The organism is Massilia sp. IC2-278 (assembly GCF_020708045.1).
Taxonomy (GTDB): domain Bacteria; phylum Pseudomonadota; class Gammaproteobacteria; order Burkholderiales; family Burkholderiaceae_D; genus Telluria.
This window is the reverse complement of the sequence record NZ_JAJFES010000003.1, coordinates 57,672-114,280: the sequence shown is the minus strand read 5'-3', so window position 1 is coordinate 114,280 and position 56,609 is coordinate 57,672. Positions and strand designations below refer to the sequence as shown.

General features: G+C 66.6%; 54 protein-coding genes and 1 tRNA gene (2 of these 55 cut by a window edge). 42 read left to right on the top strand and 13 right to left on the bottom strand.

Going from position 1 to position 56,609, the window contains the following annotated elements:
- The 4 genes in view from recC to LK540_RS08225 are tightly spaced (at most 16 nt apart) and all read left to right on the top strand, a layout consistent with a single transcriptional unit that may run on beyond the window.
- Positions 1–3,129 carry the 3' portion of an exodeoxyribonuclease V subunit gamma gene (recC, locus tag LK540_RS08240; protein WP_229436692.1) on the top strand. It extends 273 nt beyond the left edge of the window, so 3,129 of the gene's 3,402 nt are visible here — the last part of the coding sequence; its start codon lies off the left edge, out of view; its stop codon occupies positions 3,127–3,129.
- Positions 3,126–6,788: an exodeoxyribonuclease V subunit beta gene (gene recB / locus LK540_RS08235; RefSeq protein WP_229436691.1), complete on the top strand. Its 3,663-nt coding sequence runs from the start codon at positions 3,126–3,128 to the stop codon at positions 6,786–6,788. Before recC ends, recB begins: the two co-directional genes overlap by 4 nt.
- A complete protein-coding gene (recD, locus tag LK540_RS08230) occupies positions 6,785–8,728 on the top strand; it encodes an exodeoxyribonuclease V subunit alpha (RefSeq protein WP_229436690.1) in 1,944 nt (647 codons plus the stop codon). Before recB ends, recD begins: the two co-directional genes overlap by 4 nt.
- A gap of 16 nt (positions 8,729–8,744) precedes the next feature.
- Positions 8,745–9,539, top strand: coding sequence for a DUF4184 family protein (locus tag LK540_RS08225; RefSeq protein ID WP_229436688.1), 795 nt, complete (start codon positions 8,745–8,747; stop codon positions 9,537–9,539).
- Positions 9,540–9,632: 93 nt separating this feature from the next.
- Here the strand turns inward: LK540_RS08225 and LK540_RS08220 are convergent, their stop codons facing one another.
- From LK540_RS08220 to LK540_RS08200, 5 genes are all read right to left on the bottom strand, one after another.
- Entirely contained in the window at positions 9,633–10,241 is a 609-nt protein-coding gene (locus LK540_RS08220) for a PH domain-containing protein (RefSeq protein ID WP_229436686.1), read from the bottom strand.
- 42 nt (positions 10,242–10,283) lie between these two features.
- Entirely contained in the window at positions 10,284–11,423 is a 1,140-nt protein-coding gene (locus tag LK540_RS08215) for a hypothetical protein (protein WP_229436684.1), read from the bottom strand.
- A gap of 57 nt (positions 11,424–11,480) precedes the next feature.
- Positions 11,481–11,555 (bottom strand) — tRNA-Arg (locus tag LK540_RS08210).
- 9 nt (positions 11,556–11,564) lie between these two features.
- Positions 11,565–13,802 (bottom strand): VIT and VWA domain-containing protein, encoded by a 2,238-nt coding sequence (locus tag LK540_RS08205; RefSeq protein ID WP_229436683.1) that lies wholly within the window; start codon positions 13,800–13,802, stop codon positions 11,565–11,567.
- A complete protein-coding gene (locus LK540_RS08200; protein WP_229436681.1) occupies positions 13,799–14,227 on the bottom strand; it encodes a MerR family transcriptional regulator in 429 nt (142 codons plus the stop codon). The genes LK540_RS08205 and LK540_RS08200 overlap by 4 nt, the downstream gene beginning before the upstream one ends.
- Positions 14,228–14,447: 220 nt before the next feature.
- On the opposite strand from LK540_RS08200, the gene LK540_RS08195 reads away from it, so the two are divergent.
- The 4 genes from LK540_RS08195 to LK540_RS08180 all read left to right on the top strand — a co-directional run bounded on the left by LK540_RS08195 (position 14,448) and on the right by LK540_RS08180 (position 19,618).
- Positions 14,448–17,300 carry a pitrilysin family protein gene (locus tag LK540_RS08195; RefSeq protein WP_229436680.1) on the top strand — a complete coding sequence of 951 codons (2,853 nt, stop codon included), beginning with the start codon at positions 14,448–14,450 and terminating at the stop codon, positions 17,298–17,300.
- Positions 17,301–17,397: 97 nt separating this feature from the next.
- Positions 17,398–17,829: a hypothetical protein gene (locus LK540_RS08190; RefSeq protein WP_229436679.1), complete on the top strand. Its 432-nt coding sequence runs from the start codon at positions 17,398–17,400 to the stop codon at positions 17,827–17,829.
- Between the two features lie 53 nt (positions 17,830–17,882).
- Positions 17,883–18,359, top strand: a complete 477-nt coding sequence (locus LK540_RS08185) for a hypothetical protein (protein WP_229436678.1) — start codon at positions 17,883–17,885, stop codon at positions 18,357–18,359.
- A 5-nt stretch (positions 18,360–18,364) separates the two neighbouring features.
- Complete coding sequence (locus LK540_RS08180) at positions 18,365–19,618, top strand: MFS transporter (RefSeq protein ID WP_229436677.1); 1,254 nt, start codon at positions 18,365–18,367, stop codon at positions 19,616–19,618.
- Between the two features lie 93 nt (positions 19,619–19,711).
- Here LK540_RS08180 and LK540_RS08175 read toward each other — a convergent pair whose 3' ends face one another.
- Together LK540_RS08175 and LK540_RS08170 are read right to left on the bottom strand one after the other, a co-directional pair.
- Complete coding sequence (locus LK540_RS08175; RefSeq protein ID WP_229436676.1) at positions 19,712–20,683, bottom strand: serine hydrolase; 972 nt, start codon at positions 20,681–20,683, stop codon at positions 19,712–19,714.
- Between the two features lie 221 nt (positions 20,684–20,904).
- A complete protein-coding gene (locus LK540_RS08170; RefSeq protein ID WP_307729163.1) occupies positions 20,905–21,936 on the bottom strand; it encodes a sulfate ABC transporter substrate-binding protein in 1,032 nt (343 codons plus the stop codon).
- Positions 21,937–22,180: 244 nt separating this feature from the next.
- Between LK540_RS08170 and LK540_RS08165 the strand changes: the two genes are divergently transcribed.
- The 5 genes from LK540_RS08165 (at position 22,181) to LK540_RS08145 (ending at position 24,782) form a co-directional block, all read left to right on the top strand.
- On the top strand, positions 22,181–22,705 hold the full coding sequence (locus LK540_RS08165; RefSeq protein ID WP_229436675.1) for a GNAT family N-acetyltransferase: 525 nt from the start codon (positions 22,181–22,183) through the stop codon (positions 22,703–22,705).
- A 104-nt stretch (positions 22,706–22,809) separates the two neighbouring features.
- Positions 22,810–23,418: a DUF882 domain-containing protein gene (locus LK540_RS08160; protein WP_229436674.1), complete on the top strand. Its 609-nt coding sequence runs from the start codon at positions 22,810–22,812 to the stop codon at positions 23,416–23,418.
- 111 nt (positions 23,419–23,529) lie between these two features.
- Positions 23,530–23,820, top strand: a complete 291-nt coding sequence (locus LK540_RS08155; RefSeq protein ID WP_229436673.1) for a DUF378 domain-containing protein — start codon at positions 23,530–23,532, stop codon at positions 23,818–23,820.
- Positions 23,820–24,299 carry a metallophosphoesterase family protein gene (locus LK540_RS08150; RefSeq protein WP_229436672.1) on the top strand — a complete coding sequence of 160 codons (480 nt, stop codon included), beginning with the start codon at positions 23,820–23,822 and terminating at the stop codon, positions 24,297–24,299. Before LK540_RS08155 ends, LK540_RS08150 begins: the two co-directional genes overlap by 1 nt.
- 66 nt (positions 24,300–24,365) lie before the next feature.
- Complete coding sequence (locus LK540_RS08145; protein ID WP_229436671.1) at positions 24,366–24,782, top strand: hypothetical protein; 417 nt, start codon at positions 24,366–24,368, stop codon at positions 24,780–24,782.
- 68 nt (positions 24,783–24,850) lie between these two features.
- Here the strand turns inward: LK540_RS08145 and LK540_RS08140 are convergent, their stop codons facing one another.
- Positions 24,851–26,053 carry a porin gene (locus LK540_RS08140; RefSeq protein WP_229436670.1) on the bottom strand — a complete coding sequence of 401 codons (1,203 nt, stop codon included), beginning with the start codon at positions 26,051–26,053 and terminating at the stop codon, positions 24,851–24,853.
- A gap of 374 nt (positions 26,054–26,427) precedes the next feature.
- Positions 26,428–28,104, bottom strand: a complete 1,677-nt coding sequence (locus tag LK540_RS08135) for an electron transfer flavoprotein-ubiquinone oxidoreductase (protein ID WP_229436669.1) — start codon at positions 28,102–28,104, stop codon at positions 26,428–26,430.
- A gap of 189 nt (positions 28,105–28,293) precedes the next feature.
- Between LK540_RS08135 and LK540_RS08130 the strand changes: the two genes are divergently transcribed.
- The 23 genes from LK540_RS08130 to LK540_RS08020 all read left to right on the top strand — a co-directional run bounded on the left by LK540_RS08130 (position 28,294) and on the right by LK540_RS08020 (position 48,112).
- Positions 28,294–29,070: an SDR family oxidoreductase gene (locus tag LK540_RS08130; protein WP_229436668.1), complete on the top strand. Its 777-nt coding sequence runs from the start codon at positions 28,294–28,296 to the stop codon at positions 29,068–29,070.
- A gap of 53 nt (positions 29,071–29,123) precedes the next feature.
- Entirely contained in the window at positions 29,124–29,543 is a 420-nt protein-coding gene (locus LK540_RS08125; RefSeq protein WP_229436667.1) for a thioesterase family protein, read from the top strand.
- A 603-nt stretch (positions 29,544–30,146) separates the two neighbouring features.
- Complete coding sequence (locus LK540_RS08120; protein ID WP_229436666.1) at positions 30,147–30,878, top strand: beta-ketoacyl synthase chain length factor; 732 nt, start codon at positions 30,147–30,149, stop codon at positions 30,876–30,878.
- A complete protein-coding gene (locus LK540_RS08115; protein ID WP_229436665.1) occupies positions 30,871–31,644 on the top strand; it encodes a 1-acyl-sn-glycerol-3-phosphate acyltransferase in 774 nt (257 codons plus the stop codon). The genes LK540_RS08120 and LK540_RS08115 overlap by 8 nt, the downstream gene beginning before the upstream one ends.
- Complete coding sequence (locus tag LK540_RS08110; RefSeq protein ID WP_229436664.1) at positions 31,637–31,891, top strand: phosphopantetheine-binding protein; 255 nt, start codon at positions 31,637–31,639, stop codon at positions 31,889–31,891. Before LK540_RS08115 ends, LK540_RS08110 begins: the two co-directional genes overlap by 8 nt.
- A gap of 9 nt (positions 31,892–31,900) precedes the next feature.
- The gene (locus LK540_RS08105) at positions 31,901–32,203 is read left to right on the top strand and encodes an acyl carrier protein (protein ID WP_229436663.1); all 303 of its coding nucleotides are present in this window, start codon (positions 31,901–31,903) and stop codon (positions 32,201–32,203) included.
- A gap of 2 nt (positions 32,204–32,205) precedes the next feature.
- Positions 32,206–32,751 (top strand): hypothetical protein, encoded by a 546-nt coding sequence (locus LK540_RS08100; RefSeq protein ID WP_229436662.1) that lies wholly within the window; start codon positions 32,206–32,208, stop codon positions 32,749–32,751.
- Positions 32,744–34,462, top strand: a complete 1,719-nt coding sequence (locus LK540_RS08095; RefSeq protein WP_229436661.1) for an acyl-CoA synthetase family protein — start codon at positions 32,744–32,746, stop codon at positions 34,460–34,462. The genes LK540_RS08100 and LK540_RS08095 overlap by 8 nt, the downstream gene beginning before the upstream one ends.
- A 6-nt stretch (positions 34,463–34,468) precedes the next feature.
- Positions 34,469–35,545: a class I SAM-dependent methyltransferase gene (locus LK540_RS08090; protein ID WP_229436660.1), complete on the top strand. Its 1,077-nt coding sequence runs from the start codon at positions 34,469–34,471 to the stop codon at positions 35,543–35,545.
- Positions 35,538–36,284 (top strand): glycosyltransferase family 2 protein, encoded by a 747-nt coding sequence (locus tag LK540_RS08085; RefSeq protein WP_229437126.1) that lies wholly within the window; start codon positions 35,538–35,540, stop codon positions 36,282–36,284. Before LK540_RS08090 ends, LK540_RS08085 begins: the two co-directional genes overlap by 8 nt.
- Entirely contained in the window at positions 36,275–37,210 is a 936-nt protein-coding gene (locus LK540_RS08080; protein WP_229436659.1) for an acyltransferase, read from the top strand. Before LK540_RS08085 ends, LK540_RS08080 begins: the two co-directional genes overlap by 10 nt.
- A complete protein-coding gene (hutH, locus tag LK540_RS08075; protein WP_229436658.1) occupies positions 37,197–38,768 on the top strand; it encodes a histidine ammonia-lyase in 1,572 nt (523 codons plus the stop codon). Before LK540_RS08080 ends, hutH begins: the two co-directional genes overlap by 14 nt.
- Positions 38,761–39,195 (top strand): thioesterase family protein, encoded by a 435-nt coding sequence (locus LK540_RS08070; RefSeq protein WP_229436657.1) that lies wholly within the window; start codon positions 38,761–38,763, stop codon positions 39,193–39,195. Before hutH ends, LK540_RS08070 begins: the two co-directional genes overlap by 8 nt.
- Complete coding sequence (locus tag LK540_RS08065; RefSeq protein WP_229436656.1) at positions 39,192–39,794, top strand: outer membrane lipoprotein carrier protein LolA; 603 nt, start codon at positions 39,192–39,194, stop codon at positions 39,792–39,794. The genes LK540_RS08070 and LK540_RS08065 overlap by 4 nt, the downstream gene beginning before the upstream one ends.
- Positions 39,795–39,796: 2 nt before the next feature.
- Positions 39,797–42,181, top strand: coding sequence for an MMPL family transporter (locus tag LK540_RS08060; protein WP_229436655.1), 2,385 nt, complete (start codon positions 39,797–39,799; stop codon positions 42,179–42,181).
- The gene (locus tag LK540_RS08055; RefSeq protein ID WP_229436654.1) at positions 42,159–42,710 is read left to right on the top strand and encodes a DUF3261 domain-containing protein; all 552 of its coding nucleotides are present in this window, start codon (positions 42,159–42,161) and stop codon (positions 42,708–42,710) included. Before LK540_RS08060 ends, LK540_RS08055 begins: the two co-directional genes overlap by 23 nt.
- Entirely contained in the window at positions 42,707–43,900 is a 1,194-nt protein-coding gene (locus LK540_RS08050; protein WP_374041339.1) for a beta-ketoacyl-ACP synthase, read from the top strand. Before LK540_RS08055 ends, LK540_RS08050 begins: the two co-directional genes overlap by 4 nt.
- Positions 43,897–44,355, top strand: coding sequence for a 3-hydroxylacyl-ACP dehydratase (locus LK540_RS08045; RefSeq protein WP_229436653.1), 459 nt, complete (start codon positions 43,897–43,899; stop codon positions 44,353–44,355). The genes LK540_RS08050 and LK540_RS08045 overlap by 4 nt, the downstream gene beginning before the upstream one ends.
- Positions 44,352–45,086 (top strand): 3-oxoacyl-ACP reductase FabG, encoded by a 735-nt coding sequence (fabG, locus tag LK540_RS08040; protein ID WP_229436652.1) that lies wholly within the window; start codon positions 44,352–44,354, stop codon positions 45,084–45,086. Before LK540_RS08045 ends, fabG begins: the two co-directional genes overlap by 4 nt.
- Positions 45,083–46,321: a beta-ketoacyl-ACP synthase gene (locus LK540_RS08035; protein WP_229436651.1), complete on the top strand. Its 1,239-nt coding sequence runs from the start codon at positions 45,083–45,085 to the stop codon at positions 46,319–46,321. The genes fabG and LK540_RS08035 overlap by 4 nt, the downstream gene beginning before the upstream one ends.
- A gap of 12 nt (positions 46,322–46,333) precedes the next feature.
- Complete coding sequence (locus LK540_RS08030) at positions 46,334–46,915, top strand: hypothetical protein (protein ID WP_229436650.1); 582 nt, start codon at positions 46,334–46,336, stop codon at positions 46,913–46,915.
- Positions 46,916–47,023: 108 nt separating this feature from the next.
- On the top strand, positions 47,024–47,464 hold the full coding sequence (locus tag LK540_RS08025; RefSeq protein ID WP_229436649.1) for a YbjQ family protein: 441 nt from the start codon (positions 47,024–47,026) through the stop codon (positions 47,462–47,464).
- A gap of 15 nt (positions 47,465–47,479) precedes the next feature.
- Entirely contained in the window at positions 47,480–48,112 is a 633-nt protein-coding gene (locus LK540_RS08020; RefSeq protein WP_229436648.1) for a 4'-phosphopantetheinyl transferase superfamily protein, read from the top strand.
- A 57-nt stretch (positions 48,113–48,169) separates the two neighbouring features.
- On the opposite strand, the gene LK540_RS08015 is transcribed toward LK540_RS08020, so the two are convergent.
- Complete coding sequence (locus LK540_RS08015; protein WP_229436647.1) at positions 48,170–48,730, bottom strand: LuxR C-terminal-related transcriptional regulator; 561 nt, start codon at positions 48,728–48,730, stop codon at positions 48,170–48,172.
- Between the two features lie 157 nt (positions 48,731–48,887).
- Between LK540_RS08015 and LK540_RS08010 the strand changes: the two genes are divergently transcribed.
- Positions 48,888–49,586, top strand: coding sequence for a CoA transferase subunit A (locus LK540_RS08010; RefSeq protein ID WP_229436646.1), 699 nt, complete (start codon positions 48,888–48,890; stop codon positions 49,584–49,586).
- Between the two features lie 21 nt (positions 49,587–49,607).
- On the top strand, positions 49,608–50,258 hold the full coding sequence (locus LK540_RS08005) for a 3-oxoacid CoA-transferase subunit B (RefSeq protein WP_229436645.1): 651 nt from the start codon (positions 49,608–49,610) through the stop codon (positions 50,256–50,258).
- 360 nt (positions 50,259–50,618) lie between these two features.
- On the opposite strand, the gene LK540_RS08000 is transcribed toward LK540_RS08005, so the two are convergent.
- Together LK540_RS08000 and LK540_RS07995 are read right to left on the bottom strand one after the other, a co-directional pair.
- On the bottom strand, positions 50,619–51,881 hold the full coding sequence (locus LK540_RS08000; RefSeq protein WP_229436644.1) for a M56 family metallopeptidase: 1,263 nt from the start codon (positions 51,879–51,881) through the stop codon (positions 50,619–50,621).
- Positions 51,878–52,261: a BlaI/MecI/CopY family transcriptional regulator gene (locus LK540_RS07995; protein WP_229436643.1), complete on the bottom strand. Its 384-nt coding sequence runs from the start codon at positions 52,259–52,261 to the stop codon at positions 51,878–51,880. The genes LK540_RS08000 and LK540_RS07995 overlap by 4 nt, the downstream gene beginning before the upstream one ends.
- Before the next feature lie 143 nt (positions 52,262–52,404).
- Between LK540_RS07995 and LK540_RS07990 the strand changes: the two genes are divergently transcribed.
- Positions 52,405–53,124, top strand: coding sequence for an SIMPL domain-containing protein (locus LK540_RS07990; RefSeq protein WP_229436642.1), 720 nt, complete (start codon positions 52,405–52,407; stop codon positions 53,122–53,124).
- 3 nt (positions 53,125–53,127) lie between these two features.
- Here LK540_RS07990 and LK540_RS07985 read toward each other — a convergent pair whose 3' ends face one another.
- Positions 53,128–54,447, bottom strand: a complete 1,320-nt coding sequence (locus LK540_RS07985) for an amidohydrolase (RefSeq protein WP_374041347.1) — start codon at positions 54,445–54,447, stop codon at positions 53,128–53,130.
- Between the two features lie 186 nt (positions 54,448–54,633).
- Between LK540_RS07985 and paoA the strand changes: the two genes are divergently transcribed.
- The 3 genes in view from paoA to paoC are tightly spaced (at most 2 nt apart) and all read left to right on the top strand, a layout consistent with a single transcriptional unit that may run on beyond the window.
- Entirely contained in the window at positions 54,634–55,314 is a 681-nt protein-coding gene (gene paoA / locus LK540_RS07980; protein ID WP_229436641.1) for an aldehyde dehydrogenase iron-sulfur subunit PaoA, read from the top strand.
- Positions 55,311–56,264: a xanthine dehydrogenase family protein subunit M gene (locus LK540_RS07975; RefSeq protein ID WP_229436640.1), complete on the top strand. Its 954-nt coding sequence runs from the start codon at positions 55,311–55,313 to the stop codon at positions 56,262–56,264. Before paoA ends, LK540_RS07975 begins: the two co-directional genes overlap by 4 nt.
- 2 nt (positions 56,265–56,266) lie before the next feature.
- Positions 56,267–56,609, top strand: partial view of an aldehyde oxidoreductase molybdenum-binding subunit PaoC gene (gene paoC / locus LK540_RS07970; protein ID WP_229436639.1) — the start only. Its footprint extends 1,859 nt past the window's final position; 343 of the gene's 2,202 nt are visible here — the first part of the coding sequence; the start codon lies at positions 56,267–56,269; the stop codon falls past the right edge of the window.

The window sequence follows — 56,609 nt, the reverse complement described above, 5'->3', positions numbered from 1 at the left end:
TCGCCGTTCGACAAGGACCCGCTCACCTGGCGCCTGATGCGCCTCTTGCCGACGCTGCTGAAGGAACCCGTGTTTGCGCCGCTGACCCACTTCCTGGGCGACGGCTGCCCCGAGCGGCGCCTGCAGCTGGCCGAGCGCCTGGCCGATTTGTACGACCAGTACCAGGTGTACCGCGCCGACTGGCTGACGGACTGGGAGATCGGCCGCGACCAGTTGCGCCGCGCCGGCGGCGAGCCGGTGCCGCTGGCCGCGGACCAGTGCTGGCAGGCGCGCCTGTGGCGCGCGGTGCACGAGAGCGTGCCGGCCATGCAGCGCGGCACCGGGCGCGCCGCCATCCACGAAGTCTTCGTCTCGGCGATCCTCTCGGGCGACCAGCCGAAACACCGCCTGCCGCGCCGCGTGGTGCTGTTCGGGATGTCGGCCCTGCCGTACCAGACGCTGCAGGCGATCGCCACGCTCTCGCGCCACACCCAGGTGCTGCTGGCGGTGCCGAATCCCTGCCAGTTCTACTGGGGCGACATCATCGAGGGGCGCGAGCTGCTGAAGGCGGCCCATAAACGCCATCCGGAACGCGGCGGCATCGACCTGGCCGCGCTGCCGATCGAAGAACTGCACACGCACAGCCACCCGCTGCTGGCGAGCTGGGGCCGGCAGGGGCGCGACTTCGTGCGCATGCTCGACGAATTCGACAACGAGGAAGGGCGCCCCGAAACCGCCGGCATGACCAAGCTGCGCATCGACCTCTTCTCCGACGGCCAGGGCGAGACCCTGCTGCAGCAGGTGCAGGCCGCCGTGCGCGACCTGCTGCCGCTGTCCGAGCACCCGCAGATGCCGCCCGAGCCCGAGGACCGCTCGATCGAGTTCCACGTCACCCACAGCACCCAGCGCGAAGTCGAGGTGCTGCACGACCAGCTGCTGGCGATGTTCGCGCGGGATGGCACGCTGCGCCCGCGCGACGTGGTGGTGATGGTGCCCGACATCGACACCTTCTCGCCGGCGATCCACGCCGTGTTCGACCAGCACCGCAGGAACGACCCGCGCTACATTCCGTTCGAGATCGGCGACACGCGCGACCGCAGCGTCAACCCGCTGCTCGTTGCACTGGAATGGCTGCTGCGCCTGCCGCAGCAGCGCTGCCGCCAGAGCGAGGTGCGCGACCTGCTCGACGTGCCAGCCGTGGCCACCCGCTTCGGCCTGCATGAAGACGATTTGCCCACGCTCGGCCACTGGATCGAAGGCGCCGGCGTGCGCTGGGGCCTGGACGGCGAACACCGCGCGGGCCTGGGCCTGGGCGCGGCCGGCGAACAGAATGCCTGGATCTTCGGCGTGCGGCGCATGCTGCTCGGTTACGCCAGCGGTGCCGGTGCGCGCTATGGCGACATCGAGCCCTATGCCGAAGTCGGCGGCCTGGACGCCGCCCTGGCCGGTTCGCTGGCCCAGCTTGTGGAAAGCCTGCTGGACTGGCGCGCGCGCCTGGCGCAGCCGCGCACCCCTACGGAGTGGGGCGCGGAGGCGCGCGAGCTGCTGTCCACCTTCTTCGACGGCCGCGAGGAAGGCGACCGCCTGACCCTGTCGCAATTGAACGAGGGCCTGCAATGCTGGCTCGAAATGGCGGAGGCGGGCGGCTTCGACGAGCCGGTGCCGCTGGCCGTGCTGCGCGAAGCCTGGCTCAGCCAGATCGACCAGCCGACCCTGAACCACCAGTTCGTCTCGGGCGGCGTGACCTTCTGCACCCTGATGCCGATGCGCGCCGTGCCTTTCCGCGTGGTGTGTTTGCTGGGCCTGAACGACGGCGACTTCCCGCGCCGCGCGCCGCAGGCCGACTTCGATTTGCTGGCGCTGCCCGGCATGCACCGCCCCGGCGACCGCTCGCGCCGCGACGACGACCGCTACCTGATGCTCGAAGCCCTGCTGGCCGCACGCGACAAGCTGTACATCAGCTGGGTCGGCCGCAACGTGCGCGACAACAGCGAACAGCCGCCGTCGGTGCTGGTGTCGCAGCTGCGCGATTACCTGAAGCTCGGCTGGCACCTGGACCTGCACGACATCACGGTGGAGCACGCGCTGCAGCCGTTCAGCCGCCGCTATTTCGAGGAAGGCGGCCTGCTGACCTATGCGCGCGAATGGCGCGCGGCGCACGGCGCGCAAGAGGGCGGCGAGGCCGGCGATTTGCCGCCCTACGAACTCGATTCCGAGTTCCGCCTGAAGCTGTCGGACCTGGCCAGCTTCCTGAAGCAGCCGGCGCGCTACTTCTTCCGGCGCCGCCTGGGCGTGATGTTCGGCGAGGCCGAGGTGATCGGCGAGGACGAGGAACCATTCGCCCTCGACGCCCTCGAACGCTACTTCCTGGAAGACAGCCTGCTCGACGACGCCGGCAAGCCCGAGGAGCTCGATGAAGTGCGCACCACGCTGGACGCGCGCGCCGAACGCCTGGCGCGCGAAGGCGTGCTGCCGATTGGTCTCCTGGGCCGCCAGTGGCAGGAGCAATTAGTCGAAGGCCTGGTGCCGGTACGAAGCGCCTGGCTGCGCCTCGGCGCACGCTTCCCGCAGGCGGCGCCGAAGCTGGCGGTGAGCCTGGAGCTTGGCGGCCTGCTGCTCGATGACTGGATCGACCGCCTGCGCAGCAATGGCGAGCAGACCGCCTGGCTGATGCAGATTTCCTCGAAGGTGCTCGACAAGACCGGCAAGCCGCGCGGCGACAAGCTGATCGTGCCCTGGCTGCGCCAGCTGGCCGCCGGCGCGGCCGCTGCGGCAGATTCCACGCCCATCACCGGCTACCTGGTGGCGCGCGACGCGGTGATCACGATGGCGCCGATCGACAGCGCCGCCGCCCGTGACGAGCTGGCGAACCTGGCGCGCCTGTGGCGCCGCAACCTGGACGCGCCGCTGCCGCTGGCGTGCAAGACCGCGCTGGCGTCCGTGCAGGACGGCGACGCGCGCGCCGTGTACGAAGGCGGCTTCGAGGTCTCGGGCGAGGTGGCCGACCCGTGTCTCGCGCGCCTCTGGCCCGATTTCGCTTACCTGACGGCGGGCGGCAACTGGCCTGCATTGGCGGATGAATTGTATGGCGGACTGGCGCGCTGGCTGGAGGGCGTGAAGATCACCAAGTTGGATGGAGAAGAAGCATGAGCCAGCTGCTCGACCCCCTGGCATTTCCGCTGCACGGCTCGCGCCTGATCGAGGCCAGTGCCGGCACCGGTAAAACGTGGACCATCGCCGCGCTCTACCTGCGCCTGGTGCTGGGCCATGGCGGCGACGCGGCTTTTGTTCGCCCGCTGCTGCCCTCGGACATCCTGGTGATGACATTCACCCGCGCCGCCACGCGCGAACTGTCGAACCGGGTGCGCGAGCGCCTGGTGCAGGCAGCGGCTTACTTCCGCGGTGAGCTCGAGCACGACGATCCGGCGCGCAAGGACCCTTATTTGCGGGATTTGGCTGCGAGCTTCGCCGACGACAGCGAACGCGTCGTCGCCGCCCATCGCCTGGTGCTGGCCGCCGAAACCATGGACGAAGCGGCGATCTTCACCATCGACGCCTGGTGCCAGCGCATGCTGCGCGAGCACGCGTTCGACAGCGGCAGCCTGTTCGACGAAGAGCTGGTGAGCGACGAGCGCGCCCTGTTCGAGGACGCCGCCCACGATTACTGGCGCCAGCACGTCTACCCTTTGAACAGCCACGCGCTGGCCGCGGTGATCGATACCTGGCGCGACGTCGAGGCATTGAAGGGCGCGGTACGCGACCTGGTGGGACGTACGGCGGTGCTGGGTGCGCCTGATCCGGAACCGCTGGCCGCCCTGGTGGCGCGCGTGCAGCGCAGCCAGCAGGCGGAACTCGCCCGCCTGAAAAAAGGCTGGACCGAGCGCGCCGACGAGATGGAACGCTGGATCGCCGGCCAGCGCGACCTGAATCCCAAATGCTTCAACGGCAACAAGATGCGCGCCGATTCGCTGGTCAAGTGGTTCGACGCCTTGCGCGCCTGGGCCGCCGACCCGGCCATGCTGGCACCCGACGCCGACAAGTTCAGCGAGACCGCCTGGAAGCGCCTCACGCCGCACGGCATCGAGGACGCCTTCAGCAAGGGCTTCAGCGCCGAGGTCCCGGGCTGCTTCGACGGCACCGAAGCGCTGCGCGCGGCACTCGATGCGATCGACCCGCTGGCCCACGCGCTGCTGCGCCACGCCGCCGGCCACATCGCCGCGCGCATGGCCGAATTGAAGCAGCGCACGCGCCAGTTCGGCTTCGCCGACATGCTGGTGCGCCTGAAGGATGCGCTGGAAGGCGCGAACGGCGAGGCCCTGCGCCGCCGCATCGTCACCCAGTACCCGGTGGCGCTGATCGACGAATTCCAGGACACCTCGCCCGACCAGTACCGCATCTTCGACCTGCTGTACCGGGTGGCCGCGAACGACCCGGAGCAGGGCCTGTTCCTGATCGGCGACCCCAAGCAGTCGATCTACGGCTTCCGCGGCGCCGACATCCACAGCTATTTGTCGGCGCGCCGCGCCACCGCGGGCCGGCACTACCAGCTCGGCACCAACTACCGTTCCACCGAAGCCCTGGTGCAGGCGGTGAACCGCATGTTCGACTACGCCGAGCGCGACATGTCGCATCCGGGCCATGCCACCGGCGCCTTCCGCTTCCGCAAGGGCGAGGAAAATCCGCTGCCGTTCGAGCCGGTCGATGCGGCCGGCGGCAAGGCGCAGCTGGTCGGCGTCGACGGACCCTACCAGGCGCTGACCATGAGCGCCACCGCGCGCGAAGACATGAAGGCGGACGAGTACCGCGCATTCTTCGCCCACCACTGCGCCGAGCACATCGTCAAGCTGCTGAACGACGAAGCGGTCGGCTTCGATGACGGCGAAGAATTCAAACGCCTGCTGCCGGCCGATATCGCCATCCTGGTGCGCGACCGGCGCGAAGCCGCGGCCATCCGCCAGGCCCTGATGCGGCGCCGCGTGGCCAGCGTCTACCTGTCCGACAAGGACTCGGTGGTGGAAAGCGAAGAAGCGCAGGACGTACTGCGCTGGCTGCACGCGGTGGCCAATCCGCTCGACGGCGCCCTGGCGCGCGCCGCGCTGGCCACGCGCACGGCCGGGCTGCCGCTGGCCGAACTGGCGCTGCTCTCCAGCGACGAAACGGCGTGGGAAACCCGCGTCGAGCAGCTGAAGAATCTGCACAACTGCTGGCAGCGCCAGGGCGTGCTGGCCATGCTGCGCCGCTTCATCCACGAACTCGGCCTGCCGGCGCGCCTGCTGCGCGAACCCGGCGGCGAACGGCGCCTGACCAACCTGCTGCACCTGGCCGAGCTGCTGCAGGAAGCGTCAAGCCAGCTCGATGGCGAGCAGGCCCTGATCCGCTGGTTCGCCGAACAGGTGGAAGGCCTGGGCGAGGGCGGCGACGAGCGCGTGCTGCGCCTGGAAAGCGACGCCGAGCTGGTGAAGGTGATCACGGTGCACAAGTCGAAGGGCCTGGAGTACCCGCTGGTGTACCTGCCGTTCGCCGTCACCGCGCGCAAGACCGAGCGCCGCAACCGCACCTTCTTCGACTATGTGGACGAGGAGGGCGGGCGCAAGATCGACCTGGCCCTGTCGGATGCGGCGCTGGAAGCGGTGGACCGCGCGCGCCTGGAAGAAGACCTGCGCCTGCTGTACGTGGCGCTGACCCGTGCGCGCCACTTCCTGTGGCTCGGCGTGGCGGCGGTTGCCGCCGGCAGGAAGGGCGAGAACCGCCTGCACGAGTCGGCGCTCGGCTACCTGCTCAGCGGCGGCAACGCGGTCGCGGTGCCGCACCTGGCCGAGCACCTGGAACGCCTGCGCGGCGAATGCAGCGGCATCGAACTGCATACCCTGGAAGACGACCTGGATGGCTGCACCATGCTGGAGCGCGTGGAAACGCGCGCGCCGCTGGTCGAGCCGGCGCCGTTCGACGCCCATTTCGAGCGCAATTGGGCGGTCGGTTCCTTCACCTCGATCACGCGCCACACCACGGCGCCGCCGCAGCGCGCCGCCGAGGAAACGCTGCTCGAAGAGGAAGAAGTGGCGGTCGCCGCCCCGCGTGGCGAAGACGCTCCCTGGCACCGCTTCCCGCGCGGCTCGGTGCCGGGCAACTTCCTGCACGAGCAGCTGGAATGGATGGCCCAGGAAGGCTTCGCCGTCGACGACCCGGGCTTCGAGTCGCGCCTGGTCCAGCGCATCCAGCGCGCCGGTTGGGGCAACCGCCTCGACGACGCCCTGGCGTGGCTGCGCATGATCGCCACCACGCGCCTGCCGCCGTTCGGCGCCAGCCTGTTCGAGATCGAGGCGCCGCTGCCGGAGATGGAGTTCTGGTTCCCGAGCGAGGAGCTGGCCATCGGCGAACTCGATCGCCTGTGCCGGCGCCGCCTGCTTGGCAACGTCGCGCGCCCGACCCTGCCCGAGCGCGCCCTGCACGGCATGCTGAAAGGCTTTGCCGACCTGGTGTTCGAGCACGAGGGCCGCTACTGGGTGCTCGACTACAAGTCGAACGCGCTTGGCACCAGCGACGCCGCCTACACCAAACGCGCGATGGAAGAGGGCATGGCCGGCCACCGCTACGACATCCAGGGTGCGATCTACATGCTGGCCCTGCACCGTTTGCTGAAAAGCCGCCTCGGCGACAACTACGACCCGGCCGAACAACTGGGCGGCGCCGTGTTCCTGTTCCTGCGCGGGATCGCCAACACCGCGACCCACGGCTGCTATGTGCTGGAGCCGGACCCCGTCCTGCTCGACGGCCTCGACCGCCTGCTTGCGAATGGAAGTTTCGAATGACAGAAGAAGAAAAAATCGGCGCCCTGTGGCTGGAAGTGGCGCGCCTGACCGAGGCCGGCGAACTGCGCCGCCTGTCGGGCGCCTTTGCGCGCTTTGTTGCCTCGCTGGGGTGCGCATCGACATGTGCTTCGCCGGCGATGCTGCTGGCCGCCACCGTGCTGTCCGAACTCGAAGGACGCGGCCACAGCTGCCTGCAACTGAGCGACCTGGCCGGCGACCCGGCCAGCCTGCTCGGCTGGACCGGGGAGCAGTGGCAGGGCCTGGCCGTTACCGTGGCGCCGCTGCCGAAGACCGCCAAGGCCTGGGCCAGCCAGATCGCCGCCTGCGAACAGGTGTGGAAGGTGGGCGACCTCGATTACGGCGAGCCGTTGGTGTTCGACGGCGAGCGCCTGTACCTGCGCCGCTACTGGCGCGACGAAACCGTGGTCGCGGCCAGCATCCGCGCCCGCGCCGCCGGCACCCGGCCCGTGGACACGGCCAAGGTCCATTCCTGGCTCGACCTGCTGTTCTTCTCGCAGCGCGCCAGCGAACAGCCGAACTGGCAAAAGCTGGCCTGCGCCGTGGCCCTGCGCGGCTCGGTGGCGATCATCACCGGCGGCCCCGGCACCGGTAAAACCTACACGGTGGCGCGCCTGCTGGCGCTGCTGTTCGCCACCGCCCCGGATGCCGCGCGCCAGCGCATCGCCCTGGCCGCGCCGACCGGCAAGGCCGCCGCGCGCCTGAAACAGTCGATCGACAAGGCCTTGAGCGAGCTGGCCGAACGGGTGGGCGAAGCGCTGCCGCTGCGCCAGCTGACCGAGCGCATGGGCGCTGCCCGCACCCTGCACAGTTTGCTGGGTGCGCGGCCCGACACGCGCTCGTTCGCCCACCACGCCGGCAATCCGCTCGACGTCGACGTCCTGATCGTCGACGAAGCCTCGATGGTGCACCTGGAGATGATGGCCAGCCTGCTCGATGCGCTGCCGCCCGGCGCCATGCTGGTGCTGTTGGGCGACAAGGACCAGCTGGCATCGGTGGAAGCCGGCGCCGTGCTCGGCGACCTGTGCCACGACGCCCAGCGCGGCGGCTACAGCGCCGAGACCGCGGACTACGTGCGCCGCGCCAGCGGCGAAGCGCTGCCCGCCGAATTCCTCGGCAGCGCCGGCCCGCTGGCCCAGCAGACCGTGATGCTGCGCCACAGCCGCCGCTTCGGCGGCCCGATCGGGCAGCTGTCGCTGGCCGTGAACGCCGGCGATGCGGAGGAGGCCGAGACCGTGCTGCGCAACGGCGACGCGGCGCAAGTGCGCTGGATCGAGCGCGCGCACCAGCACCACGTGGTCAACCTGGCGCTCGAGGGCTACCAGCCCTACCTGGAACTGCTGGTGGACCGCCCCGAGGGCAGCGCCCACGAGGACTGGGTGCGTTCGGTGCTGGGACGCTTCGAGGCCTTCCGCATCCTGTGCGCCGTGCGCGAAGGCGAGTGGGGCGTATCCGGCCTGAACACCGCCATCGAACAGCGCCTGGAAGCGGCGGGCCTGCTGCGCCGCGGCGGCGAGTGGTACGTCGGGCGGCCGGTGATGGTGACGCGTAACGACTACGGCACCAGCGTGTTCAATGGCGACATCGGCCTGACCCTGAGCGACCCGGCCCGGCCGGGATCCTTGCGCGTGTACTTCATGGAAGGCGACGCCGTACGCTCGGTGCTGGCCACGCGCCTGCGCAATGTGGAGACGGCGTTCGCGATGACGGTTCATAAATCGCAGGGCTCGGAGTTCCGCCATACAGTGCTGGTGCTGCCCGAAGACCGGCACGGCATCCTGACGCGCGAGCTGGTGTACACCGGGATCACGCGCGCGAGTGCGGAGTTCACGCTGGTGTCGCCGACCGGGTCGGTGCTGGCGGAGGCGGTGGCAAGGCGCACGCACCGGGCCAGTGGCTTGCGCAATTTGATCGAGCGCTGAACAGCCGGGGTCAGACTTGACCCTCGCTTTACATAAAGCAAGGAGCCACATGCCATTCACCTTGTGCCACCCCGCAATCGTCCTGCCTTTGCATGCGCGCGCCCGGCGCCTGACTTCCTTGCCGGCACTCGTCATCGGCAGCATGGCGCCCGACTTCGTTTATTTCCTGCCACTGGCCACAGACGGCTACTTTACCCACAGCCTGCCCGGCATCTTCCTGTATTGCCTTCCTGCCGGCTTGCTCGTGTATTGCATCTACCACGCGTTGCTGCGCGATGCTTTTATCGAATGGGCGCCCGCAGCGGTATCGGCGCGCATGCGGCCTATGGCGCCGTGGTTGAAAGCGGATGTTCGCACGCTGGGAATCGTGCTCGTGTCCTTGCTGATCGGCGCGGCGAGCCATATCGCCTGGGATGCATTCACGCATCCGAACACGGCCGTCGTGCGTCACGTCGCGCTGCTGCGCATGCAGGTAACGCTGGGCAGTTATTCCATACCGCTGTTCAAGGTGCTGCAGCACATGAGCAGTTTGGCCGGCTTCATCGTCACTGCCGCTTACCTGCGGCACTGGCTGGCCACGACGGAGGCGGGGGCGCTGTCGCACCGGCCGCTATCCGGCCTGCGCGGCCTGTATGTGCTGGTTGTCATTGCCCTGGCCGGCTTGGGCGGAGGCGCCGCGGGACTGATGCTGAAGCATTCGAAATCCGGCGAACACGCCTTGTTCAACGTCGTGGTGACCGGCATGGCGATGGCGGCGCTGGCGGTCGTGCTGCTCTGTGTCGCACGAAAATTCGCCGTCTCGCGGCGCTGACGGCCGGCAGGCATCGGGCGCTGCAAGACAAAAGCGGCAAGCATGCACTTGCCGCGTCGACGCTCAGCAAATCGGAGTCGCTGCCGCGAAGCGTCAGTTGTGAATGTACTTGGTGAACACGTCGCTGAAATCGCGCTTGGTGTGCGTATCGAACATCGCCGTATTCAGCGCCTCCAGCAGTTCGCCATACTGGCTCACCAGGCTGCCTGCACCCGGCGCGATATTCAGCTTGTGCACCGACGCCGTCGCATCCAGCGCGCGCAGGGCGTTATCGCGCGATAGCGCATTGCGCTTTTGCTGCTTGCCGATCGTGATCAGGGCTTTATAGATATCCTTCAGCTGCTCGATGAAGCTCTTCTTCACGTCGATGGAAAACTTGGTGCCTTCCAGGTTGAACTTGAGTTCGATGTCCATGTCCAGCGTGCCGGCGGTTTCGATGCTGACGTCGGTGATCTGGTAAGACGCATAATCGTAGCGCTTGATCGAGCGTTTCGACGACACGGCCGAATCGCCATCCACGTGGATCAGGGCGAGATTGGTGAAGCAGTATTCGTCCTTCTTGCTCTTGATGAGGAAGAAGATCTGCTCGCCGTCTTCGCTGAACAGGTAATCGTCCGCGTCGACCTTGTCGTAATCGGCCGAGCCGACGATGACGCCGATATCGCTGAACCCCAGTGCTTCCGCTGCCAGTCTCTTAAACATGATCGCCCTCGCGTCGTGGAAAGCAATGAGATTACCATTATTTCAGTACGACAAGCCTGCGTAGCCCGGTGAGGTGATGTGAATCGGTAACGTGCCGCCAGCCAGGACGGGCAGGGCGCGGCTGCGCGGTCCGCCTTCGACCGGCTGCGCATAGGCGCTCGTGCCGTCGGCCAGCGTCCGCGCGCGTGGCGGGGTGCCGGCCCAGGCCGATGCCGGCACGGGCGCTGCCGAAGCGTGACCGGCTGCGGCTGCCAGCGCCTTCCAGGCCAGGGCGCGACTGGCCGGCGCGAGCCCGCCGGACGCGCCAGGGGAGCCGGGCGCCACGTTCGTGGGCCGCGGCTGGCGTGCCGGCGCGTCGTGCTCGACGGCAGAGCGCGCCAGCGCGCTGACGAAGCCGGCAGGGTCTGCCAGCGCGTCGGCCAGGCCGCCCTCGCGCAATTCGAACTGGGCCAGGCTATGGAGCGCGTCGAGCGACCAGGCCTGTGCGCCGGGCAGGGCGGTCCAGTCGTAGCTGGCCATGGCCTCTGGCGGTGCGATCCCGGGTGCGAACGCTGCATCGGGCGTGAACCCGCGCCGGCCGGAATTGGCGAACACGACCTGGGCCCAGTTGCCGCACCGCGCCCGCGCCTGCGGTGCGAGCGCGCGGTACCGGTCCGCTTCGCCCTTGCGTTCGATTTCCCAGACCAGCCCGCGGTAGAGCGTATAGGCGGCAAAGCCCATCGCCCCGGATTTGCGCGCCTGGCCCCGCTCGGCGTCGCAGCGCTCTCGCAGGCTGGCCAGTTCCTGCTTCAGTGCGGCCTCGCGCTCGTTGGCCTGCGCCAGCTGCGCAGTGAGCTCTTCCTGCTGGCGCAGCGTTTCCTTGAATTGGCTGGTCAGATCGGAGATTCCACTCGACATGAGGGTGACGGCCTCGGTGCGCCTGTCGAAGCCCTCCGCCAGCGTGTTGAACCGGTCCACCAGTTCGTTGTGCTGGTCGATCATCTGTTCCAGCCTGCGGCGCAGCTTTTCCCTGGACTGCCAGAGATTGTCGATGATCCCGTTGGCGTGGTTGACGGTTGCCTGGATATTGGCCTGGTGCTGGGCCCTTTCCCTGCGCGCCTCCAGCATGTCGCGCAGGTCGCTGCCCATCTGGAAGCCGATCGCGGCCATGGTACTGGCGGGAGGAAAACCGAAATCGTGCATCTGACTGTCTTTCTACCGGAAACCGGTGCTATCGGTGCAGGCACCGGGCCGTGCAATTGGTATCGCCAGCAGGAATCGAACCCGCATCCTGGACTTAGAAGGTCCTCGCACTATCCGTTGTGCTATGGCGACATCTTGCCATCAATCGGCCTGCTTGCGCAGGAAGGCCGGGATCGCCTCGTCCCGATCCGCCGCACCCTTCGCGTCGTATGCGTCGCGCACGATCTGCTCGACCTGGATGGCGAGCATGCGGTCTTCCTGCGTCGCGCCCGGCCTGCCGAAGCGGGCAACTTTGTCCGCCAGGCGCGTCATCAGGCTGCCCGGCATGAGGAGCTTGCGGATCGCATCGAGCAGGGCCTGCACCAGCGCCGCCTCCCCATGGCCGGCCGCGGCAAGCCCGCGCAGGGCATCGACCAGTTCCTGCGGCAATCTGTCTTCGAGCTGGTCGAGGGAGCCTGGCTGGGCGCCCGAACTGTCGCTGAAGTGCTCGGCAAAGGCGCGCATGCTGGCCCGGTTCGGGTAGGGATCGGCCTCCGGCAGCGCCTGGCGCCGGAACATCGCCGGCGTTTCGTAGCCTGCCTGGCGCTGGCGGAGCATCGGTGCCGTGTCGCCGCGGCTCCAGACTGCCGGCGCCGAATAGGTCCCGGTACGCAGCACGCCTGCGCCGCCCCAGCCCGCAGGCAGGGCCTGGGCGACGCGCTCCAGCGCCGGCATGGATGACTGCTTCTCGCCCTCCGCGCGCGCCAGCGTCAGCACCAGGTTGGTCGTCTGGCCGACCAGGCCATATTCCATGGCCAGCGCATGGCGCGTGCGGGCGTCGGCATCGCGCATGCGCGCCGCGGCGGCTATCCTGGCCAGGGTGTCGCCTTCGATGACGTCGCCATCGATGCGCAGCTCGGCGCGCTGCGGCGCCCCGCTGCCGGCGTCGCGCCATTCGAGCACGGCGCTGCCGGGTGCACGTTCGAAGAAGCCGGCGAAGTGGTGCACGGTCTCGCCACTGAAGAGCGGGCCGGAATCCGCCTGCCAGCGTGCGTCGCCATCCCAGCGCACCTGCGCGTTCGTCACCGGCGCCTGGCGCATGCGCCCCACCATCCTGCGGATTGCGCCGCTGGCTTCCGCCGGGTCGGCGACCAGTTCGCAGGCGCCGCCGCTGCGGATGGCCAGCATGTGCAGGAGCGACGAGGCCGGCGCGCTGCCGATCCCGACCGCGAACACGCGCTGGCCGGCCCGTTCGGCGCAGGCGACGAGTTCGTCCGCTTCCCACACGTCGCCGTCGGTGACCAGCAGGACATCGGCAACGGCAGGGGCGCCGAGTTCGAAGGTGGAAAGCAGCGCCTGGCGGATGTCGGTGCCGCCCATGTCGGCCTGGGTGGCGGAGACCCAGCCGCCGGCCTTGGCGATGGCGCGCGGGGTGGCTGCCATCAGCGTGCGGGTGCAATGCTCGACCTCGCTGCCGAAGCGGCTGAAGCTGAAGCTGTCGGCAGTGTCGAGGTGGCTCAGGACCTGGTGCAGGGCGGTGCGTGCGGCGTCGATGCGGTCGCCATTCATCGAGCCCGAGCAGTCGACCAGGATCTTCAGGCCAAGCGGATGCGCGGCGGCCGTGCGTTCGGGACAGAAGCTCGCGAGCGCAACGTAACCACGGCCGTCCTTGCCGACAGTGGATACCGAGCTTGCCGCCAGGCCGTCGATGGCCAGCACGAAATCGCGGTCGAGGCAGGCCTCAGCGGGCGAAACATGAACACCGCCCTCAGTGCGGCGCGTCGCCAGCGCGTGCGACGGCGACGCCAGCCGGCCCCCGGCAAGTTCGCCATGCAGTTCCAGGTCGAGCGTGAAGGGATGCCGGGCCAGCAGGTCGGTCACGGGCACCTGGTGCGGCTGCATGCCGATCGCGCCCGGATCGCCAAAGCGCGGCCCGATGACGGTCGGGACCACCAGCCGCACCTGGCTCTGCGCCAGGGTGAGCAGCTGGGCATAGCGGAAGCGCAGCAGCGCCGTTTCGTTCGGCAGCAGGTTGCCCACGTTGACGGTGTACACACCATCGGCCGCGCGTTCCACCATCACTGCCGTATCGCCTTCTTCCAGCGCGCGCTCATACTGGCGCTCGCCGTCGGCCTTGGCCACCACGGTCCCGCGCAGCGCGCGCTCGCCCAGCACGCATTCGACGTCCAGCAAGACCGCATTCCACGGCACCGGGAAGCTGTACACGGCCTCGATGTTCGTAGCGCCGGCATTCCGGTAGCGCTGCTCCACGTTCAGTTCGAACAACAGTCCCTTGACGCTGCCCTCGGCATGCACCGATTCCAGCACCGATGCGCCGGCCTTGCCGCGCAAGCCTGCGAACGCTTCGCTGCCCATGTTCGTGTTCACGCCGATGCTCATGCTGATGGATCCTCTTGTTTGATGTGCTGGTAAGCCGCCATCACGGCGGCAAAGAATGTCCGGACCTGTTCCGGCGACAGCCCGGCCTGCGCCGGGTCGAGCTTCACCTCGACGCCTTCGTCGACGATGAAATGGCTCCAGACCTCGACGGTCCCGCTGCGGTTGCGGCGTTCGGGAGGGGGCTCGGAGGCATTGTCCAGGCGCTCGCGGATGCGTTCGAGCGACAGTCCCTCCTGGGTCCAGCGCCGGATCGCCAGCAGCTGCTCCAGGTGTTGCTGGCCATAGCGTGCCGAACGGGTTTCGCCTTCCGGACGGTCCACCAGGCCCAGCTGGATGTAGTAGCGCACCGTCCGCTTCGGCAAGCCGGTCAGGGCGGACAGTTCGTCGATGCTGAAGGTTCTCGGTTCCTCGCTTGTCACGCTCATGCTCCAGATAGATCGCCATGGCTGGTTCAGTCAGGCAGTTTTAATACAGTAAATTGTGACAGTAATACTGTCAATAAGTTTTTGCTGTCGTTCATGCATCGCATCCAGGCAAGGCGGTAGGGCAGGGCGTTGTAGCAATCAGGAAATTGCAATACTATCCAGAACCTTGTGGTGCACCGGACCATCCTGCGCCATCGTTCTATTCTGAGGATCTGATTGCATGAAGACTTTCCCATCGAAGCTGGTGCTTGCAGCCTGCATTTCGTCCGCCCTCGCGTCGACTGCCCTGGCGCCGGCCCACGCCGCCGGCAAGCCGGCAGCCAGCGCGCCGCAAGCCGGCCTGAAAGTGGACTTCCAGAAGTTCACGCTGCCGAACGGCTTGGATGTGGTCTTCCACATCGACCGCTCCGACCCGGTCGTTGCCGTCAACCTGACCGCGCACGTGGGTTCTTCGCGCGAAAAGGCCGGCCGCACCGGTTTTGCCCACCTGTTCGAACACCTGCTGTTCCTGGAATCGGAAAACCTGGGCAAGGGCGGTCTCGACAAGATGACGGCGCGCATCGGCGGCTCCGGCGCCAACGGCTCGACCTCGCAGGACCGCACCAACTACCTGCAGACGGTGCCGAAGGATGCGCTGGAAAAGATGATCTGGGCCGAAGCCGATAAACTCGGCTGGTTCATCAACACCGTCACCGAGCCGGTGCTGGCCAAGGAAAAGCAGGTCGTCAAGAACGAAAAGCGCCAGGGCGTCGATAACGCGCCGTATGGCCACACCCGCTACGTCATCAACAAGGCCCTGTACCCGCTTGATCACCCCTACAACTGGCAGGTGATCGGCTCGCTGGAAGACCTGCAGAACGCGACCCTGGACGACGTCAAGGAGTTCTACCGCCTGTGGTACGTGCCGAATAACGTGACCCTGGTGATTGCCGGCGACTTCGATCCCGTCCAGGCCCGCAAATGGGTCGAGAAGTATTTTGCCGAGATCAAGCGCGGCGCGCCGATGCAGGCCATGGCCAAGCGGCCCGGCGTGGTGAAGCAGACCGTGAAACTGGCGCACGAAGACAACTTCGCCAAGCTGCCCGAGCTGACCATGGCCTGGCCGACGGTCGAGGACCTGCACCCGGATTCGTACGCACTGGAAGTGCTGGCCGAATACCTGTCCGACACCAAGCGCGCGCCGTTCTACCAGGTGCTGGTGGAAGACGACAAGCTGGCGCCCGCCGTCCAGATGGGCAACCAGACTGCCGAACTGGCCGGCCAGTTCATGCTGAAGGTGCGCGCCTTCGAGGGCAAGCCGCTCGACGACGTGGCCGCCTCGATCGACAAGGCCTTTGCCAAGTTCGAGAAGGAAGGCATCTCCGAGCGCGACCTGAACCGCATCAAGGCCGGCCTCGAGACGCGCTTCTATAACTCGGTGTCGAGCGTGCTCGGCAAGTCGGCGCTGCTGGCCGAATACAACTACCTGACCGGCAACCCGGGTCATATCGAAGAAGGCATCCGGAAGACCCTGGCCGTCACCACGGCCGACGTGCGCCGCGTGTACGACACCTACATCAAGGGCAAGCCTTACGTTGCAACCAGTTTCGTCCCGCGCGGCAAGCTGGCGCTGGCCCTGAGCGGCTCTAGCAAGGCCGACGTGGTCGAGGAAAAAGTGGTGCAGGGCGCCGAGAACGCGGTCGATCCGAGCGCGAACGCCGAATACGCCAGGACCCCGTCGAAGATCGACCGCAGCAAAGAGCCGCCTTACGGTCCGGCGCCGGTGGTGAAGGTGCCGCAGGTGTGGGACACCAAACTGGCGAACGGCATGCGCGTGGTCGGCATCGAGAACGACGAAGTGCCGCTGGTGGAGTTCGACATCGCCATCGATGGCGGCCTGTTGCTCGACAAGCCGGAAAAGGTGGGCGTGGCCAACCTGATGGCGCGCCTGATGACCCAGGGCACGGCGAAGAAGACGCCGCAGGAACTGGAAGAAGCGATCCAGCAGTTGGGTGCCAACATCAGCGTGTTCGCGCGCAACGAAGACGTGCGCATCGGCGTCACCACCCTGGCCCGCAACTATGCGGCGACGCTCGACCTGGTCGAGGAAATCCTGCTGCAGCCGCGCTGGGACGAGAAGGAATTCGCCCTCATCAAGCAGAGCGTGCTGAGCCAGATCCGCCAGCAGGAAGCCGAGCCGAATGCCGTGGCCAGCCTGAACTTCGGCAAGCTCGTGTATGGCAAGGACGACCCACGTTCGCGCAACATCCTGGGCACGGTGGAGAGCGTGAATGCGATCACCATCGACGACCTGAAGGCGTATTACCGCGCCAACCTGTCGCCATCGGTGGCGCGCATGCACGTGGTCGGCGCCTTGCCGAGGGCGACGGTGACCCGCTCGCTGGCCGAGCTCAGCCGCGATTGGAAGGCCAAGCCGGTCGCGCTGCCGGCCGCCGTGCCCGCGCCGGCCCCGGCGCCGGCCAGGGTCTACTTCGTCGACGTACCGGATGCCAAGCAGTCGGTGCTGCGCATCGGCTACCGCGCGCTGGCGGCGACCGACCCGGACTTCTACCCGGCGATCGTGACCAACTACATCCTCGGCGGCGGCGGTTTCGCCTCGCGCCTGACCCAGCAGCTGCGTGAAGGCAAGGGCTACACCTACGGCATCAATTCCTCGTTCGCAGGCAGCGACAGCGCCGGACCCTTCACGATTGCCAGCGGCGTGCGCAGCAACGTCACACTCGAGTCGGCCCAGCTGGTGAAGCAGGTGTTGCAGGAGTATCCATCGACCTATTCGGCGGCCGACCTGGAAACGACCAGGAACTTCCTGGTGAAGAGCAATGCCCGCGCCTTCGAGACCTCGGCGGCGAAGCTGAACATGCTGGACAACATCAGCAAGTTCGGCTGGCGCGCCAGCTACGTCAAGGACCGCGAAGCCATCGTCAAGGCCATGACGCTGCCGCAGATCCAGTCGCTGTCGCAGAAGTACCTGGACCCGTCGAAGATGGTCTGGCTGATCGTGGGCGACGCCAAGACCCAGCTGCCGCGCATGCAGGAGCTGGGCTTCGAGGAGCCGGTCGTGATCGGCAAGTAAGCCTTACCCGCTGCGGCATCGCCGAGAGTCCGGGCGACGCCGCGGCAAGCCGCTTGTAGCGATTGCCGGAAAACGACTGCAGCATCGTGAGGAAGTCATGGAATCCGAATACCTTGTGGAACCTGTGGGGCCGCCGCTGTTGCTGGAAAGTCATACCGACCTGTGCGACCTGACCGTCGGCCTTTCGGGCCTGCGTATCGCTGTCCTGGTAGGCAGGGACGATATGGAAAGCGACCAGTTCGTCGAAGTCGTTTTCCCGACCTTCCGGGGTTTTCGCTACCTTGACGAAGGAGACCTGCTTCGGTACTGGCGCAGCGGGAGCTTCGATACCGCGAATTATGTGGTTTTCGAACTGAAAAGCGGCGGATGGGGGCGGCAGGAAGAACGCAACGGCATGCTGAACGTTACCGGGGCAATCGGCAGCTACCGGGAATGGCTGGTCGTCAGCGGCAACGCGTGCGTGAACGTCATTGCGCACATCGAGCCGCTCGTGCGCTGTATCGGAATCACAGGGTCAAGGAGGATATGATGGCTTATGGGCAGATGAGGCAAGACCAGGCGAGTATACGCAAGGAGCCTTCCGTGGTTGATATTGCAATGAATGTACTCAGGATCGTTTCAGGGCCGCTGATTGTCACCACAATGATGAGCACGGTTCAAGCCGCTCCGCTCACGAGTCATTTTCCTGACAAGGACCTGGGCCGTTTCCTAGCCGAGAAATTCGATCTGGCGAGTATCCGCAGCTCGTTCGGGCCACGACGCTCTCCAGCGCTGCGAACATTCACCGACTTCGGAATGAAACCAAGTGAAGCGACCGATCTCGCCGTGGTGTTCGACCATACTGGCCACTGGTTCTACGAGCTGAAGGTCATGGGGCGGCGCGATGTCAACGATGACGGCATCGAGGACCTGGAAGTATGCTTCACCGATCGCGCCCAGAATGGCGGAAGCTACCATACGTCGAAAGGCCTGCTCGTTACCCGCTATGCCAGCGACGCCTACGCCGTGGCGCTGAACTACCCGCTCGACGACGGCATTTGTACACAATCTACCCGCTAGCACCCATGACCGCTCGCTCCTGGTACTTCGGCTGGAACATCGTTGCCGCCGCCACCCTCCTGACCACGCTCACGGTGGGCATGCGCCTCGGCATCGGGCCTTTCTTCCTGCCGATGGTGGAAGACCTGGGTTTCAGCCGCAGCCTGCTGGCTTCGATCATCGCCATCGGCATGCTGTGCTATGGCCTGGCGATGCCGCTGGCGGGTTACCTGGTCGGGCGCTTCGGCACGCGCTTCGTGCTGCTGCTCGGCACCGCCATCGTGTTCGGCTCGGTGATCTGGACCGTGAACGCCCGCACCCCGCTGGCCTTCCTGCTGGCGTTCGGCGTGCTGATGTCGGTCGGTCTCGGCTTCACCAGCCCGGTGGCGCTCACGCCCATCATCAGCCGCTGGTTCACGCGCCAGCGCGGCATGGCGCTGTTCTTCCTGTCCACCGGGTCGATGGCCGGCATGGCGCTGCTTACGCCGATCCTCACGGCGGCGATCCACGCGATCGGCTGGCAATCGACGCTGGTCGGCTTCGCCGTGATCTTTGCGCTGGTGACCGTCCCGGCGGCGCTGCTGTGCATGCGCGAGGGGACGCCCGAGCATACCGATTTGCTGCCCGAGCAGGTCAGCGCCCACAAGGCCGGTAGCAAGGCGGCGCCGGTCAGCCTGACGTTCGCTGCGGCGGTCCAGACGTCACCGTTCTGGAAAATCGTGATCGGCCTGTTCGCCTGCGGCTTCAGCATGAACCTGCTCGGCACCCACGGCGTGCCGATGCTGATGGACCACGGTTTCGATGCCATGACCAGTTCCTACGGCATCGGGCTGATCGGCCTGGTGGCCATCCTCGGCACGCTGGTGCTGGGCCGGCTGTCGGACCGCCTGCCGCGCCGCAACATCCTCGGCACCATCTACCTGGTGCGCGGCCTGGGCTTCTTTGCGCTGCTGGCCGTCGGCACCCACTGGGAGCTGTACATCGCCGCGGCCATCGGCGGCATGGTCTGGGCCGGCAGCATCGCCACTTCGTCGGCGATGCTGGCCGATATCTACGGCGTGCGCCTGGTCGGCGTGATGTACGGCACGGCCTACCTGGGCCACCAGGTCGGCGCCATGCTCAGCTCCTGGCTGGGCGGCTGGGCTTTCGACCGCTTCGGCACGCACTGGGTGGCCTTCGGCATGTCCGGGGTGCTGCTGGTGATCGCGGCGGCCGTGTCGATGCGGCTGCCGCTGAAAGGTTTTACCTTGATGGCGCCGGTCGCACGGGCTGCCGGGTAGGGGGCAGAACTACTCAAGCCAAAACAAAAGGGACTGCCGCGCTAACGGAAGTCCCTTTGTCGTTTGAGGCAGGCGCCCGCAGGCGGCCCCGGATCAATTGCGGCGCTTGCGCGTCACGACCGCCTTTTTCTTCTTCGGCGTGACCACCACCTTCGATTTGCTGCGGCTCGATGCCTTGGCTTTCATCTTCACGCCACCGCTCGAGGCCTTGATGCGCGGTGCGCGGCTGCTGGCCTTCATCTTCACTGCGCGCGGGGCGCTGGCGACGACCGGGTCCTTGCCGTTGATGTAGCGGCGGATGTTCAGCGCGTCCATGATACGGGCCGACGAGGCGCCGGCGTTCAGCAGCACCATGGTCGCGTTCTTGCCGGCGGCCTTGATGCTCATGATCAGGCAGCGGCCCGCTTCCTGGGTGTAGCCGGTCTTCGACAGGCCGACGTCCCAGCCCTTGGCGCCGACCAGGCGGTTGGTGTTGTGGAATTCGACTTCGCGGCTGTTGATGCTGACCAGGTTCTTGGCATCGGTGGTGCGGTCGGTGATTTCCTTGTACTGGCTGGCGGCATTCGCCATCTTGACCAGGTCGGCCGCGGTCGAGCGGTTGTTCGGCGACAGGCCGGTCGGTTCTTCGATCACGGTGTTGGTCATGCCCAGCGCGGCGATCTTGTGGCGCACGGCGGCCTTGAAGGCCGGCACGCCGCCCGGATAGGTGCGGGCCAGCGAGGCGGCGGCGCGGTTGTCCGAGGACATCAGGGCCAGCTGCAGCACGTCTTCGCGCGGAATGCTGGCGCCGACCGGCACGCGCGAGCTGCTGTGCTTCAGGGTGTCGACGTCGCTGCGGTCGATCTCGATCAGTTCCTGCATGTCCTGCTTCGCGTCCAGGATGACCATGGCTGTCATCAGCTTGGTCAGCGAGGCGATCGGCATGACGGCGCTGGCGTTCTTTTCCAGCAAAATCTTACCGGTGTCATCTTCCACCACCAGGACCGATTGCGAACCGAACGGCACCGCGAGTGCGGCAGCAGACGAGATCGACAATAGGACGGCAGCGAACAGTTTTTTCATCATGGTGTCGGAATGGGGAGTCGGGTTGAGGGCCAGGATGCCAGGGCGGCATCGCGTCTTGCTGTAAGGCACACCGAAGCTTGAAAGATAGCATCGCCATTTCCCTATGTCTATGGCGCACAGGAAAAAACGACCCTGATATGCATATTTTCCCGAAAAAAAGGCCCTGCGTTGTTGCAGGGCCTTTTTAGAGTTGCAAGAAGCTGACTGCTTCGTCAAGACGATTACTTCGGCTGGTAGATCTTGTCGAATTCGCCGCCGTCGTCGAAGTGGACCTTCTGGGCATTGCGCCAGCCGCCGAACAGCTCGTCAACCGTGAACAGCGAGATCGGCTTGTAGTTCGCCGCATACTTCTTCATTACCGCTTCGTTGCGCACGCGCAGGAAGTGCTTGGCGCCAATTTCCTGGCCGGCCGGCGAGTACAGGAAGTTCAGGTAAGCCGTTGCTGGTTTACGCACGTTGCGGCGGTCGACCACCTTGTCGACCACGGCCACCGGCGATTCGGCCAGGATCGAGGCTTGCGGATACACGACCTCGAAGTTGTCGCCGAATTCCTTGCGCACCATGCTGACTTCGTTCTCGAAAGTCACCAATGCGTCGCCGATCTGGCGCTGGGTAAAGGTGGTGGTGGCGGCACGGCCGCCGCCGTCGAGGATGGGCACGTTCTTGAAGATGCGGCCGACCAGGTCGCGCGCCTGGGCTTCGTTGCCGCCCTTTTTCAGCACCGAGCCCCAGGCCGCCAGGTAGGTGTAGCGGCCATTGCCGGCGGTCTTCGGATTCGGGATCACGACCTGCACGCCCGGCTTGGCCAGGTCTTCCCAGTTCTTGATGCCTTTCGGATTGCCCTTGCGGACCAGGAACACCATGGTCGAGTAGTAGGGCGCCGCGTTGTTCGGGAACTTCTTCGCCCAGTCCTTGGCCACCAGGCCGCGGTCGGCCAGCATGTCGATGTCGTTGGCCTGGTTCATGGTAACGACCGAGGCTTCCAGGCCGTCGGCCACGGCGCGCGCCTGCTTGCTCGAGCCGCCGTGCGATTGCTTGATGTTGACGGTATCGCCGGTCGCTTTCTTGTAGTCGGCGATGAAGGCCGGGTTGATATCCTTGTACAGTTCACGCGCCACGTCGTAGGACACGTTCAGCAGCTCGACGTTGGCGGCGCTGGCGCTCAGCGGCAGGGCGGCGCCCAGGGCCAGCGCGGCGCCAAGCGACAGCGCCAGGCGGCGCAGGGGCAGGGGCAGGAAGTCATGGTTCGGCATATGTTCTCGCTCTTTGTATATTCTATGAAGACAGTGTGCATGTTCCTTAATTTTGCGTCGAAACGGAAGAATACTTTCGTCATATGCTTAGAAGCTGCGCGCGCCTGGACGGAGGTATGCATGGCTTCCGGCAGACGAACTCGCTTTCGGTGTATAGTCCGGTCATTGCGTTACCCGGACGGGATAACACGAGGGTAGCGCTTTGCAAAAGAATAGTGAGACAACGATTTACAGGTTAGATGGTATGGGTATCGACATTCGCACAGCAGCACCGGCCGACGCCGTTTCCGCCTGCGCCTTGCTACGCCGCTCGATAGAGCTCGGCTGCGAGGCCGATCACCGCGACCGCCCGGGCCTCCTCGACACCTGGCTCGGCAACAAGACGCCGGAGAATGTCGGCGCCTGGTTCGCCGCGCCAACCAACTACGCCATCGTTGCCGAGCAGGACGGCAAGCTGCTCGGCCTGGCCTTGCTGACCCAGGCCGGCAAGGTGCCACTCTGCTACGTCGAGCCGGATGCCTTGCGCATCGGCGTCGGCCGCTCCCTGCTGGCGGCCCTGGAAGCGCAGGCGCGCACCTGGAACATCCGCAAGCTGCACCTGCACAGCCCGCAGAGCGCAGCGCAATTTTTCGAGCGCCACGGCTACACGAATGCCGGCCTGGAAAAGTCCTGCTTCGGCATGGAAAGCAACCTGTTGTGGAAAGCACTGGATATCGATCCAGCGGTTGCAGCGAAACAAGGCAAACGATTTTGTAATTGCAGTCAATAAGCAACAAGTAAGCACTTCTTTGTGCGAAGTTGTTAAGTTATAGTACGCAAGTTCGCATAGATGAGTAGCTTATGTCTTCCCGTAGAGATTTCCTCCGACAGGGCATGCACCTGTCCGCCCTGGGCGTCCTCAGCCCGACCCTGATCGGCAGCGCCCAGGCTGCAGCGCAGGCAGCGCCGGCCGACCTGACTCCCCCTCCCGATTTGTTCGACGCGCAATTGCTCGACCTCGATTTCTGGGTCAAGCCGCGCACGCTGACCGTCACCCGTCCGGCCAGCGGCGAAAAGGCCAAGATCCTGTACTGGAAGGACGGCGAGATGATCGATTCCGCCTACCAGCAACTGTGCCACCTGCTGCGCGACGTGAACGGCAAGCAGACCGCGCCGATCGATCCGAAGCTGCTAGAAATCCTGTGGAGCACGCAAGCCTTCATTGCCCGCTACGGCCTCGAGCAACCGCTTGAGATCCTGTCGGGCTACCGCACCCCGGCCTCGAACGCACGCCTGATCGAAGCCGGCGTGCCGGCCGCGCGCAAGTCGCTGCACATGACGGGCAAGGCAGCCGACATCCGCATCGCCAGCCTGAACGAGGAAGTCCTGGGCGGCCTCGTGCGCAGTTTCCGCACGGGTGGGGTGGGGTATTACTACCGTTCCGGCCCGAAAGGTGGCTGGATTCACGCGGATACCGGCCTGAACCGCACCTGGAAGGGATAATCGCGCCGCGGTGCGCCGGTTCGCAGGGATTCTTGCTATCGTAGGGGTGTGCGGCGCCGCTTGCGCCGCTGTATCGACGCATCCCGACTCATCCGATCCGAGGAGAACACGATGGCAACGATGAACGCACCCACGATGGACCGCCGCACCAGCCCGGAACGCCGCCTTGCCCTGCGCGAAGGGCGCCGTTCTGCGATGTCTGCCCTCGATTACCTTGCCATGGCGCTGCTGATCGTCGGCGGCCTGAACTGGGCCATGGTCGGCCTGTTCGACGTCGATATCGTTGCCACCATCTTCGGCCCGGGCAGCCCGGCCACGCGCCTGGTGTACGTGGTGGTGGGTCTGGCCGCGCTGTACTCGATCTACACGACGGCGAAGATGGCGACCGCCAAGCGCCACTGATGACGTCGCCGGTGGCCGTGCGCATCGGCCTGATTTCCGATACCCACGGCCTGCTGCGTCCGGAAGCCTTAAGCTTCCTGGCCGGCTGCGACCATATCGTGCACGGCGGCGACATCGGTAAACCCGAGATCCTCGACCAGCTCGCGGCCCTTGCGCCCTTGACCGTGGTGCGCGGGAATAACGACCGCGAGGCCTGGGCCGCCGCCATACCCGTGACGGCGACGCTGCACTGCGCGGGCGTGACCCTGTACGCGATCCACGACCTGAAGGAACTCGACATCGACCCGCGCGCGGCCGGGGTGCGCGTGGTCGTCTCCGGTCATTCGCACAAGCCGGCCTGCAGCGAGCGTGGCGGCGTCCTGTACGTCAATCCAGGCAGCGCCGGCCGCCGCCGCTTCAGGCTTCCCATTTCCTGCGCCGAGCTGTTGATCGAGGGCGATGTGGTGACGCCGCGCATTGTGACCATCGTCGACCATTAAAGCGCGGCACACGCATGCATGCAAATGCCGTAGCATACGGCTCTTACGTTATTCTTATCGCATGTCATGACCGCATCAAACGAATCCCAAGACACCCCGCCGCGTTTCCGTCCCCGTCCCTGGATCCATCTCGAGACCCCGCAGGATGTCGAGCTCTGGATTGCCGAGCATGACCAGGCGATGCAGGACCTGATCAAGCCGCAGGAAACCGGCTACGGCGTCAAGTTCACGCTGGCCGAAGGCGGCGACATTTACCTGCAGACCGGCGAGGACGCCATCGTGCTCGACGTCGAGCCGGACGCAGCCTGGATCGCGCCCCTGATCACGGCGGCCACCGGCGCCGAGCCGCCGCCGGGCCAATACTGGCTGCTGCCGGCAGACAGGCTGGTGCAGCTGGTCATCGGTTTGTCGAGCCTGGTTGCCAGCACCACGCTGGTGGTCGGCCACCGCTTCGGCTCACACGGCCGCCGCATAACGTATTAGGTATGCCTGGTGGGGACGAGTCCCCACCCTACGATGAAGGTAGGGTGGGGACTCGTCCCCACCGGTGCTCAGAAGTGGTGCGTCACGCCCATCGCCAGGGTGCGCGTTTCGATCCCCAGCTGCGGCGCAGTCGTCCCGGCTACCAGCGGCAAGACAGTCCCGTTCAGGATGATGGTCGACACCCCGAAGTTACGCACCGAGCCCGCGCGCAGGTAGAGACCGGTGCGGCGCGACAAATCGTAATCCGCGCCCAGCATGATCCCCAGCGCCGACGAGTCCGCCAACTGGCCGGCTGCATTGCGCGCACGTTCGGTGTCGCGGTAGACCGCCGACGCCCGGTAGGTGAACTGTCCGCGCGGCACGATCAGCCCCAGCGTCACCAGCGAGGCCTCGCCGCTCTGCGCCTCGCGCGGCTTGATCTGGACGTAGGACGTCGACAGCACCAGCCTGCCATTGTCGAAGATCGCGCCGCACGACGGGATATCCGTGCGCACGCTCCGGGCCGGCGCGCCGCTCGTCACCGCGACCGGGCTGCTGAAGCCCTGGGTCAGGCTGGCCGCCAGGTAGAACGGCCCGCTGTTGTACGACAGCACGCCGCCGCGCGCGCCGGTCCTCGGCTCGTTGGCGCCGGTCGGGTTGGTGGCGTAGATGAACTGCGCCGACAGCGGGCCGACGCGCGGCGTGGCATAGGTAATCGACTTCGGCACGCGCACCGGAATCGTCGCGGCGCCGGGGCCGAGGTCGGTGTTCGAGCCGAGGCCGCGCGGGGTCTGCATAATGCCGCCGCCGACCCAGGTGTAGACCGAGTTCGTGACCGGCAGGCCATACGGGTCGATGAACAGCGGCAGCATCGCGTTGATCTGATTACCGATGCGCAGCGCGCCCCAGGTAGTGGAGCGCAGGCCCACCCAGGATTCGCGGTTGAACAGGGCTGCCGCTTGCTGGGTGCCGTCGTCGGCATTCAGGCCAGCTTCCAGCTTGATCTCCGCCTTCAGGCCGCCGCCCAGGTCTTCCGATGCGTAGAAGCCGAGCTTGGAGCTGTAGGTGCCGCCGCTTTGCATCTGCCACTTGCCCGCGGCGTGGTCGGTGTTCGTGTACAGCGCGCCGAGGTCGACGGTGCCGTAGACCACCGTGGTGCTGGCGGCGCGGCTGAATTCGGGCAACTGGGCCAGGCGGGTCATCAGGTAGGAGGGCGTGGTCTGGGCGTTGGCATGGGCGAAAGCGCAGGCAAGGGCGGTGCAGAGCAGGGCGCGGCGGAAGGTGCTTGGCATGGAGGCAAGGTTGGTGAAATTGAAGGCGCGCATTATTGCATATGGATAATGCGCGTCACCAGCAAGGCGGGATGAACAGTTGTTGCACTCAGGTAACAAATGTCAGCGTGCCTGATATTGCCCACGTATCGAATGGTCACGTGCCGTACCGCGTGGACACAGGTGTCCACCCTACCAAAGCAGGGCACGAATGCCACGCGGTCTTTCGTGCCCATGTACCCCCCCACCGCCACAAACAAAAAACAGCCCCGGTAGGGTGGGCCGGGCCGCGCTAGGCACCTGTGCCCACGCGGTCTTTCGTGTCCATGCGCACCCCACTGCCACAAACAAAAACAGCCCGCCGAAGCGAGCTGTCTTTCCAAGGGACGATCCGATTACATATTTGGATAATTCGGCCCGCCGCCACCCTCCGGCGTCACCCACACGATGTTCTGCGTCGGGTCCTTGATGTCGCAGGTCTTGCAGTGCACGCAGTTCTGCGCATTGATCTGCAAACGGTCCTGTCCCGCATCGGTCTTCACGTACTCGTACACGCCCGCCGGGCAGTAGCGCTGTTCGGGACCGGCATACTTGGCCAGGTTCACCTCGACCGGAATCGCCGGATTTTTGAGGGTCAGGTGCACCGGCTGGTCTTCCGCGTGGTTGGTGTTCGAGATGAACACCGACGACAGCTTGTCGAAGGTCAGCTTGCCATCCGGCTTCGGATACACGATCGGCGTGAATTCCGAGGCCGGGCGCAGGCATTCGTTGTCGGCGTGCTTGTGGCGCAGCGTCCAGGGCGCCTTGCCCTTGAAGATCAGCTGGTCGATGCCGGTCATCACCGTGCCCAGGTACAGGCCCTTGCTCATCCACGGCTTGAAGTTGCGCGCCACATGCAGCTCTTCGTGCAGCCAGGAGTTCTTGAAGGCTTCCGGATAGCTCGTCAGTTCGTCGTGCTGGCGGCCCGCGCCGAGTGCGGCGAAGGCCGATTCCGCCGCCAGCATGCCGGTCTTGATCGCGCCGTGGCTGCCCTTGATGCGGCTGACGTTCAGGAAGCCGGCGTCGCAGCCGATCAGGCAGCCGCCCGGGAACACGGTCTTCGGCAGCGATTGCAAACCACCCGCGGTGATGGCGCGCGCACCGTAGGAAATGCGCTTGCCGCCTTCGAAGTAGCCGCGGATCGCCGGATGGGTTTTATAACGCTGGAATTCCTCGTACGGCGACAAATACGGGTTCTGGTAGGACAGGCCCACCACGTAGCCCACGGCCACCTGGTTGTTCTCCAGGTGATACAGGAAAGAGCCGCCATAGGTATCGGTCGGCAGCGGCCAGCCGGCGGTGTGGATCACCAGGCCCGGCTTGTGCTTGGCCGGGTCGATTTCCCAGAGTTCCTTGATGCCGATGCCGTACACCTGCGGGTCCTTGTCCTTGTTCAGGTCGTACTTGGCCATCAGCTGGCGGCCCAGGTGGCCGCGCGAGCCTTCGGCAAAGAAGGTGTACTTCGCGTGCAGTTCCATGCCGAGCTGGAAGTCCGGACCCGGTTCGCCATCGCGCTTGACGCCCATGTTGCCGGTGGCGACACCCTTCACCGAGCCGTCCTCGTTGTAGAGGATCTCGGCCGCCGGGAAGCCGGGGAAGATTTCCACGCCCAGGCTTTCCGCCTGCTGGCCCAGCCAGCGCGTGACGTTGGCCAGCGAGATGATGTAGTTGCCGTGGTTGGTCAGCGATTTCGGCACCATGAAGCCCGGCGTCGCGTACGACTTGGTCTCGGTCAGGAACAGCACCTGGTCTTCGGTGACCGGGGTGTTGAGCGGCGCGCCGAGTTCCTTCCAGTTCGGGAACAGCTCGTTCAGCGCGATCGGGTCCATCACCGCGCCCGACAGGATGTGGGCGCCGACTTCGCTGCCTTTCTCGAGCACGCAGACCGAGACTTCCTGGCCTTTTTCGCTTGCCAACTGCTTCAGGCGAATCGCCGCCGACAGGCCCGCCGGGCCGCCGCCGACGATCACAACGTCGTACTCCATTGCTTCGCGCGGTCCGTATTGTTCGAGGATGTTGGTAGGCTCTGTCATGGTCGTAAAATGGGTTAAAAAAATTTAAGCACGAGTGTGCGGGTTTTTGCTGCCGTTTGCAATGTGGCGCGCCACTTTAGGGTGAATATTAGGGGCGAAGGTCTAATCCCGGCATTCCGGCGCTGCGTTTTATGCCATCATTATGCCTTCATAGTCATCCGTGCAGCGGCACACCAGACAGGAGCGAACGTGGGCATCGAAGTGAATTTTGAAGGAAAGATCGCCATGGTCACCGGCGCCTCGAGCGGCCTCGGGGCGCGCTTCGCGAAAGCCCTGGCCGGCGCCGGCGCCCAGGTGGTGCTGGCCTCGCGCCGCATCGACCGCCTGAAGGAACTGCGCGCCGAAATCGAGGCCGACGGCGGCGCCGCCCACGTGGTCACGCTGGATGTCACCGACCTCGCCAGCATCAAGTCGGCGATCGCCCACGCCGAAACCGAGGCCGGCCCGATCGACATCCTGGTCAACAACTCCGGCGTGCAAAGCACCCAGCGCCTGCTCGACGTCACCGAAGACGATTACCAGTACATCATGGACACCAATTTGCGCGGCGCCTTTTTCGTGGCCCAGCAGGCGGCCAAGCGCATGATCCAGCGCGCAAAGGGCGACCCGCGCAAGCAGCACCGCATCGTCAACATCGCCTCGGTGGCCGGCCTGCGCGTGCTGCCGCAGATCGGCGTGTACTGCATGAGCAAGGCCGGCGTGGTGCAGATGACCAAGGCGATGGCGGTGGAGTGGGGCAAGTACGGCATCAACGTGAATGCCATCTGCCCCGGCTACATCTCCACCGAGATGAACGAGGATTATTTCGAGACCGAGCAGGGCAAGAAGCTGATCGAGCTGCTGCCACGCAAGCGCCCGGGCAAGCCGGAAGACCTGGACGGCTTGCTGCTGTTGCTGGCGGCCGAGGAAGCCCACTTCATCAACGGCGCCATCATCACGGCCGACGACGGCATGACGGCGCAGTAAGGTTCTTTGTACCGATTCGCACGACAGATTTTTAGGCAACAAGAGCAGGAAGCATGAGCAACAAGAAGTTGGTACACACGATGCGGATGCCCGTCCGCTGGGGCGACATGGACGCCATGGGCCATGTCAACAACACGGTTTATTTCCGCTACATCGAAACGGCGCGCATCGCCTGGCTGGAACAGGTGGGCGCCTTGCCCGACCCGAGCAGGAGCGGCCCGGTGCTGATCAATGCGCAGTGTTCGTTCCTGAAGCAGCTGAAATATCCGGCCGAGATCGAGGTGACGTCCTGGGTCGGTCCGCCGGGACGGTCGAGCTTCGAGGTATCGCACGAGATTCGTCTCGTGGAGGCGAACGGCGAGGCCGGCGCGCTGCATGCCGAAGGCGCGGCCAAGATTGTCTGGGTCGATTTCGCGGCCGAGAAGTCGGTGCCCTTGCCGGATGAGATACGCAGCCTGCTGCCGGCTGCATGATACGAAGCGCCCTGAGGGGCGCTTTTTTATTGAGATGCATTGCATGCGGGACTCACCGGCTACACCGTAGCCGCAATGTATCCCGTACGGTGGGCACCCCGTGCCCACGCGGTACGCACCCCTCCGCCAGTCCGCAGCAGCGAGGCATCGCTCGAAACGCCTCGGTCTACGACAAAACCCGCACGGCGACCGGCTCCGCTTGAAGCCAGCGAGCGGCAATTCACCGCCACCAGTGCAAGCATGCGCACATACCGCGTGGGCACGGAGTGCCCACCGTACGGGATGCCTCGCGTCCGATGTGGGCGCTAACACCGCCTAGCCGTCAAGCCCCATCGCCAGACCGTTGTAATCCCGTCGCTTGTGAGAATGTGTGAGTTTTTGCCACCTTGCGATGTGGCAATATGGCGCGCTTTCGAAAACGGCAGCCGCGGAGCGCATCCCCGCTGCATAAGCGTCGACTGTCAAGTGTTGCAAAAGAGGCTTGCCACTAGCGACATTGTTCTCGAAGGCAAATCGCGCGATTATAATTTGAACGGCAACACCCGGTCGCACGATTGAACTTTGCTTTCGAATTTGCCCTCACTTCCTACGCATCTCTCGTCTATGTCCATTCACGAAGTCGCCTTTTCCATTGCCCGGCATGCTGCCTGGGCGCCCGGCGTGACTTCGTCCGACGCATGGGCCGCGTGGGCCGCGGAACCCTGGCCCATCGCCATGGGCGAGGAGCCGAAGGTTGCCGCCATGCCCGCCATGCTGCGCCGGCGCGCCGGCTTCCTCGGCCGCATGGCGCTCGAAGTGGCCTACGACTGCCTGGAAGGCCAGGCCGGCGTGCCGACCGTCTTCTGCTCGCGCCACGGCGAAGTGGCGCGTTCCATCGAACTCCTGAGCGACCTGGCGCGCGGCGAACCCTTGTCGCCCACCGCCTTCGGCCTGGCCGTGCACAACGCCAGCGCCGGCCTGTTCTCGATCGCGCGCGCCGACCGCGCCAATCACGTGGCCCTGGCCGGCGGCAGCGCCACCGTCGAACATGCCGTGATCGAAGCCTGCGGCATGCTGGCCGACGGCGCGCCAAGCGTGTTGCTGGTCGCCTGCGACGCACCCCTGCCCGAGCTGTTTGCCGCCTTCGAGGATTGCGACGAGCAGCCCTGGGCCTTTGCCTGGCTCATGACCGCGGCGGATACCAGGCCGCTGCGCCTGTCCTGGCAGGGCGCGCAGGCCGGGCAAACGGCGAGCACGCCGGGCGGCCTGGATGTGCTGCGCTTCCAGCTCGGCGCCACGCCCGCGCTGGTGCGCGACACCGGCGCCATGCGCTGGACCTGGAGCCGCGATGCGTGAGCGGCTCTGGCACGGCTGGCGCGTACTCGCCACCGGCATCAGCTTCGCCCTGTTCGGCCTGGGCGGCCTGGTGCTGCGCGTGCTCGTGTTCCCGCTGCTGGCGCTGTGCCTGCGCGATCCGCAGGCGCGCATGCATGCGGCGCGCGCCACCATCCGCGCCAGCTTCCGCGCCTTTGTCGGCATCATGCGCGGCCTCGGCGTGCTGCGCTATGAAACCCATGGTCTCGACAAGCTCGAACGGCAAGGCCAGCTGATCCTGGCGAATCACCCGACCCTGATCGACACCGTGTTCCTGATCGCCTTTGTGCGCAACGCCGACTGCATCGTCAAGGGCGGCCTCTGGAACAACCCGTTCACAAGCGGCCCGATACGTGCGGCGCGCTACATCTGCAACGACCGTGGCCCCGAACTGGTCGACGACTGCATCGCCTCGCTGCGCGCCGGCGGCAACCTGATCGTGTTCCCGGAAGGGACGCGCACACCGCGCGGCGGCGCCATGCAGCTGAAACGCGGCGCCGCGAATATCGCCGTGCGCGGCGCGCGCGCCGTGACGCCGGTGCTGATCACCTGCACGCCGCCCACGCTCGGCAAGGGCGACAAGTGGTGGCACGTGCCGCCGCGCCAGGCCAGCTTTCGCATCGAGGTGCTGGACGACATCGGCGTCGAGCGCTTCAGGGACACCGGCGTGAGCGAGGTCCTGGCCGCGCGCCGCCTCACCGAACACCTGCAACATCTTTTTTTGGAAGAAGGCCAGCAACATGCTTGAACAGGAAGTGAAGGAACTGATCATCGACGTCCTCCAGCTGGAAGACATCGCTCCCGCCGACATCGACAGCGAGGCGCCCCTGTTCGTGGAAGGGCTGGGCCTCGATTCGATCGACGCGCTCGAGATCGGCGTGGCGCTGCAGAAGCGCTACGGCATCACGCTGTCGGCGGAGTCGCAGGAAACGCGCCGCCATTTCGCATCGGTGCGCGCGCTCGCAGCGATGATTGAAGCTAACCGCAAGAAGTAGGAGAAGGCCATGGTAGCCATTAACGACATGAACCGCGACGAACTGTTTGTCTGGACCGCCGACCTGCTGGCCGAGATGTTCGAACTCGACCGCGACGCGCTGACCCCGGAATCGAACCTGTACGCCGACCTCGATATCGACAGCATCGACGCCGTCGACCTGGCCGTGAAACTCAAGCAGATGACCGGCAAGCGCCTGGCGCCGGAAGTGTTCAAGACCATCCGCACCATCGGCGACGTCGTCGATGCCTTGTCCGACCTGGCAGTGTCCAACCTGGCGCCGGCCGGCCTGGCCGAAGAGCAGCCGGCGTAACAGTGGTCTGGAATGTCCTCGCGGCGGCGCTGACGCTGCTGTATCCGCTGGCGATCTGGTTCGGCCACGGCGCCATTGAGCCGCGCTGGCTGGCCGGCCTGCTGCTGGCGACCGTCGCCGTGCGCCTGCCGGCCTTGAGAATCAACGCCTCGGCGCGCTGGTCGGCCGCGGGTGCGCTGGCGCTGGTCGCCGTCGCGGTGGCCTCGAACGCGGTGCTGCCATTGAAGCTGTATCCGGTGCTGGTGAACGGCGCGCTGCTGGCCGCCTTTGGCTACAGCCTGGTGCACGGCCCTTCGATGGTCGAGCGCCTGGCGCGCCTGCGCGAGCCGGACCTGCCGCCTGAAGGCGTGGCCTATACCCGCCGCGTGACGCAAGCCTGGTGCGCCTTCTTTGTCGTGAACGGCGCCATCGCGCTGGGCACGGCGCTGTTCTGTTCCAACGCCGTGTGGTCGCTCTACACCGGCGTGATTTCCTATCTGCTGATGGGGCTGATGTTCGGCGGCGAATACCTGCTGCGCATACGCTTCAAGCGGCTGCATCATGTCTGATTTGTTTACCCGTCTCGCCACGCGCGATGTGAACGCGCTGGCCGGCCGGCGCGCCGGCCAGCCGGTATCCCATGGTGAGTGGCTGGCACGCGTGCGTGCCTGGGCCGCGCTCGGGCGCGCTACCTCCGCCACGCACATCGCCCTGTATCTCGACGACAGCCTGGAATTCGGTGCCGCCCTGGCCGGCGCCTGGCTGTCCGGCAAAACCGTATGGATGCCGGCGGACACGCTGCCGGCCAACTGCGCCGCGCTGGCCGGCGAAGCGGGCGCCTTCTGGGGCGAGTTTCCGGCATCCTGCGCGCCTGCCTTCCCGGCCGGGGACGACGACGGCCACATCGACTGGACCGCGCCGGCGCCGGACTTCCCGGCCATGGTGGTCTACACCTCGGGCAGCACCGGCGCGCCGACGCCGATCCGCAAGCACCTGTCGCAGCTGACCGGCGAAATCGAGGCGCTGGACACCCAGTTCGGCGCGCAGCTGGGCGACGCTGAGATACTGGCCACCGTCTCGCACCAGCACATCTACGGCCTGCTGTTTCGCGTGCTCTGGCCCCTGACGGCCGGCCGCGCGATCCACGCCGAGCGCCACGAATACCCGGAAACCCTGGCGCGCGCGCTGGCGGAGCGGCCCTGCGTGCTGCTCGGCAGCCCGGCCCACCTGAAGCGACTGCCCGAGCACCTCGACTGGCAGGGCGCGCGCGGCCGGCTGCGCGCCGTGTTCTCGTCCGGCGGCATGCTCGAAGCCGACGCTTCGATCCATGCACGCGCGCTGCTGGGCCAGGCGCCGATCGAAGTCTACGGCAGCTCGGAGACCGGCGGCATCGGCTGGCGCCAGCGCGGACAGCAACCCGACGAGGGCTGGAGCCCGCTGCCATTCGTGCACTGGCGCGCCGGCGACGACGGCTTGCTGGAAATCGACTCGGTCCAGGCCGGGCCAAGCGGCTGGCAAACCCTGTCGGATCGCGTCGAAGCGCTGGATAGCGGACGCTTCCTGCTGCGCGGCCGTGCCGACCGCATCGTCAAGATCGAAGAAAAGCGCGTCTCGCTCGATGCGGTGGAGGCGGCGCTCGTGGCGGGTGGCCTGGTGCGCGAAGCACGCGTGCTCGCGCTCACCGCTGGGCACCAGGAAAGCCGCCAGCGCCAGTCGCTGGCCGCCTTCGTCGTGCTGACGGAGGAGGGCGCCGCGCTGCTGGAAGCGGGCGGCAAGAACGCCATGAACACGCGCCTGCGCACGCTGCTCGCGTCCAGCGTGGAGACGGTGGCGCTGCCGCGCCGCTGGCGCTATCTCGCGCGCCTGCCGGTGAACGCCCAGGGCAAGACCACGCAGGCGCTGCTGCTGGCGCTGCTGGAGCCGGCGCAGGATGCTCGCCCGCGCCGCCCGGCGCTGCGCGTGCTGGAGCAGGACCCTGCGCGCGTGCTGCTGGAACTGACCGTGCCGCCCGACCTGCTGTACTTCGACGGCCACTTCAGCGTGGCCCCCGTGCTGCCGGGCGTGGTGCAGGTCGACTGGGCGATTGCCTACGGCAGGCAGTACCTGGGCCTGGGCGGCGCCTTTGCCGGCATCAACGCCCTGAAATTCCAGCAGATGATCCGCCCCGGCCACCCGGTGCAGCTGGAGCTGGTCCACGACACCAATAAGAACAGCCTGAACTTCCGTTATTTTTCCGACGCCGGCGCCCATGCCAGCGGCCGCATACTCCTGGAGACTTGATACAGCATGTTGAACAAGAAGTTTTCGCCGGAGCGCCAGAGTGCCTTCGAAGCCCGTTTCGAAGCGCAGAAGATCGCCTATGGCCCGGTGGTGTTCCAGTGCGTGCGCTATGCCTGGAAGCGCGGCATGCTGCAGGCCATCGCCGATGCCGGCGAGGCGGGACTGTCGGTCGAGGAACTGGCGGCCACCGGCCAATGGACGCCCTACGTGCTGAAGGTGGTGCTGGAAACCTGTTTGTCCGCCGGCGTGGTCTTGCTGAGCGAGGGCCGCTACGCGCTCGACAAGGCCGGCTTCGTCGTCCTCACCGACCCGATCACGCAAATCAACATCGACTTCAACCACGACGTCTGCTACCAGGCCCTGTTCTCGCTCGAACAGACGCTGGACCAGGAAAAGCCGCTCGGCCTGAAGGTCTTCGGCGAGTGGCCGACCATTTATGAAGGCTTGGCGCAATTGCCGGAACCGGCGCGCAGCAGCTGGTTCGCTTTCGACCATTATTATTCGGACACCTCCTTCCCGGACATCCTGCCCGACGTATTTGCCACCGCGCCGCGCCGCGTGATGGACATCGGCGCGAATACCGGCAAGTTCACGCTGGCGGCCCTGCAGGCGAACGCCGGCATCGAACTGCACCTGGTCGACTTGCCGGGCCAGCTGGCCGTGGCCGACAAGCATTTGCAGGAAGCCGGCCTGCGCGAACGCGCGACCCTGCACCCGACGAACCTGCTGGACAAGGCTGCCGCGCTGCCGTCGAACATGGACGTCATCTGGATGAGCCAGTTCCTGAGCTGCTTCTCGGAAGAGGCGATCGCGTCGATCCTGGAACGTGCGGCCGCCGCCCTCGGCCCGCGCGGCCAGGTCCTGATCATGGACACCTTCTGGGACCGCCAGCGCTACGACATCGCGTCCTACTGCCTGATCAATACGTCGCCTTACTTCAACAACCTCGCCAGCGGCAACAGCAAGGTGTACGAGAGCGACGACTACGTCCGCCTGGCCAAAGCGGCCGGCCTGGAACTCGTGACCGCGCGCGACGGCATCGGCTATTGCCATTCGCTGCTGCGCTTTGCCAAGGCTGCCTGACGTGTTCACGCCCTGCGTCGTCATCCCTGTTTACAACCACGAGCACGCGATCGGCAAGGTGCTGGCGCAGGTGCTCGAATACGGCATGCCCTGCATCCTGGTCGACGACGGCAGCTCGCCCGCCTGCGCGGCCGAACTCGACCGCCTGGCCGCGCTGCATCCGGGCCGCGTGGTGCTGGAACGGCATACGGTCAACCAGGGCAAGGGCGGGGCGGTGCTGACCGGCTTTGCACGCGCGGCACGCGAAGGCTACAGCCACGTGCTGCAGGTCGACGCCGACGGCCAGCATGCGGTGGCCGACATCCCGCGCTTCCTCGACGCCGCACGTGCGCGCCCGCAGGCGGTGGTGGCCGGCTGTCCGGTCTACGACGAATCGGTGCCGGCGCTGCGCCTGTACGCGCGCTACCTGACCCACGTCTGGGTCTGGATCAACACGCTGTCGCTGGCGATCCGCGATTCGATGTGCGGCTTCCGCGTGTACCCGGTGGCGCCGGTGCTGGCGCTGGCCAAGCGCCGCCGCCTCGGCCTGCGCATGAACTTCGACATCGAGATCCTGGTGCGCCTGTACTGGGACGGCGTCGAGGTCGTGAACCTGCCGACCAAAGTCGGCTACCCGGAAGACGGCGTGTCCCACTTCCAGGCCTGGACCGACAACGTCCTTATCACGCGCATGCACGTGGCCCTGTTCTTCGGCATGCTGCCGCGTATTCCTTCCTTGCTGGTGCGCAGATGGCGCTGAGCCGTCCACACGACTCGCGCCACTGGGCCGCCATCAACGAAGCCAGCTTCGTGGGCGGCATGCGCCTGCTGTTCTGGGTCTGCCGCGTGTTCGGGCGCTGGCCCTTCCGCGTGGTGCTGTATCCGGTGCTGGCCTGGTACGTGCTCACCCAGGGGCGGGCGCGCCGCGCCTCGTCCACTTACCTGGCCCGCGCCGGCGCGCCGAGCGGTGTCATGGGCGTGCTGCGCCACTTCGGCGCCTTTGCCGAAGCCATCCTCGACAAGATGCTGCTCTGGGGCGGCCTGTTCGACTTCAAGCAGGTGCGCCTCCACGGCGCCGAGCCGCTGTGGAACATGATCCAGGAGCGCCGCGGCGCGCTGCTGGTGTGCGCCCACCTCGGCAACCTGGACTTGTGCCGCGCGCTGTCGCTGCGCACGCCCGGCCTCAAGATCAACGTACTGGTGCACACCCGCCACGCCCAGGCCTTCAACGACATGCTGGCGAAACTCGACCCGCGCAGCCAGCTGAACCTGATGCAGGTGACCGAGATGACGCCGGCCATGGCGATGATGCTGTCCGAGCGCATCGAGCGCGGCGAATTCGTGGTGATTGCCGGCGACCGCGTGCCGGTGTCCGACAATCCGCGCGTGGCCATCGCCCCTTTCCTTGGCCACGACGCGGCTTTCCCGGTCGGCCCCTACGTGATGGCCTCGGTGCTCGGCTGCCCGATGTATGCGCTGTTCGCCAACGGCCACGAACTGCATTTCGAACTGCTGCGCGAGCGCGTGACGCTGCCGCGCCGCGGGCGCGAAGCGGCGCTGGCCGAACTGGCCGCGCAGTACGCCGCGCGCCTCGAACACCATGCCCGGCGGGCGCCGCTGGAGTGGTTCAACTTCTACGATTTTTGGCATTTACCCGGAACGGAACCCGTCCATGCAGCTCACTGACATCAATACTCCGCAGCGCATCGTGCGCTTCGACCGCGAGCGCCTGGCGCTGCAGGACATCGTCGACCTGGCGCGCGGCACGGCCCGCGCCGAGCTGTCCGACGACCCGGCCTTCCGCGCCGCGATTGCGAAGGGCGCCGACTTCCTGGACCGCCTGCTGCGCGAGGACGGCGCCATCTACGGCGTGACCACCGGCTACGGCGATTCCTGCACCGTGGCGGTGCCGCTGTCGCTGGTGGCCGAGCTGCCGCACCACCTGTACACCTACCACGGCTGCGGCCTGGGTGCGGTGCTCACGCCGGCGCAGACGCGCGCGGTGATGGGCGCGCGCCTGGCCTCGCTGTCGAAAGGCTTTTCCGGCGTGAGCGTCGGTTTGCTGGAACAGATCGTGCGCCTGTTCGACGCCGGCTTGCTGCCGCTGATCCCGAGCGAAGGTTCGGTCGGCGCCAGCGGCGACCTGACGCCCTTGTCGTATTTGGCGGCGGTGCTGTGCGGCGAGCGCGAAGTGCTGCGCGATGGCGTGCAGGTGCCGGCCAGCCAGGCGCTGAAAGAGGCGGGCATCGAACCGTTGCAGCTGCGCCCGAAAGAGGGCCTGGCCATCATGAACGGCACCGCCGTCATGACCGGTCTGGCCTGCCTGGCCTGGGACCGCGCCGACTACCTGGCGCGCCTGGTCACCCGCATCACCGCGCTGGCTTCGTTCGCGCTGGACGGCAATGATCACCACTTCGACGAAACCCTGTTCTCGGTCAAGCCGCACGCCGGCATGCAGAACGTGGCGGCCTGGCTGCGCCAGGACCTGGAGTACGCCGGCCAGCTGGAACGCAACGGCAAGCGCCTGCAAGACCGCTATTCGATCCGCTGCGCGCCGCACGTGATCGGCGTGCTGGCGGACGCGCTGCCGTTCTTCCGCGAGTCCATCGAGAATGAGCTGAACAGCGCCAACGACAACCCCATCATCGACGCCGAAGGCGAACGCGTGCTGCATGGCGGCCACTTCTACGGCGGCCACATCGCCTTTGCCATGGACGGCATGAAGAATGCAGTGGCGAATTTGGCCGATCTGCTCGACCGCCAGATGGCGCTGCTGGTCGACGCCCGCTACAGCCAGGGCTTGCCGGCCAATTTGTCCGGCATGACGGGCGAGCGCGCGGCCATCAACCATGGTCTGAAGGCGCTGCAGATCAGCGCCTCGGCCTGGACCGCCGAAGCGTTGAAGCTGACCATGCCGGCCTCGGTATTCTCGCGCTCGACCGAATGCCATAACCAGGACAAGGTGAGCATGGGCACGATCGCCGCGCGCGACTGCCTGCGCGTGCTGGAATTGACGGAACAGGTGGCCGCCGCGCTGCTGGTAACGGTGCGCCAGGGCGTGTGGCTGCGCCAGCGCCTGGATACGAATGGAGAAACTGCGCGCGCCTTGCCGGCGCCGCTGGCGCGCATGATGGACCTGCTCGGCCAGGACGTGGCGCCGGTGCTGGAAGACCGCCGCCTCGACCCGGAACTGACCCTGCTGCTCGGCCGCATCCGCGACCAGGCCTGGAGCCTGTATGCGTAAGGCGAAAGCACCGAGCCGCTGGTGGGCCGAAGTCGAGATGCAGGTCCAGTTCTTCGACCTCGACCCGATGCAGATCGTCTGGCACGGCAACTACGTGAAATACCTGGAAGTGGCGCGCTGCGCGCTGCTCGACCAGATCGGCTACAACTACGAGCAGATGAAGGAGTCGGGCTACGCCTGGCCGATCATCGAGATGAATCTGCGCTACGCCGGCCCGGCTACCTTCGGGCAGCGCCTGCTGCTGCGCGCCGAAATCGTCGAGTGGGAAAACCGTCTGCGCATCGACTATCTGATTTCGGACGCCGCCAGCGGCAAGCGCCTGAACCGCGCCACCACCACGCAAGTGGCGGTCGACGTCCACAGCGGCGAGATGTGCTTTGCCTCGCCCGCCATCCTGTTCGAGAAACTGGGAGTACCCGCACCATGAAACGCATCCTGATTGCTGCGGCGCTGGCCGTGGCCTGCGCCGGCGCCCACGCAGCTGCCCCGATTGCGAAGATCGGGGCCATGCTGGCCAAGCCGGACCAGCTGTGCGGGACCTTCAGCCAGACCAAGACCCTGGCCGGCATGAAGAAGCCGCTGGCCTCGAGCGGGCGCTTTTGCGTGGTGGCCGGCAAGGGCGTGCTGTGGCGCACCCTGAAACCCTTCCCGAACACGCTGCGCCTGAAGCGCGACGAGATCGTCCACCTGCAGGGCGAGCGCGTGGCGATGCGCCTGGACGCCAGCCAGGAGCCGACCGTGCGCATGATCAACGGCGTCCTGTTCTCGCTGCTGGCCGGCGACCTGGGCCAGCTCGACACGCTGTTCGAAGTCGACGGCTCGGCCACGAACGACAGCTGGAAGGTGTCGCTGAAGGCGCGCAATGCCGCCCTGGCGCGCGCGGTCGGCGCCATCTCGCTCGACGGCGGCGCCTACGTGCGCACCATCCACATGGCCGAGGAAAGCGGCGACCGTACCGACATCACCTTCTCCGACATCAAGACCGGCGCCGGCGCCATGCTGCCGGAAGAGGCGGCGCTGCTGTGAACATGCAGGGACACGCAAGCAAGCGCCTGGCCCTGCTATGGGCGCTGGTGGTCTGTCTGCTGCTCGGGCACAACGCCTGGCTGTGGCTGGGCCAGCGCATTGCGCCGGATACCGACATCCTGGCGCTGCTGCCGCTCGACGAGCGCGATCCGGTGTTGCAGCAGTCGTTCACGCACATGGTCGACAGCGCCCAGCAGCGCGTGGTGGTGCTGGTCGGCGCAAAAGAGTGGAAGGACGCGGGGCAGGCCGCCGATGCCTACCGCAAAGTGCTACAGTCGTATGCCGGGCTGATCACGTTCGATGCGATGGGCGACGAATCCCAGGCCAATTGGCTGTCCAGCCTGCAGCCGCATGCGGCGGTATTGATCGGCGCTGCCCAGGAAAAAGAACTGCGCGAGCAGCCGGCCCGGTTCTGGACCGAGTCCGCGCTGGCACGTTTGTACAGCGCCTTCTCCGGCCCCAAGCTCGGCGCCTTCCGCGACGACCCCTTCGGGCTGTTTGCCGGCTGGGCCCAGGAGCGCGCCGGCGAAACCCCGGTGCGTCCGCGCGACGGCCGCCTGTTCGTGGCCGCGAATGGGGAAAATGAGGGCCGCGAGTACGTGCTGCTTACCTACACCCTGAAGCCGTCCGCCTTTTCGCTCGGCGCCCAGCAAAGCGTCGTGCCGCTGCTGGACGCGGCCAAGGCCGCCGCGCACGCCGCGGTCCCGTCGAGCGAAATCATCACCGCCGGCGTGGTCCTGCACGCGGCCGCCGCCGGCGCCCAGGCCAGCCGCGAAGTGCACACCATCGGCGTCGGTTCGCTGCTCGGCATCGTGCTGCTGACCTGGCTCACCTTCCGCTCGGTCAAGCCCATCAGCCTGACCCTGCTGTCGATCGGCGTGGGGTTCCTCGGCGCGCTGTCGCTGTGCTGGCTGCTGTTCGGCCGCATCCATTTGCTGACCCTGGTGTTCGGCGCCAGCCTGATCGGCGTGGCCCAGGACTACGGCATCTACTTCCTCTGCCACCGCCTGGGCGCCGACAAGACGCTCGATTCGCCGCGCCTGCTGCGCCGCCTGCTGCCTGGCCTCGGCTTCACGCTGCTGGCCGCCGTCATCGGCTACCTGGGCCTGGCCCTGACGCCTTTCCCCGGCCTGCGCCACATGGCCGTGTTCTCGGCCCTGGGCCTGGTGTTCGCCTGGCTGACCGTGGTGTGCTGGTTCCCGGTGCTGATCCACGCCGATACCCTGAAGCCGGGCTGGCTGGCGCGCCGCTACCGCGGCCTGGTGCTGGCCTGGCCGCGCTATGCGAAGGGCTGGCGCACCACGCTCCCGCTGGCCGCGATGGCCCTGTTCGCGGCGCTCGGCTGGTCGCGCCTGACCACCAACGACGACATCCGCTCGCTGCAATCCTCGCCGCCCGGGCTGATCCAGGACCAGATCAAGCTCGGCAAGCTGCTCGACGCCCCGAGTCCGGTGCAGTACTACCTGGTGCGCGGCGCGAATGCCGAAGAGGTGCTGCAGCGCGAGGAAGCGCTCAAGCGGCGCCTGGACGGCCTGATCGTCCAGGGCCACATCGCCGGCTACCAGGCGCTGTCGAACTGGGTGCCCTCGAGGCAGACGCAGGCCGCGCGTCTGGCGCTGGTGAACGACAAGCTGCTGGAGGCGAACGGTCCGCTGGCGGCGCTGGCGCGCGAGATCGGCGAAGACCCGGCATGGGCCGCGGCCACCGCCGCGCACCTGCGCGCCAACGGCCGCCCCATGGACCTGGACGTCTTCATGCGCACCCCGGCCAGCCAGCCCTGGCGCCATTTGTGGCTGGGCGAAGTGGAGGGTGTGAACGCCAGCATCGTCGCCCTGCGCGGCATGCGCTACGCCTCGATACCGGTGCTCGCCAAAGCCAGTGACGGGCTGCAGGGCGTGCAATGGGTCGACAAGGTCGGCGGCATCTCCTCGGTGCTGGGCCGCTACCGCGCCGACATGGGCTGGGTGGTGCTGGGCGCCTACCTGGTGGTGTTCCTGGTGCTGCTGCCGCGATACAAAGGCCGCACCTGGCGCGTGCTGGCGCCGACCGCCCTGGGCAGCATCGCCACGCTCGCCTTCCTCGGTTTTGCCGGCCAGAGCCTGACCCTGTTCCACGTGCTGGCGCTGATGCTGCTGCTGGGCGTAGGTGTCGACTACGGCATCTTCATGCAGGAAGACGCCGAACACGCCGGGGATGCGCCCTGGCTGGCGGTGGGCCTGTCGGCGGCCAGCGCCATCCTCGCATTCGGCCTGCTGGGCCTGAGCGGCACGCCGGCGCTGCAGGCCTTTGGCATGACCATGCTGGTCGGGACCACCCTGGTCTGGTTCGCCGCCCCGTGCTTCATCGTGAAAAAGGAAACCATCCATGCGAAGCCTGTCCTCGTTTAAGGCAGTTGCCCTGTTCGCTGCGGCCATCGCTCTCGGCGGCTGCGGCACCAAGGAAGGCCCGGCGCGCCTCGGCCTGCGCCTGGCCCCGGGCGCGCTGGGCGAAACCATCAGCGTGCAGCAGCACCTGACCGTGCAGCGTGCCGGGAATACCAACGATCTCGACGCCGCGCTCGAAGTCGACGCGAACAAGGTCAGCCTGGTCGGGCTGGCGCTCGGCATGCGCGTGCTGAGCCTGGAGTACGACGGCCGGGAGCTCACCGAATGGCGCCACGCCATGCTGCCGGCCCAGGTGCGCGCCGCCGACGTGCTCGAAGACGTGCAGCTCACCCTGTGGCCGGTGGCCGAGATCGCACGCGTGCTGCCGGCCGGCTGGACCATTTCCGAAGAAGGCCTGCGCCGCACCCTGAAGCTGAACGGTGAAGTCGTGGCGACGATTCAATACAGCGGCCTGCCGCGCTGGCAGGGCACCGCGGTGCTGGACAACCAGCGCTACCAATACAAGCTGACCATCGTGTCGGCGAGCGAATGAAAAGCGAGATGGTCTATCTGAACGAATGCGCACTGGTGTGCGCGCTGGGCGCGGAGCGCGAGGCGATCAAGCGCCGCCTGCTGGATGAGGCGCGCTCGGGCCTGGCCGTGTCCGACGCCTGCTCGCCGGGCCGCCCGCTGCCGCTGGGCCAGGCCGAGGCCATGCTGCCAAGTCTCGACCATCTGCCGCTGCCCCTGCGCAGCCGCAACAACGCCCTGGCGCTGGCCGCGCTGGCGCAGATCCGGCCGGCGGTGGACGCGGCAATTGCGCGTTATGGCGCGGGGCGCGTCGGCGTCATCATCGGCACCAGCACATCGGGCGTGGGCGCCACCGAAGCGGCATTGGCGGCGCACCTGGAGACGGGCGCGCTGCCCGCGGACTTCCATTACGGCCAGCAGGAGATGGCCTCGCCGGCCCTGTTCCTGGCGCGCGAACTCGGTACGTCCGGCCCGGCCTACGTGCATTCGAGCGCCTGCTCGTCGAGCGCCAAGGCCATGGCCAGCGCCGCGCGCCTGATCCGCATGGGCCTGGTCGATGCGGTGGTCAGCGGTGGCGTCGATACGCTGTGCCGCTTCACGGTGGCCGGCTTCAGCGCGCTGGAATCGGTGAGCGAGGTGCAGTGCAATCCGCTCGGCGCCAGCCGCAAGGGCATCAACCTGGGCGAGGGCGCTGCGCTGTTCCTGATGACGAAGGAGCCGGCAGCGGTCGCCCTTTGCGGCTGGGGCGAGTCCTCGGACGGGCACCACATGTCGGCGCCCGACCCGCAAGGCGGCGGCGCGCGCCTCGCCATGAACGAGGCCTTGCGCCGCGCCGGCATCGCGGCGGGCGAAATCGACTACATCAACCTGCACGGCACCGCGACCGTGCAGAACGATGCGATGGAGTCGCGCGCCGTGGCCGAACTCTTCGGCCATGAAGTCGCCGTGAGCTCGACCAAGCCGTTCACCGGCCATACCCTGGGCGCGGCGGGAGCGGTGGAGGCGGCCTTCTGCTGGCTCGCCATGCAGGACGATAACCCGGAGGGCAAGCTGCCGCCGCACCTGTGGGACGGCGCGGCCGACCCGGCACTGCCGGCCCTGAACGTGGCCGCGCCCGGCGCGCGCCTGGGCCGCCCGATCCGCTACGCGCTGAGCAATTCGTTTGCCTTTGGAGGCTCGAACGCGGCCCTGGTGTTCGGGAGAAAAGCATGAATACGCCCGACATCCACAGCCTGGTTCCGCACAGCGGCGCCATGTCGCTGCTCGGCCGTTTCATTTCGGCCGACGAGGAAAACCTGACGGCCGAGGTGCGCATCGGACCGGACACCATGTTCCTGGCCGATGGCGCGGTCGGCGCCTGGGTCGGCGTCGAATACATGGCGCAGGCCGTGGCGGCGCACGCGGGCTACGCGGCCACACAGCGCGGCGAACCGGTGCGCGTCGGCTTCCTGCTCGGTACGCGGCGCTATGCCTGCGCGGTGCCGGCGTTCGCCCTGGGCAGCGTGCTGACCATTCACGTGCACCGCGCGCTGCAGGGCGAGAACGGCCTGGGCGCCTTCGATTGCCGCATTGAAGACGGCGCCACGGGCCGGGAGCTGGCCACGGCCACGATCACCGTCTTCCAACCAGAGAATGTTGAAGAGTTTTTGCAACGGAGTTCAGAATGAGTAGTAAGGACAAGAGTGTGCTGGTGACCGGTTCGTCGCGCGGCATCGGCAAGGCCATCGCCCAGCGCCTGGCGCGCGACGGCTACACGGTGGTCGTGCATTGCCGCAGGCGCCGCGAGGAAGCCGATGCGGTCGCCGCCGGTATCCAGGCCGATGGCGGCCAGGCGCGCGTGCTGCAGTTCGATATTGCCGAGCGCGATGCGGCGAGCGCCGCGCTGCTGGCCGACATCGAGGCCCACGGCTGCTATTACGGCGTGGTGGCGAATGCCGGCGTGGCGCGCGATACCGCCTTCCCGGCCATGACCGGCGAGGAATGGGACCAGGTGCTGGGCACGAATCTCGACGGCTTCTTCAATGTGCTGAACCCGCTGGTGATGCCGATGGTCCAGCGCCGCAAGCCCGGCCGCATCGTGACCATGGCCTCGGTATCAGGCCTGGTCGGCAACCGCGGCCAGGTGAACTACAGCGCGGCGAAAGCCGGCATCATCGGCGCCACCAAGGCGCTGGCGCTGGAACTGGCCAAGCGCAGCATCACGGTCAACTGCGTGGCCCCGGGCCTGATCGAAACCGACATGATCGAGGAGGTACCGATGGAAGAAGCGCTGAAGATGATCCCGGCGCGCCGCGTCGGCCGGCCGCACGAAGTGGCGGCGGCGGTGAGCTATTTGATGTCGGAAGACGCCGGTTACGTCACGCGCCAGGTGCTGTCGGTGAACGGAGGCCTGGCATGAAGCGCCGCGTCGTCGTCACCGGCATGGCCGGCATCAGCCCGCTCGGCAACGACTGGGCCACGGTCCGCGCGCGCCTCGGCGCCTGCCAGAACGCCATCGTGCGCATGGATGACTGGGCCGACTACGAAGGCCTGAACACGCGCCTGGGTGCGCCGGCCATGCCGTTCGAACTGTCGCCGCGCTTCAACCGCAAGACCACGCGCAGCATGGGCCGTGTGGCCTTGCTCGCCACCCGCGCCAGCGAACTGGCGCTGCAGGATGCAGGCCTGCTGGACCATCCTATCCTGAGTAGCGGCCAGGTCGGCGTGTCGTTCGGCTCCTCGGCCGGCACCCCGAGCGCCATCGGCGACTTCGGGCGCATGATGGAAGAGCGCACCACGCGCGGCATCAACGCCACCACCTACATCAAGATGATGGCGCACACGGCGCCGGTGAACATCGGCGTGTTCTTCGGCGTAACCGGGCGCGTGTTCACGACGTCCTCGGCCTGCACCTCGGGCAGCCAGGGCATCGGCTACGCCTTCGAGGCGATCCAGAGCGGCAAGCAAACGGCCATGATCGCCGGCGGCGCCGAGGAGCTGTGCGCCACCGAGGCCGCCGTGTTCGACACCCTGTTCGCCACCAGCACCCGCAACGACACGCCCGAGACCACGCCGCGCCCCTTCGACCGCGCGCGCGACGGTCTGGTGATCGGCGAGGGCGCGGGCTGCCTGATCCTGGAAGAGTACGAACATGCGCTGGCGCGCGGCGCCACCATCTACGCCGAGCTGGTCGGCTTCGGCACCAACAGCGACGGCACCCACGTGACGCAGCCGAATGCGGCCACGATGCAGGTGGCGATGCAGCTGGCGCTCGACGACGCCGGCCTGGCGCCGGACGCGATCGGCTACGTGAACGCGCACGGCACCGCCACCCAGCAGGGCGACCTGGCCGAGACCCAGGCCACGCACGCGCTGTTCGGCAGCCGCATGCCGATCAGCTCCCTGAAGAGCTACATGGGCCACACCCTGGGCGCCTGCGGCGCGCTGGAGGCCTGGTTCAGCATCGAGATGATGCGCGAAGGCTGGTTCGCGCCGACGCTGAACCTGATTGATGTCGACCCCGAGTGCGGGGAACTGGATTACATCCGGGGCGAGGGACGGCGCCTCGAATGCGAGTACGTCATGTCGAACAACTTTGCGTTCGGCGGTATCAACACCTCCCTGATTTTCAAACGCTGGTCTTCCAAAACCTAAGAGAGATAAACCATGAAGAACACCCGCCGTATCCTTCTCGCCGCCACCGTCGCCGTGGCGCTCCCGCTCGTCAGCGGCTGCGCCACCAAGATCAAGGCCTCGTCGTCGCATAACCCGGCGCCGGCCACCGCGTTCTCGTCCTATGGCCGCATCGACGTGAAGCCGGTCGTCTACGCGCCAGGCTACAAGGGCAACCCGGCCGCGCTGGGCAAGATCGCCGCCAACCTGGACAAGGACCTGGCGCCGTCGCTGGCCCAGTGGAACAGCCGTCCGGCCAATGGCCGCACGCTGACCGTGGAACCGGTCGTCGAAGAGATGTCGTTCAAGAGCACCACCAAGCGCGTGTTCCTCGGGCCGCTGGCCGGCAGCTCGGGCGTGCTGATGCGCGTGACCTTCCGCGACAACACCGGCAAGGTGATCGCCACGCCGGAATTCTTCCAGCGTGCGAATGCGATGAGCGGCGGCTTTACCCTGGGCGTGCAGGACAACCTGATGTTGACCCGCGTGGCCAAGCTGGCCAGCAGCTACGTGATCGCCAACTACGACCAGGCCGTGGGCGGCCCGACCGGCGCCGACGACGCAGCCGTCAATTAAGCTTCCGGCGTCATTGCAGCACGGCGGACGATCCTGTCCGCTTCCACAGTGCCGGCGGCAGGGCAGCGCCGCCGGTGTTCTTCCACCGATCCACAAGTGAATAACAACATGAAAAAACTGATCCTGACCGTCGCCGCCATCGCCGCCATCGGCAGCACCCTCCCGGCGCAGGCGCGCGACACCAAGCTGATGATGCCGCTGGACGCCGCCATGGCCGACAACGACGCCCAGTCCCGCCTCGGCGACGACGTCAAGTTCTACTTCGGCAAGCAGAAAACCCCGGCCGTGCTGAAAAAGCTGGGCACCGACCAGACCAGCCAGAAGACCAATTCCTTCGGCAAGTCGCCCGAAAAGTCCTGCAACTGGGCCTTCCTGTCGGCCATGCTGCGCCTGAAGGCGCGCGCCCAGGAACTCGGCGCGAACGCGGTCGTGAACATCGTCAGCAACTACAAGAACATCGAGAATTCGAGCGAAACCGAGTTCGAGTGCCACGATGGCGCGATGATGACGGGCGTGGCGCTGAAGGCCGACTTCGTCCGAGTTAAGTAAGACGGACCGGCAGCCATGGCAAAGGCAGAGACGCTGCTGTGGCTGGCCGACACGGCGCCGCTTGGCGCGGACTGGTTCGCGGCGGGCCTGGGCTGGCTGAACGATGCCGAGCGCCTGCGGCACGAACGTTTCGCGCGCGCCGAGCGACGGCGCCAGTTCGTCGCCGGCCGGATACTGCTGCGCATGGCGCTCGCCGAACTGCTGGGTGTCGCACCATGCGCAGTCGCCTTGACCGAGCGGCCAGGGAATGCACCGGCGCTGGCCTTTCCCGAACAGCCGGGGCTCGGCCTGAGCATTTCGCACAGCGGGCAGTGGGTGGCCTGCGCGGTCAGTTTGACGGGGCCGGTGGGGCTCGACATCGAACGCATCGATCCCGCGCGCGATGTGCTGGCCATCGCCGAACAGGCCTTCGGGCCGGAGGAAGCAGGACAGCTGAAGGTCCTGGAGGCGACCGCGCGTGCGGACGCTTTCTATCGCATGTGGTGCCGCTACGAAGCCCACATCAAGCTGGGCGGTAAGGGCGTGCACGACATCTTCCACGCCTTTCCTGGCCTGGCGCTCGTGCTGAGCAGCATGGCGGCGCTGGATGTGGAGCCGGCCATGATCGACCTGCGCGGCGTGCATTCACGCGCCGAGGCAACGAGATGACGCGCTCCGTTTCCGGAGTGCAATCACTCCGGAAGCGAAGTCATCGATCTGCAGGCTTCAGCGCGCCACACCCACCAGCTTGTGCACCAGCTCCGACGAGGTCGATGCCGCAAACTTCTTCATCAACTTCGCCCGGTGCATCTCCACCGTGCGTGGGCTGAGATCGGTTTCGCGGGCAATGATCTTGCTGGTTTTTCCTTCCACCAGCAGCGCCGCGATCTCGCGTTCGCGCGGCGTGAGCTCGGCTGTGACGGGGCGCTTTTCGCTCACGTCCTCGAAGGTCCAGACGCCGGCGCCGAGCGGCTCGGTCGGGTCCAGCGAGCGGCCGGTGACGTGGCACCAGAACAATTCTCCATCGCCGCGGCGCATGATGCGCTCGTCGGAATAGCGCCCGCGCGCATTCATGATCGGCACGATGCGGTCGCCGGTGCGCAGGAATTCATCCATGGTCGGATACAGCACGGCGAAGGACTGGCCGTCGAGCTGGCCGCGTTCGTAGCCGAACATCGATGCTAGCGCTACATTGCCGGACTGGATCACACGGTTCACCGAAATGCACATGCCGACCGGGGCATGCTGGAAAATCATTTCGTAATCAATGGCGTATGATGAATTCATCTGATGCAGGTCGACTGGAGAACGGAGAAGGAAGCGTGTTCGGCGCAGGGCGGTATTTCTACGGTATTGTGCTTTGCGCAAGCGTATTTTATGCTGGCTCGCTCTACTCTGCAGGACATAAAGAGCTTTCCGGGCTTAACTCATAAAAGGGACGGGTATGAACAAAGTGTATCCAGACGCGGCATCGGCGCTGGCCGGCGTCGTGCAAGACGGCCAGATGGTCGCGGTCGGCGGCTTCGGCCTGTGCGGCATTCCCGAGGCGCTGATCGAAGCGCTGCGCGATTCGGGCGTCAAACAACTCACGGCCATTTCCAACAACGCGGGCGTGGACGGCTTCGGCCTCGGCCAGCTGCTGGAAACGCGCCAGATCAAGAAGATGATCGCCTCCTACGTGGGCGAAAACAAGGAATTCGCACGCCAGTTCCTGGCCGGCGAACTCGAACTCGAATTCACCCCGCAGGGCACGCTGGCCGAGAAGCTGCGCGCAGGCGGCGCCGGCATCCCGGCCTTCTTCACGAAAACCGGCTACGGCACCATCGTTGCCGACGGCAAGGAAACGCGCGAATTCGACGGCGAACACTACGTGATGGAGCACGCACTGGTGCCCGACGTTTCCCTGGTCAAGGCCTGGAAGGCAGACAAGGCCGGCAACCTGGTGTTCCGCAAGACCGCGCGCAACTTCAATCCGAACGTGGCCACCGCGGGCAAGGTCTGCATCGCGGAAGTCGAGGAACTGGTCGAGATCGGCGAGATCGACCCGGACCAGGTGCACACCCCAAGCATCTTCGTGCACCGCATCGTCCATAACCCGACGCCGGAAAAGCGCATCGAACAGCGCACCGTGCGCGCCAACTAAAAGATCATTCGGAGACAGAACATGGCATGGACTCGTGACGAAATGGCCGCGCGCGCAGCGAAGGAGCTGCAGGACGGCTTTTATGTGAACCTGGGCATCGGCTTGCCGACCCTGGTCGCCAACTATGTGCCGCAGGACATCGAAGTCTTCCTGCAATCGGAAAACGGCCTGCTCGGCATCGGCCCGTTCCCGACGGACGACGCCGTCGACGCGGACCTGATCAACGCCGGCAAGCAGACCGTCACCGCGCTGCCGGGCGCTTCCTACTTCAGCTCGGCCGATTCCTTCGGCATGATCCGCGGCGGCAAGATCAACCTCGCCATCCTCGGTGCGATGCAGGTGTCGGAAGGCGGCGACCTGGCCAACTGGATGATCCCGGGCAAGATGGTGAAGGGCATGGGCGGCGCGATGGACCTGGTGGCCGGCGTCAAGCGCGTGGTCGTGGTGATGGAACACGTGGCCACGGCCAAGGACGGTTCGACTTCGCACAAGATCCTCAAGAAGTGCGACCTGCCGCTGACCGGCCTGGGCGTGGTGGACCGCATCATTACCGACCTGGGCGTGATCGACGTGACCGGCACCGGGCTGAAGCTGGTGGAGCTGGCGCCGGGTGTCAGCAAGGAAGACGTGCTGGCGGCGACCGGAGCGGAGCTGGACGTGTCGGCGGTGTAAACCTTCGTCGCGTTGAATGAAGAGGGCGCTGACATATCAGCGCCCTTTGTCGTTTACTGCGGCTGCGCGCGCATGATCGAGGTACGTCCGGATTCGCAGGCGGTAACGTACGGTGGGCACCCCGTGCCCACGCGGTTACGTGCTTGTCCATCGTCCGCTGCCGCGGCCATTCGCTCCGCGGCGTCAACCATGATGGATATGCTGGCGATACGCTCCTGACACGCCGACAACCTGCGTCAATCTCGATACGTCGAGCGGCAACCATGATCATCGTTCCGCGTGGGCACGGAGTGCCCACCGTACGGTTGATGCCGCAGGCTATCGTTCAACGAATCGGACCACTGCCGGCCGAAGCGCTTCTTACGACAGCGACCACACGTACTGCACCGGCGCCCACGCCGCCTTCGGCTTGCCGTTCACCGTTGCCGGCGTAAAGGTGCACTTCGCAATCGCCACGCGCGCCGCTTCGTCGAGCGACGCATCCCCGCTCGACTTCATCACCTTCGAGTCCTGCACGCTGCCGTCAGCCTCGACCTTGAACTGCAAGGTCACCGTGCCCTGGAGCCGCTTGGCCAGCGCTTCGGCCGGGTACATCGGCTTGGCGCAGCTGTTGAACTGTGCGAGCGGCGGGGTGGTGACGGCGTCGGCCGCGCTGTCGGCCATCGGCGTCTGCGCGCAGCCAACCAGCAGGGTGGCGCTCAAGCCCAGCACGGGAATCGCGGCCTTCCAGTTCAGTGCCTGCATATCGGGACGGACCAGTCGTTTGATGCGTTGCATGAGATCTCCTCCATTGGCCGCCATGGCCAGTTTGTTGTTGGAGAACTGGAGTTTCTCCAGTTCGGAAAGCGCCAGGGCAAGGCGCCGCGGTTCGCCGATCCGGCGCGCGGCCAGGTCGTCGGCAATGTGTTCGCGCTCGACGCGGACGCGGTGCGAGATCCACCACACGGCCGGATGGTAGAACAGCAGGGTCTCGATCACACTCTGTACCAGGTTGACCAGGTAGTCGCAGCGGCGCACGTGCGCCAGTTCATGCGCCAGCAGGGCTTCCAGCAGCTGCGGCGGCATGCCCGACACCAGGGACGCCGGCACCAGCACCACCGGCTTCCACCACCCCGCCGTGACCGGGCTGGCCAGGCCGTCGACCACCTGCAGGCGCACCGCGCGGGCAATGCCGAAGCCGCGCGCCAGCGTGTCCAGGCGCGCCTGCCACTGCGCGTTGCCGCCCTCGTGGCGCGCCGCCCTGCCGATCCACAACAAACCGAGCACCATGCGCAGGGCCAGGGCCGCCGCGCAGAGCGCCCAGGCGCCGACCATCCAGGACAGGTTGCCCTGCAAGAGTTCGCGCCAGCTATCGGCTTGCGTCGCGCCGCCGGCCAGCAAGGGGCCGAGGGGCAGGGCGCTAGCGCCGGCATCCGCGCCATGCGACAGGCGCAGCACCAGCGTGGCAGCCGGCCACAGCAGGCACAGCAGCAGGCCGCTGCAGGCGACCAGGTAGCGCGTTTCGGCGCGCGCATTGCGCAGGGCGAGCAGCAGCAGCGCGGTTTCGCAGCCGATCAGCGCACCTTGCCAGACGAAGTCGAGCAGCACCCAGCCGAGCTGGGAAACGAACATTGGCAGGGTCATTCCTTGTCCTCCTTCAGCAGCTTTTCGATCTCGGCACGTTCCTTCTTCGAGATGCCGCTTTTCAGCGCGGCCAGCACCAGGGCCTTGGCCGAGCCGGCAAAGGCGCGCTGCATCAGGTCCTTCAGCAGGTTGGTCTGCAGCGAATCCTGCGGCTGGGCCGGCGCATACACGTGCGAACGCTCGCTTTCGTCGCGGATCAGGAGGCCCTTGGTGTGCATGATCTGCATCAGGCGCAGCACGGTGGCATAGGTGACGTCGGGCCGGGTCTTCTGCATGCTTTCATGCACCTGGCGCGCGGTGGCGGCGCCGAGCGGCCACAGCACCTGCAGGAGGTCGAGTTCGGCCGCGGTCGGCTTCGGGAGATCGGATGGGCTTGGCATGGCGCTTTCCTTGGATGACGGTTACATCCAGAATAGCTTGTCTAGAAATCTTTGTCTACGTGATTCGATTGCTGCATGAAAGTTGTAGACGGAACTGTCTAGATTGATCTATGCTGGACCCACATTCGCCACCTGGAGACTCCATGCTTAAACGCTTTGCCGCCTCTGCGCTTGCCTGTGCCGCCATCGCCGCCATTCCCACCACCGCAGGTGCGTCGCCCCTGCCGGCCTATCCCTTCGTGCACGTGAGCGCCGACGCGTCCGTGTACCGCGTGCCCGACATCGGCGCCATCGACTTTGAGATCCTTGTCGCCAGCGCCGACCCGGCATTGGCGCGCACCACGGTTGAGACCCGCATCGCCGAGGTGCGCGCGCTGCTGCAGGCGCAGGGCGTGCCACTGGAAGACATGGAAACGCGCGACGTGCGCAAGGAGCAGAAGAAGGATGGGCCGCCGGATGCGCCGGTGTACGAACTGCGCTCCAGCGTCCACATCAACATGCGCGATTTGTCGAAATGGGCCGGTGTGGTTGGCCCCCTGCTCGACATGCCGAACCTGGGCAGCTTCGCCACCTCCTTCGACTCCAGCACGCGCGAGGAAGTCGAGGCCGAGCTGATGGCGAACGCCCTGCGCGAAGCGCGCCGCCGCGCCGAGATCATCGCCAAGGGCGCGCGCCGCAAGCTCGGCCCGGTCACCGCCGTCACGCCGGCCGGCGTGAAGAACGTCGGCTATTCGATGGGTCTGGTACGCGACGACTTCAACCCACGCCGCGGCGCCGGGGCGAACGTGACGCGGAGCGACTTCCTCGCCATCGAAGCGCTGAAGCTGATGCAGCCGGTCGACGTGGTGTTCAGGCTCGAATAAGCGTTAACGCTTCAGCACATTCAGCACCGCCAGGCTCATCGCCTGCGCCGCCGTCTTGATCGACGGTTCCGGCACCGGCGCGTAGAACGGCGAGTGGTTGAAGGCGATCGGCTTGCCGCCCTCGCGCGCCGCTTCCGCCACATCCTTGGCGTCGTACACGCCGGTGAAGAAGAACACCGAGGGCACGCCCTGGTCGACGAACTGGGAAAAATCTTCGCTGGCCGTCATGGCCGGCATGCGCTGAGCGTTGGCGTCGCCGAAGGCATCCTTGAATACCGGCTCCAGTTGCGTCACCAGCGCCTCGCTGTTGACAATCGCCGTGCCGCCCGGGATCAGCTCGACCTGCGGCGCCGGCGCGTTCGCCATCGCCGCCGAGGCCAGCGCGATGCGCTTCACGCCGTCGAGCAGCTTGGCGCGCACCGCCGGGCTGTAGGAGCGGATGGTGCCGCGCACCTGCACGCTGTCGGGAATGATGTTGCCGACCGTGCCGCCGTTGATGGCGCCGATGGTCACCACGCCGAACTCCTTCGGGTCCTTTTCGCGGCTGACCACGGTCTGCACGTCGGTGACGAAACGCGCGGCGATGGCGATCGGGTCGACCGCCTTGTCCGGCGCCGAACCGTGGCCGCCGCGGCCCTTGAACACGATCTCGATCGCATCCGAATTCGACGACACCGCGCCGACGTTGTAGCCGATTGTGCCGTGGGCCAGCGGCCAGGAGTGCAGGGCAAACGCGTAGTCGGGCTTGGCGAAGCGCGTGAACAGGCCGTCGGCCAGCATCGCCTTGGCGCCCGAGACGGTTTCCTCGGCCGGCTGGGCAACGAACATCAGCGTGCCGCTCCACTGCGACTTCATGTTCACCAGCGTGCGCGCCGTGGCCAGCCAGGACGTCATGTGGATGTCGTGGCCGCAGCTGTGGGCGGTGAAGCTTTCGCGGCCTTCGCTGGTGGCCTTTGCGCGGCTGGCGTAGGGCAGGCCGGACTTTTCTTCCATCGGCAGGCCATCGAGCTCGGTGCGCACCATCACGGTCGGGCCGGCGCCGTTCTTGTAGATCGCCACGACACCGGTCTTGCCGACCTTTTCCGTCACCGTGAAGCCGAGCTTGCGCATCTCCGCCGCCAGCTTGCCCGCCGTGCGGGTTTCCTGGAACGCCAGTTCGGGGTGCGCGTGCAGGTCCTTGTAGATGCCTTCCAGCGCGCGCCAGGCGCTGTTCACGCTGGAGGAGACCTGGGTTTTCAGGGCGCCTGGCAATTGGGCCTGGGCAGGCAGGGCAAGTGCAAAGGCGACGAGGGCGGCGGTGTGGCGCAGGCGAGGGATCACGATGATTTCCTTTTCGATGGAAACGGCTGAGGTTTCCAAAATGATACATCTTCCGTGCACGGAATGAGCAAGAGTGACAAAAAGTCTACCGTGCCGCGCGCCTGCAAGAATGTCTTTAATATAAGCGCCGTGCTGCGCTGCCGCAGGCAGCGCCACGTCAATACGACCCAATACCCTGGAAGGACCGACATGGACGACTCCATCGAAACAAACATCGCGCGGCGCAATGTGCTCAAGACCGGCGCGCTGGCAGCCACTGCCACCGCCGTTCCGCTCGGCGCAATCGCCCAGACGCCGAATGCCGGCAACGCCGCCACGCCCGCCGTGCCGGCCAGCGCACCCGTCACCTCGAAGGTGACCCTGCGCGTGAACGGCAAGGCGCACGAGCTGACCGTCGACACCCGCACCTCGCTGCTCGACGTGCTGCGCGAGAACCTGCACCTGACCGGCACCAAGAAGGGTTGCGACCAGGGCCAGTGCGGCGCCTGCACCGTCATCCTCGACGGCCGCCGCATCAATTCCTGCCTCAGCCTGGCCATCATGCACGGCGGCTCGGAAGTGACGACCATCGAAGGCCTGGGCCAGCCCGGCAAGCTGCATCCGATGCAAGCGGCTTTCGTGAAGCACGACGGCTACCAGTGCGGCTACTGTACCCCGGGGCAGATCTGTTCGGCCGTGTCGGTGCTGGACGAAATCCGCAAGGGCGTGCCGAGCCACGTGACGGCCGACCTGAACCAGAAACCGCTGCTGTCCATCGACGAGATCCGCGAGCGCATGAGCGGCAACATCTGCCGATGTGGCGCCTACTCGAACATCGTCGATGCCATCACTGAAGGCGCTGGCGCAGCCAGCGCGGAGGATCGGACATGAGGGCCTTTACCTACCAGCGCGTGAGCACCCCGGCCGAAGCCGCGGCCGCCGCGGCCCGCACTCCCGGCTCGCGCTTCATCGCCGGCGGCACCAACCTGCTCGACCTGATGAAGCTCGAGATCGAAACCCCGACCCACCTGATCGACGTCAACCACCTCGGCCTGGACAAGATCGAGGCGACGAAGGAAGGCGGCCTGCGCATCGGCGCCCAGGTGCTGAACGTCGACCTGGCCAGCGACGCCCGCATCCGCCGCGACTACGCCGTGCTGTCGCGCGCACTGCTGGCCGGCGCCTCGGCCCAGTTGCGCAACAAGGCGACCACCGCCGGCAACCTGCTGCAGCGTACCCGCTGCCCCTATTTCTACGACACGGCGCAGCCCTGCAACAAGCGCGTGCCGGGCAGCGGCTGCTCGGCCATCGGCGGCTATAACCGGAACCACGCCATCGTTGGCCATAGCGAAGCCTGCATCGCCACCCACCCGAGCGACATGGCCGTGGCCATGCAGCTGCTCGACGCCGGCGTCGAGACCGTGAAGCCCGACGGCACCACGCGCGTGATCCCGATTGCCGACTTCTACCGCCTGCCGGGGAACACGCCGCACATCGAGAACTCGCTGATGGCCGGCGAACTGATCACCGCCGTGACCCTGCCGCGTCCACTCGGCGGCCGTCACTTCTACCGCAAGGTGCGCGACCGCGCATCCTACGCGTTTGCCCTGGTGTCGGTAGCTGCCGTCGTGCAGCCCGACGGCAGCGGGCGCGTGGCGCTGGGCGGCGTCGCCCATAAGCCCTGGCGCGTGCCGGGCGCGGATGCCAGCATGCCGGGCGGCGCGAACGCCGTCGTCGAACGCTTGCTGGCCGGCGCCAAGCCGACCGCCGACAACGCGTTCAAGGTGACCCTGGTCCAGCGCACGTTGGAGTCCGTGCTGGCGGAAGCGAAGAAAGGATAATCATGAAATTCGATACCCCCGCCACCACCAACCCGATCGACCAGTTGAAGGTAATCGGCAAACCCGTGGACCGCATCGACGGTCCGATGAAAACCACCGGCACCGCGCGCTACGCCTACGAGCAGCACGAGGCTGCGCCGAACGCCGCCTACGGCTACGTGGTCGGCGCCACGATCGCCAAGGGCCGCATCGCGTCGATGGAGCTCGATGCCGCGCGCCGCTCGCCGGGCGTGATCGCGATCGTCACCGCCGAGAACGCCGGCAAGCTGGAGAAGGGCGACTACAACACGGCAAAACTGCTGGCCGGACCGGAAGTGCAGCACTACCACCAGGCCGTGGCCGTGG

Coding starts and splice junctions, on each gene's coding strand:
- recB (WP_229436691.1), top strand. CDS start 3,126: ATGAGCCAGCTGCTCGACCCCCTGGCATTTCCGCTGCACGGCTCGCGC.
- recD (WP_229436690.1), top strand. CDS start 6,785: ATGACAGAAGAAGAAAAAATCGGCGCCCTGTGGCTGGAAGTGGCGCGC.
- LK540_RS08220 (WP_229436686.1), bottom strand. CDS start 10,241: ATGTTTAAGAGACTGGCAGCGGAAGCACTGGGGTTCAGCGATATCGGC.
- LK540_RS08215 (WP_229436684.1), bottom strand. CDS start 11,423: ATGCACGATTTCGGTTTTCCTCCCGCCAGTACCATGGCCGCGATCGGC.
- LK540_RS08205 (WP_229436683.1), bottom strand. CDS start 13,802: ATGAGCATCGGCGTGAACACGAACATGGGCAGCGAAGCGTTCGCAGGC.
- LK540_RS08200 (WP_229436681.1), bottom strand. CDS start 14,227: ATGAGCGTGACAAGCGAGGAACCGAGAACCTTCAGCATCGACGAACTG.
- LK540_RS08195 (WP_229436680.1), top strand. CDS start 14,448: ATGAAGACTTTCCCATCGAAGCTGGTGCTTGCAGCCTGCATTTCGTCC.
- LK540_RS08190 (WP_229436679.1), top strand. CDS start 17,398: ATGGAATCCGAATACCTTGTGGAACCTGTGGGGCCGCCGCTGTTGCTG.
- LK540_RS08180 (WP_229436677.1), top strand. CDS start 18,365: ATGACCGCTCGCTCCTGGTACTTCGGCTGGAACATCGTTGCCGCCGCC.
- LK540_RS08175 (WP_229436676.1), bottom strand. CDS start 20,683: ATGATGAAAAAACTGTTCGCTGCCGTCCTATTGTCGATCTCGTCTGCT.
- LK540_RS08170 (WP_307729163.1), bottom strand. CDS start 21,936: ATGCCGAACCATGACTTCCTGCCCCTGCCCCTGCGCCGCCTGGCGCTG.
- LK540_RS08165 (WP_229436675.1), top strand. CDS start 22,181: ATGGGTATCGACATTCGCACAGCAGCACCGGCCGACGCCGTTTCCGCC.
- LK540_RS08160 (WP_229436674.1), top strand. CDS start 22,810: ATGCACCTGTCCGCCCTGGGCGTCCTCAGCCCGACCCTGATCGGCAGC.
- LK540_RS08155 (WP_229436673.1), top strand. CDS start 23,530: ATGGCAACGATGAACGCACCCACGATGGACCGCCGCACCAGCCCGGAA.
- LK540_RS08150 (WP_229436672.1), top strand. CDS start 23,820: ATGACGTCGCCGGTGGCCGTGCGCATCGGCCTGATTTCCGATACCCAC.
- LK540_RS08145 (WP_229436671.1), top strand. CDS start 24,366: ATGACCGCATCAAACGAATCCCAAGACACCCCGCCGCGTTTCCGTCCC.
- LK540_RS08140 (WP_229436670.1), bottom strand. CDS start 26,053: ATGCCAAGCACCTTCCGCCGCGCCCTGCTCTGCACCGCCCTTGCCTGC.
- LK540_RS08135 (WP_229436669.1), bottom strand. CDS start 28,104: ATGACAGAGCCTACCAACATCCTCGAACAATACGGACCGCGCGAAGCA.
- LK540_RS08125 (WP_229436667.1), top strand. CDS start 29,124: ATGAGCAACAAGAAGTTGGTACACACGATGCGGATGCCCGTCCGCTGG.
- LK540_RS08120 (WP_229436666.1), top strand. CDS start 30,147: ATGTCCATTCACGAAGTCGCCTTTTCCATTGCCCGGCATGCTGCCTGG.
- LK540_RS08115 (WP_229436665.1), top strand. CDS start 30,871: ATGCGTGAGCGGCTCTGGCACGGCTGGCGCGTACTCGCCACCGGCATC.
- LK540_RS08110 (WP_229436664.1), top strand. CDS start 31,637: ATGCTTGAACAGGAAGTGAAGGAACTGATCATCGACGTCCTCCAGCTG.
- LK540_RS08105 (WP_229436663.1), top strand. CDS start 31,901: ATGGTAGCCATTAACGACATGAACCGCGACGAACTGTTTGTCTGGACC.
- LK540_RS08095 (WP_229436661.1), top strand. CDS start 32,744: ATGTCTGATTTGTTTACCCGTCTCGCCACGCGCGATGTGAACGCGCTG.
- LK540_RS08090 (WP_229436660.1), top strand. CDS start 34,469: ATGTTGAACAAGAAGTTTTCGCCGGAGCGCCAGAGTGCCTTCGAAGCC.
- LK540_RS08080 (WP_229436659.1), top strand. CDS start 36,275: ATGGCGCTGAGCCGTCCACACGACTCGCGCCACTGGGCCGCCATCAAC.
- hutH (WP_229436658.1), top strand. CDS start 37,197: ATGCAGCTCACTGACATCAATACTCCGCAGCGCATCGTGCGCTTCGAC.
- LK540_RS08070 (WP_229436657.1), top strand. CDS start 38,761: ATGCGTAAGGCGAAAGCACCGAGCCGCTGGTGGGCCGAAGTCGAGATG.
- LK540_RS08065 (WP_229436656.1), top strand. CDS start 39,192: ATGAAACGCATCCTGATTGCTGCGGCGCTGGCCGTGGCCTGCGCCGGC.
- LK540_RS08060 (WP_229436655.1), top strand. CDS start 39,797: ATGCAGGGACACGCAAGCAAGCGCCTGGCCCTGCTATGGGCGCTGGTG.
- LK540_RS08055 (WP_229436654.1), top strand. CDS start 42,159: ATGCGAAGCCTGTCCTCGTTTAAGGCAGTTGCCCTGTTCGCTGCGGCC.
- LK540_RS08050 (WP_374041339.1), top strand. CDS start 42,707: ATGAAAAGCGAGATGGTCTATCTGAACGAATGCGCACTGGTGTGCGCG.
- LK540_RS08045 (WP_229436653.1), top strand. CDS start 43,897: ATGAATACGCCCGACATCCACAGCCTGGTTCCGCACAGCGGCGCCATG.
- fabG (WP_229436652.1), top strand. CDS start 44,352: ATGAGTAGTAAGGACAAGAGTGTGCTGGTGACCGGTTCGTCGCGCGGC.
- LK540_RS08035 (WP_229436651.1), top strand. CDS start 45,083: ATGAAGCGCCGCGTCGTCGTCACCGGCATGGCCGGCATCAGCCCGCTC.
- LK540_RS08030 (WP_229436650.1), top strand. CDS start 46,334: ATGAAGAACACCCGCCGTATCCTTCTCGCCGCCACCGTCGCCGTGGCG.
- LK540_RS08025 (WP_229436649.1), top strand. CDS start 47,024: ATGAAAAAACTGATCCTGACCGTCGCCGCCATCGCCGCCATCGGCAGC.
- LK540_RS08020 (WP_229436648.1), top strand. CDS start 47,480: ATGGCAAAGGCAGAGACGCTGCTGTGGCTGGCCGACACGGCGCCGCTT.
- LK540_RS08015 (WP_229436647.1), bottom strand. CDS start 48,730: ATGAATTCATCATACGCCATTGATTACGAAATGATTTTCCAGCATGCC.
- LK540_RS08010 (WP_229436646.1), top strand. CDS start 48,888: ATGAACAAAGTGTATCCAGACGCGGCATCGGCGCTGGCCGGCGTCGTG.
- LK540_RS08005 (WP_229436645.1), top strand. CDS start 49,608: ATGGCATGGACTCGTGACGAAATGGCCGCGCGCGCAGCGAAGGAGCTG.
- LK540_RS08000 (WP_229436644.1), bottom strand. CDS start 51,881: ATGACCCTGCCAATGTTCGTTTCCCAGCTCGGCTGGGTGCTGCTCGAC.
- LK540_RS07995 (WP_229436643.1), bottom strand. CDS start 52,261: ATGCCAAGCCCATCCGATCTCCCGAAGCCGACCGCGGCCGAACTCGAC.
- LK540_RS07990 (WP_229436642.1), top strand. CDS start 52,405: ATGCTTAAACGCTTTGCCGCCTCTGCGCTTGCCTGTGCCGCCATCGCC.
- paoA (WP_229436641.1), top strand. CDS start 54,634: ATGGACGACTCCATCGAAACAAACATCGCGCGGCGCAATGTGCTCAAG.
- LK540_RS07975 (WP_229436640.1), top strand. CDS start 55,311: ATGAGGGCCTTTACCTACCAGCGCGTGAGCACCCCGGCCGAAGCCGCG.